Source organism: Carnobacterium sp. GW821-FHT04C06 (assembly GCF_059420345.1).
Genome location: NZ_JBWKTN010000001.1, coordinates 1 through 57,671 on the forward strand (window position 1 = coordinate 1; position 57,671 = coordinate 57,671).

Consider the following 57,671-nt stretch of genomic DNA (forward strand, 5'->3'; position numbering starts at 1 on the left):
AAAAAAATGGAAACAAAAATTGTCATTAAAGCTCTAGAAGACGCTGTTTTAAATCGAAAATTATCAACTAATTGTATCTTGCATACAGATTTAGGATCCCAATACACTAGCTCAGAATATGAAAGAAATCTTGAAAAATTAGGGATTTCACATTCTTACAGTCGAAAAGGCTGCCCTTATGACAATGCAGGAATTCAATCCTTTCATGTGTCATTAAAGAAAGAACACGTGTATCAAAGACCAACGTACACAACGTTTGAAGAAGCGAAAACTCAACTTTTTAGTTACGTCCAAGGATTTTACAATAACCGCAGAATTCACAGTGTGTTAGCTTATTTGACTCCTAGTCAATTCGAGCAGCACATTTTATCTGCTTAACATAAAAAATCTCTCGCAAAAGCTGTCTCACCTATTGACCCAGATACATATTCCTATAAAGAGTTGAAAATATGGAAATTGTATTTTGAAATGAAAAAAGATGATATTTCTTCAATTACATTAATACTCTTGAGATATAAGCGTCACTGAACTATTTGATTTTAAAAAAACAAAAAAATTAGCTAATTAATGGCACTCGAATGAGTGTCTTTTTATTTTGCTTTAAATACATAAATCACTTAAAGGTGATTACAAAACAACACGAAACGTGAGGTGGTGAAAAATGAGTGGCTAGACAACGAAACCCTTTGAGGGATAAAGCAAAACAAATATGGTTAGAATCTAATGATGAAAAGCCTTTAGTTGATAGTGCAATTGGATTGAAGAAGTCATCTAGCACTATCCGAAAATGGAAATCAACAGATAAGTGGGACAATGAATTGAAAGGGAGTGATCCCTTAAAAAACAATCAAAATTCTATAACACATAGTTTGTTTTCTAAAGGGCTACCAAAGGAAACTGTGGAGTAGTTCTACTTAATAATCTAGTATTTAAAAAGACTTTTGAAAGAACTTAGTTAGAATATTAAAAGATTCTAGATAGGAAGAGTATCCCTAAAAAAGATATGATTGAGTCAGTAAGAAAATAGTACAAAGAATCGTTATTTTTCTTATAAAAATTAATTGGAGGGAAAAACAATGGTAGAAAACGCAACAGAGAACGCAAAAGTAATTTATTTATTTTTTAGAAATAAGGGATGGACAGCACAGGCAATTTCTGGATTACTTGGGAACATGCAAGGAGAGTCAGGTATTATTGCAGATAAAGACGAACTAGGCGGTGGGGGTGGCTATGGTCTTGTACAATGGACACCGAAATCAAATTTAGTTAACTGGGCGAATAGCAATGGACTCAATTATCGTACGGTAGAAACACAATGTAAAAGAATTCAGTGGGAACTTGAAAATGGGAAACAATTTTATGCGACGACTGCTTACCCACTAAATTTTAGACAATTTACTCAAAGTACGCAAAGTCCAACCTATTTAGCAAGTGTCTTTATTCATAATTATGAGCGTCCAGCAAATCCAGATCAACCACAAAGAGGAATTTGGGCTGAAGAGTGGTTCAACTTATTGTCTGACACTACAGAAAAACCACTAGACCCAAAACGTAATTTCGGTGTGAAAATCTCTTATTTTCTTGAAAATGAAGTATTAGAAAAATTAACCGAATTTCGTAGTGCATTTCCTCAATACAGTGCTTGCTTAGAATATGCAGGAAATCAAAAATACAGTATCGTCATTCAACCATTTACTTATTTGGAAGTAAATGCTAAAAAAATGGAGATTCAAGGGAAATTCCCACATTGGACAATGGCTGTTGCAGAATTAGTCGATTTTTCTACAAGAAAAGCTCTTCTTATTGCGCCATTCAAAGGTGTTGAAGTTGGGGAAGCTTTTCTAAAAATTAAAAAAAGATTTGGTTTTTCAATGACCATTAATCCAAGCCCTTATGGAGATGCCGGTCGAGTTGATTATTCAAAAGAATTAAATAAAAACTCAATTGTAGTTAGTCCGTTTTCAAGTGGAGAAGCATTAGATAAATTAAATGAATTTAAAAAAGCCTTTCCAAGTTATGCTGCAAATACCTTTTTAGAGCAGCGTTTAGAGAATGCTGAGCAATATCATTTAGTGATCCAACCTTTCGCACCTGTTGAAGTGAAGGATGCACTTAATGAAATCAACGGTCGTTTTTCAAGTTGGATGAAAAATATTCAGGCTTTTCATAATGTTGGGGATCCAAAGGCTATTTTAATCAGTCCCTTTACTGGAAGTGAAGTTACTGAAAAATATCTTTTAGTAAAAAAAGAATTTGGTTATTCAATGGAAATTGTTGATGCCTAGGTTATAAAAATTTGATACCCGAGATAACCAATTACTAGTTGATTTATCGGGTATCGCTATTAATAGTATAATACAAAATAGGTAGTTGGTTATTTCAGAATAAAAAAATAGGAGTGATCGATTAATGAAGAAAAAAGTCATGATTGTGGTAGGTTTATTAATGCTTAGCTTTATTATTGGAAGTCAAAAATCAGAAGCCATAGGAACGAGACAAGATATTGTAAATGAAGCACATAAATACCTAGGAGTCCCATACGTATTAGGTGGCACAACACCGAATGGATTTGATTGTTCGGGCTTAGTTCAATATGTTTTTAGACAGCAAGGCTATTCATTGCCTCGTGTAACAACTGAGCAAGAGTATGCAGGAACTGTAATCAGTGTTGCAGAAGCTCAACCAGGAGATATTTATTTTTTTGGCAGTCGTGGCAGAACGTCACATGATGGGATAGCAATTGGAGGGGGTAATTTTATCCATGCGCCGACCACAGGAGATGTCGTGAAAATTACAAATATTAAATATTTTAAACCTAATTTTGCAGTTCGTATCATTTCTAACACACCACCAATTGCTACACATAAGGCAATTGTGATCAGTCCCTTTAATGAAAATGAAGCATTAGATCGTTTGGCAGAATTTAGAAAAGCGATGCCACACTATGAAGCATTTTTGAAACAATTGCCGAATAAGACACAATATGAATTAGTTGTTCAACCATTTACAGTAAACGAAGTTCAGGGGAAACTATCTGAATTGAATAATAAGTTCCCAGGTTGGTCGAAGCAAATTGTTGATTTACGTGATGTGGCGAAACCACAAGGAGTGCTAATCAGTCCCTTTACTGGAAGTGAAGTTGCCGAAAAATATTTGGAAATTAAACAAAAAACAGGTTATATGACACAAATTACTGGCAACGTATCAGGGCAAGTGGATAAAACTAAAAAAGCTGTTGTAATTAGTCCTTTTAACGAAAATGAAGCGTTAGATCGTTTGAAAGAATTTAGAAAAGCCTTTCCAAGTTATTCAGCATTTTTAATGCAACTGCCAAATAAAACACAATACCAATTAGTTGTACAACCTTTTACACCAAGTGAGGTAGCTTCTAAAGTTCAAGAATTTAAAGTGAAATTTCCTGGATGGAGCATGATTACAACAGACTTGCAAGATGTTGTAAATCAAAGAGGTGTAATGATTTCACCATTTAATGGCAAAGAAGCGGGTGAACGATACATTGAAATCAAACAAAAAACAGGTTATATCATGCAATTAGTAGATGCATAAAATAAAAAAGAATGGATTATCTAAAATGAGATAATCCATTCTTTTTTTAATAACAAAACTTACAAGGCGTTAATCCACGATTCTGTGCTTCTTCAAGAGTAGCTGAACGGGTAGAATTAGCATTGTTCAGACCACGACAATTAGGCGAAGCATGATAGCGATGTCCAGTAGTTGTAACGTATACAGTATTTCCAACTGGTGTTTGGGCTGCTTGAGCCGCTTGAGCTTGTTCATTAGCAATACGATTTGCTTCAGCAAGTTGTGCTTGCTCTGCTGCGATTCGTGCAGCTTCTTTTTGTTCACTAGCAACGCGGTCAGCCTCAGCTTTTTCGGCTGCTAGTCGATCTTCTTCAGCTTTCTTTTCAGCAGCAAGACGGTCAGATTCAGCTTTTTCGCTAGCTAGAATAGTAGTGTTTACGGTTGTTAGACGATCAGATAGACCTTTATTCTTTTGACTTAATGATGCTACCAACGTATTGGCTTTATCATAATTTTCTCTGGTAGGTGTTGCTTCTGCAAGCTCAACAGCTTTTATAGCTGCTTCAAGTTGTTCTTTGGCAATTTTTTCCGCTTTAGCCTTTTTCTTTGCTGCTGCTTTTGCAACTTTTTGTTCGTTTATTAATTTTTCATTTTTACTTTGTTGTTTAACGGCTACTTGTTTTTTTCCCTTTTGGACAGTCAGCTTTTCTGCATAGGTTCCAGTTCCTTTGTAAACAAATTTCCCAGTTAAATTAGAACCATTCTTTCCTAATTTCTTTTGAACACTGCTGGGTTGTTTTTTTACTACTTGAGTAGCATACGTGATTTTATAGGTACCGTATTTTTTTCCTTTAAATTCTTGTTTGACAAAACCTTTTTTGTCGACTTTTAAGTTAAATTTTTCTTTAAAATCTTTTGGACCCTCAACAGTCGTTTGAATTTTAGTATCCTTTGGTAAATTCGTTTTAACTGCTAAATCCACGTTCTTTTTAGTTGCTGATGAAGTTGATTTAAACGTTAAATCCAAAGTGTCTTTTGCTAGAGCTGGAGTTGCAAGGGTAAAGAGCGTTGCAATCGTCACCAACTGTAAAATCATTTTTTTCACGTTTTATTCCTCCAAAGTTCATGTTATGATAAGACTTAACCATTAAAGAATTTGAGTTATCATCTTATATAATATATGTTATCATAATTAAGCTTCAGAAACTATTGCATTTCCTATCAAAAAGGACAGAAAAAGAGACGTTTATGACAAAGTCAGCTAGAAGGGTTGTGGAAATATTGGGAAATAAAGCACTTATTTTACAAAATTTAATTGAACACCATCAAAAAATCGTTTTTTTTGGCGGTGCAGGGGTTTCAACTGAAAGCGGCATTCCAGACTTTAGATCTGCAGATGGACTCTTTAACCAAGAATTAAAGACTAAAGTGACACCAGAAGAGATTGTCAGTCATTCTTTTTTGAAAAAGCATCCTCAGTTGTTTTTTGATTATTACTTTAAGCATTTAATTTATCCATCCGCTAAACCAAATCCAGCACATGCTTATTTAGCGGCTTTGGAACAGCAAGACAAATCAGTGACAGTAATTACTCAAAATATTGATGGCTTGCATCAAGTAGCAGGCAGTCAAAAAGTATTGGAATTACACGGAAGTGTTCAGCATAATCATTGTGAATTATGTCAAAAAAAATATTCTTTAAATGAGTTAATGCGTGATGAAAATGGGATTCCTCGTTGTGATGCGGATAACGGTATTGTGCGACCAGATGTTGTTCTTTATGGAGAGGCATTAGAGGATGTTGTCATTGATCAAAGTATCCAATCAATTAAAGAGGCTGATTTATTAATTATTGCGGGTACGTCCCTTTCAGTCTATCCTTCTAGTGGCTTGATTGACTTCTATCAAGGAGAAGACTTAGTTTTAATTAATAAAAGTAGTTTATCTGCTGAAAGCCAAGCGACATTGGTAATTCATCAAGCAGTAGGGGAGTTATTTCAACAGCTTAACTAATAAAAAACAAGACTAAGCAGGGATAAACTGAATAGTCTTGTTTTTTTAATTAAATGTTTGAATCACAGTGGCGTGTCCATTTGAATAGCTTACTTCAAGATAGGCACCATTAATAAACGTTAACTGTGGAGGAACATGACCACAATCAATGTCGTAAAGAATGGGAATCTGTAATTCTTCCGCAAGCATTTGATAGACATCTATAAAATGATAATCCTCAAAAACCTCATTGGCATTGCTACGACCAAATAAAATTCCGGTGCAATGCTTAAACCAGCCTGCATAGTGCATTTGAAGCAAGCTTCTTCTTAAATCAGCACTATTGAGTTCACAATTTTCAAGCACCCAAAGCACAGGTTCATCAGGAATATGTTCTTGCCAAAAAGCTTCTACATCTCCAAAAGGGGTGCCAATTAAATGGCGAATAATGTCAATACAGCCACAAAGAACGCGTCCTTCTAAATGCTGACTAGTTATTGTGGGATCAATATGGCGCCATTTTGTGGGCTTATCGAGATGAAAGGGACTATCATTAGTTTTTTCAAAGTCCCATTTTGATTGATAAAAGGAAGAAGACTGTTGCGTCACACTTTTACCAGGTAATGTAGTTAATACCGTTTGATAACTTGCCGTTGTGTCATCCATCGTTGTTCCACGTAAATCAATAAAATTTGTTCCATGAGCCGTTGCGATACCTGTTTTTAAGGTAATAGCTAATAACAAGCCACTAATATCGGAATACCCCAATAGCCATTTTGTTGGAAATGAATTGAAGTCGATTAACGGCAACATTTCCAATAATAATTCACCACCCCAAGGCGGAATGATTAAGCTAACTTCTTGATTTGTAAGTAGCGCGTTTAATTCGTTGTTTCGCACATAAGCTGGACTGGAAACGACATTTTCTTGCGTCCAAACGTTAGGTGTTACGATGACTTCTTGACCTTGATTTTTAAAATAGTTAATAGCCATCCAAAGCATGGGTTGCAACTCTTTTTGAACGCCACTTGATGGTGCTGTGACACCGATTTTTTTCTGACGATCCCAAATTGGATAACGAATCATAAAAAATCCCCCTTTCTTACGATTGTTCTTCTTACTTATATTGAAATAATTAAGCTCGTTTGTCAAGAAAGCTTAATTTATAGTAACAGAATAAAGGATTTTCATGTATACTATAATGGAGGAAATGAAAGGAATCGTATCGTGATATGGAGCCATGGTTAGACAGCAGTAAAACAACTGAAGAAATTGCAAAATCTTTGTTAGGCAGATTGCTTGTAAAAGAAACACCTGAGGGCACTGTTAGTGGATGGATTGTTGAAACCGAAGCTTATTTAGGTGTAATCGATGAAGCAGCTCACAGTTTTAATGGGAAAAACACTCCCCGTTTAAAATCCATGTACGAAGAAGCAGGTACAATTTACGTCTATCAAATGCATACTCATCAAATGTTAAATTTAGTCGTAAAAGAAGAGGGGAATCCGGAAGCTGTATTAATTCGTGGCATCGAGCCTCTTATGGGACTTGAATTAATGGAGACTAGACGAGGTAAAACAGGCATAGAAGTTTCTAATGGGCCTGGTAAATTAACAAAAGCCTTTGCAATTAATCAAACGGATGAGGGTAGTAAGATTTATGAAAAACCTTTGTATATAGCTAATGAAAAAAGAAAAATCCCAGTGTCTATTGATGTATCACCACGAATCGGTATTCCTAATAAAGGTAAATGGACAGAGGCACCCTTGCGTTATAGTGTTGCAGGAAATCCTTATGTCTCTAAACGTAGAGGAAAAATAGACGGAAATAATGGTTGGTTAGAAAATAATCGATGAAAAGAGGAATAGAAATGGCAAAATTAGATTGTGTAACGTATATTGAGGAAGTAATGGACGAGGCTCATTTAGAATTTGATTGGATGGTACAATGGAATAAACGCCAAACAGCAGTTGAAATTTTTTGTTCTATCTTTGCAGAAGTTGACTTAGCTGAGACTGTTATCGAAGATGTAGAAGGCACCGTTACGGAAAATGATATTATTGAATTTGAAGATGCTATCATTTTCTATGACCCTAAAAAAACGACATTGGATTTAGCAGACTACTTAGTAGCTATTCCATTTGATAGTAAAAAAGGGATAGAAAAAGGATTAATTGATGCTGTGATTAAACAATTACGCATTGTGATGACAGAAGGACAATCAGACTTATTAGATTTTGCAACAGATCCAACAATCGAAACATTTGAATTGAACTGGAATGAGGCAGACTTTAAGGGAACCCTTGAAACGTATCGTGAAACAGGACGATACAACACTGAATTGGCAGCATATCCTAAATTTTAAAAAGCGTTGGAGGAATAAAACATGAAATGGACAGAAGTGAGTGTATTAACAGCAAGCGAAGCGGTTGAAGCCGTTTCGAATATATTAGTGGAAGCAGGAACAAGCGGTGTATCAATTGAAGATCTTTCTGATTTTGAAAATACACCAGACGATGGATTTGGTCAAATTTGGGCATTAGATGAAGCGGACTACTCAAAAGAAGGGGTCGTCATTAAAGCCTATTTTCCAGAAACGATTTTCTTACCAGAAATTTTACCAAGCATTCAACAACGAATTCTAGAGTTGAAAACCTTTGGCCTAGATATTGGACCAAATGAAGTTAAAACAAGTGAAGTCAGCGATACAAGCTGGGCAACGGCTTGGAAAAAATACTATCATCCATTGCAAGTAACGCGTTTTATGACAGTTGTTCCAAGTTGGGAAGAATACACACCTAAGTTTTCTGACGAACGCATTATTCGCCTTGATCCAGGTTTAGCCTTTGGAACAGGAACACATCCTACCACACGTTTATCGATGCAAGCATTAGAAACGTCGATTGTCGGTGGCGAAACGATTTTAGATGTGGGGACTGGTTCTGGTGTTTTAAGCATTGCCAGTAAAGCGTTAGGAGCAGGAGACGTCTATGCTTATGATTTAGATGAGGTAGCCGTTAGAGCAGCAAAAGAAAATATGGATTTAAATGACTATGCAAAAGAAGTTCAAGTTGCAGCGAATGATTTACTTAAAGGTATTTCAATTGAAGCAGATATTGTTATGGCGAATATTTTAGCTGAAATTATTTTATTATTAATTGAAGATGCATGGCGCGTGTTAAAACCAAATGGGTTGTTTATTACTTCAGGAATTATCGATAGTAAAAAAGATACGGTATTAGAGCAGTTATTAGCTCAAGGATTTGAAATTGAACAAGTTCAACAAATGAAAGATTGGTTTGCTATCATTGCTAGAAAACCGTTGGAGGAAGACTAAATGCAACGTTACTTTCTTGAAGAATCTCTTTCCGATTACCAAACACAGCCAATTGAGATAGAGGGAGAACAATACCATCATATGGTGCGAGTAATGAGGATGAAAGAAGGGGAGACTGTTTTTCTAGTCTTACCTAAAGGTCCATCCTTTATTGCAGAAATTAAAGGAATTGAATCGGATAAAGTCATTTGTAAATGGCTTTACGATGAAGAGCAAACAAAGGAATTGCCAGTTGAAGTCGCAATCGTTAGTGGCTTGCCAAAAGGTGATAAGCTAGAATTGATTGTCCAAAAGGGGACTGAGCTTGGAGCAAGTGAATTTATTCCTTTTGCAGCAACCTACTCCATTTCAAAGTGGGAGCCTAAAAAAGTTAGCAAAAAAATTCAACGCTTAGAAAAAATCGCCTTAGAAGCAGCAGAACAATCTCATCGAACGCAAGTCCCAGTCATTTCAACTGTTCTTTCTTTAACAGAGTTGATCGTTAAAAGTCGTTCATATGATGTCTGTTTAGTGGCATACGAAGAAAGTGCCAAACAAAATGAAGGTAGTCAGTTTGCAACAGCATTAAAAAAATTAAAGCCTGGTGAAAAAGTTCTTCTTGTTTTTGGACCAGAAGGTGGGTTATCTGAAAAAGAGGTTACCAAACTTAGCGAAGCAGGATTTGTTTTATGCGCATTAGGACCACGTATTTTACGAACAGAAACGGCTCCTTTATACGCACTTTCTGCAATTTCTTATCAATTAGAATTGAATCACTAAGAGTTGATAAGCGCATACAGGTTCAAGTATACTAATACTATAAACTAACAGAAAGTAGGAATCGATATGATAGAAAAATTAAACAAGTACATTGATCATACCTTACTAAAACCAGAGGCTACGGAAGAACAAATCAAGCTTCTTTGTGAAGAAGCAGTACAATACGATTTTATGTCTGTCTGCGTGAATCCAACTTGGGTTAAAAAAGCAACAGCTTTTTTAGAAGGTAGTCAAGTGAAAGTCTGTACAGTTATTGGGTTCCCACTTGGAGCAAACACCCCAGAAACAAAGGCATATGAAGCTAATGATGCGATTCGTAATGGTGCAACAGAAGTTGATATGGTAATTAATATCGGTGCACTAAAAGATCATGACGATGAACTTGTATTACGTGATATAAAAGGCGTTGTGGATGCTGCCAAAGACCAAGCACTGTCAAAAGTGATTATTGAAACAGCACTTTTGACGGAGGAAGAAAAAGTAAGATCATGTGAACTTGCTAAAAAAGCAGGAGCAGATTTTGTTAAAACCTCAACTGGCTTTTCAACTGGAGGCGCCACTGTTGCTGATATTCGTCTAATGCGTGGAACCGTTGGACCAGAAATGGGTGTCAAAGCAAGTGGTGGAGTTCGTAGTTTGGAAGATGCAACAGCTCTTATAGAAGCTGGTGCAACTCGCTTAGGCGCTTCAAGTGGTGTGGCAATCATGGAAGGACAAGTAGCGGCAACCGATTATTAAGAATACAGAAAGACTCTTTTAAAACACATTTTTAAAAGAGTTTTTTTCTTTGGAAAAATGCTAAAAGTTATTATTCTGTTTGAATTTAAGAGAAATTAAAGTTATAATTAATAAAAGTGTAAAAAGTAAAGAAGCGCTCTTTTTGAGCGCTTCTTTTTACAACAAGCCTAACGATAAGTCGTTGAAGGCCTACTTACAAAAAGAGGAAAAGAAGGTGACGTTATGCCCAAAAATAAAGATTATTCAGCTGGTGAAGTAATCGCATTGACCACAACTTATATGAACAGTAGCCATGTGGCATTTGTCAAAAAAGCATGTGATTATGCGACTCATGCTCATGAAGGACAGTTTAGAAAATCAGGAGAGCCTTACATTATTCATCCAATCCAAGTTGCCGGGATTTTAGCAGAATTAAAAATGGATCCTGCAACAATTACAACTGGTTTTTTACATGATGTTGTAGAAGATACCGACATGACCTTAGAAGATATTTCAAGAGAATTTTCACCAGAAGTAGCCATGTTAGTAGACGGGGTTACTAAATTAGGGAAAATAAAATATAAATCTCATGAAGAGCAACAAGCCGAAAATCACCGTAAAATGTTGTTAGCAATGGCGCAAGATTTACGCGTTATCATGGTGAAATTAGCCGACCGATTGCATAATTTGCGTACCTTAAAACACCACCGTCCAGATAAGCAACGAAGAATTGCTAATGAGACACTTGAAATATACGCACCATTAGCACATCGTTTAGGGATTAGTCGTATCAAGTGGGAACTAGAGGATACTTCTTTACGTTATTTAAATCCACAACAGTATTACCGAATTGTTCATCTAATGAATTCTAAACGGGAGGAACGAGAAGCCTATATTGCAGACTCTATTTCAAAAATTCAAGAATCAGTTGATGAGTTAAATATGAAAGCTGAAATTTATGGGCGTCCAAAACATATCTATTCCATTTATCGTAAAATGAAAGATCAAAAGAAACAATTTAATGAAATCTATGATTTACTTGCAATTCGGGTAATGGTGGATTCTATCAAAGATTGTTACGCTGTGTTAGGGGCAATCCACACACGTTGGAAACCGATGCCAGGGCGTTTCAAGGATTATATTGCCATGCCAAAGGCTAATATGTACCAGTCACTACACACCACTGTAATTGGACCTAATGGTAATCCTGTTGAAGTTCAAATTAGAACCTTTGAAATGCATCAAGTAGCCGAGTTTGGGGTAGCCGCGCATTGGGCGTATAAAGAAGGTATTACTAAAAAAGTCGACAACGATCCAGTTGGAACGAAGTTAAGTTGGTTTAGAGACATTATTGAGTTACAAGATGAAGCTAATGATGCAAGTGACTTTATGGAAAGTGTAAAAGAGGATATCTTTAAAGATAAGGTATATGTCTTTACACCAAAGGGCGATGTTAGTGAATTGCCATCAGGAGCAGGTCCATTAGATTTTGCTTACAATATTCACACTGAAATTGGCAATAAAACGATTGGAGCTAAGGTTAATAGTAAAATTGTTCCCCTAAATTACAAGCTTAAAAATGGCGATATTGTTGAAGTGATGACGTCACCAAATTCATTCGGTCCAAGTCGAGACTGGGTTAATTTAGTATCCACAAGTAAGGCGAAAAATAAAATAAAACGTTTCTTCAAATTACAAGACCGAGAAGTGAATATCGACAAGGGTCGCGACATGGTGGAAAAACAATTACAAGAAATGCAATTTACACCAAAAGACTTTCTAACAAAACAACACATCAAAGAACTTTTAGAACGGTTTAATTTTACAAGTGAAGACGATTTATTTGCAGCAGTAGGCTATGGAGAATTAACGGCCTTAATTATCGCAAATCGTTTAACTGAAAAAGAACGTCGTGAACGTGACCTTGAAAAGCAAACTCAAACTATGAATCAAATGGATAAAAAGACCAAAAAAGAGCCAGAAAAAATGAAAGTTCGTCACGAAGGTGGCATTGTTATTCAAGGCGTCGATAACTTATTAGTTCGAATTAGTCGCTGTTGTAGCCCCGTACCAGGAGATAAAATCGTTGGATATATTACTAAGGGTCGAGGTGTTTCAATCCACCGTGCAGACTGTCCTAATATCAAAGGTGCGGATGATATCGAGAATCGATTAATCGATGTGGAATGGGAAGATGCGGCTTCAAAAGGACATGATTATGATGCGGAACTTCAAGTAGAAGGCTATAATAGAACAGGCTTATTAAATGAGGTTCTGCAAGTTGTAAATAGCATGACGAGAAATTTAACAAGTGTCAATGGGAAAATCGATAACAATAAAATGGCAACAATTACGTTGACGATTGGCATTCAAAACTTAAATCAATTACAAAAAATTGTAGACAAAATTAAAACGATTCCAGATGTATACAGTGTTAGACGGATGACAACTTAAAAGTGGAGGCGATGAGTTGAGAGTTGTAATTCAACGAAGTAAAAAAGCAGAAGTTGCCATTGAGGGTATGGTAGTAGGAGCGATATCAAAAGGATTAGTCTTATTAGTTGGCATTAACGAAGAGGATACTCAAGAAGATGTGGATTATTTAGTAGGGAAAATAACAAAGATGCGTATTTTTGAAGATGAAAATGAAAAAATGAATTTAGCTATTACCGATGTAGCTGGCGAAATTTTATCAATTTCACAATTTACATTGTTTGCTGATACAAAAAAAGGCAATCGACCAAGTTTTATAAAAGCAGCAAGACCAGAACAAGCAATTCCTTTATATGAAGCTTTTAATCAAGGGTTAAAAGACATGGGGATATCGGTTGCAACAGGTGAATTTGGCGCCGATATGCAAGTCTCGTTAATAAATGACGGTCCAGTTACAATCATAATAGACAGCCAATCAAAATAAAAAATAGGATTTGATCCACGGATCAAATCCTATTTTTTATTATTTTTTAAAGTATTGATTTAAAGATTGAACAATAGTATTTGAAATTTTTTCTCGATAACTGTCTGTATTAATCATTGAACTATCCGTCGTATTATTCACATAACCAAGCTCTAACAATAGAGCAGGTTGCGTATTTTCTCTTGTTACTTGGAAATCACCAAAACGCACACCGTTATTAGGCAACGGACCATTAGCCAGTCCATCATTCACTATTTTTGCAAGTGCTTTGTCACGTTCGTGGTAATAATACGTGGTTGTTCCGCTTCCATCATTCGCATTTTCCGTTGAATCATAATGAATACTGATAAAGACGTCAGCTTTAGCTTGGTTACTGATAGCTGGACGTTGGCGAAGACTAACGCTCTTATCTGAATCACGCGTTAAAATAACATTCGCACCGACAGCTTTTAGTTTAGCTGCTAATGTTTGAGCGGTTTTTAACGTCGCTTCTTTTTCGTAAAAGGTAGATGCTTCTGCGCCTGGATCATCCCCACCATGTCCTGCGTCAATGACGACAGTCGCTTCTGCTAACGATGAAACATTAGCCAGTGGTGCAGAAGAAGTATCAGCAGATAAATCAACTAACCAGCTAGCGACATACCCATCAATACCAGCATCATTTCGAATATGGTACCAATCGCCACTTGTTCCAACATAGTCAAAATTTTGACCTTTAGTAGCGGTTGTTACTAAACTAGACGTTGTACCTGGTGCACTTCGAATATTAGCTTCTTCATTTCGAATTGTAATGGTCTTGATTGAAGCTGATTTCTCATCAGTTGTACTAACAGTCGTCGGAGCTTCTTGTTGAACAGAAGCTGGTTTTACATCGATAAATTTTGAACTAATCCAAGCTACTTGTTGATTGTATTGAATTTGAGTCCAACCATTTTCTTGATACAACACAGTTAATTCTGTTCCCTTTGTAACAGAACCAATGATTGCTGCTTGATCGTTGCTTTCACTGCGAATGTTAATTTTTTCTCCGGTAACAGTTCCCATGGTATTTGTAGCAGCACTGATTTCAGTATTATTTACGAGCCAGCTCGCAACCCAACCAATTTTGTCATTGCTTAAACGCACTTTGTACCAGTTGTTTTTTTCTTCTAAAATATTGACTCGATCTCCTGCACCGATTTGGGTCATCGTATCATAAGATAAACCCGGTCCAGTTCGAACATTTACTACAGCGGCGTCAATTTTAATCGTACTATAATTTGCTAAAGCCATTGTAGCAAAAGCAGTAAGGCTAATTAATAGAATGAAAAAAAGTAAAAAAGTCTTTTTATGATTCCTCGGTATTGTTGTCTGTTCCATTCATTTATCCACTACTTTCTACTTATCCAAATAAATCAAATTTCAAAAAAATGATTTCTCTTTAATTATAGCAATATTTCCTAGTAATTAGCAATTTTTTTAATTGAAAAATAACAAAAATTTAGCGAATTCTCAAAAAAGTTCGAAAGAATTGTAGATAATCTCTTGACAAGGGAAGGTGTTTCTTGTAATCTTGTTATAATCTAATAAGTTACCTGATGAAAGAAAAAGTAAACAAAATTAGCGAGTATAAAGAGAGGATCTTCGATGGCTGAAAAAGATTCCCGTAATTTTGATTGAAAGACACTCTGGAGGGTTAACAGTGCAAAGCTGTTACGTTTACGAGCGTTAATCGTTGAGGAAAGCATCCATTGCTTTCAAAAAAAGGTGGTACCACGGTCTAATTCATTTCGCTCGTCCTTATTCTATATAGAATAAGGGCGGGCTTTTTTTATTTTACAAATAGCATTATTCAACTAATTATTATCTAAGGAGTGTTTTAAAATGGCAATTCAAAGACCAAAAGGCACAGCAGATTTATTACCAGGAAATTCAAAAAAATGGCAATATGTGGAAGAAATTGCACGTATGATTATGAGAGATTACCAATTTCATGAAATGAGAACGCCAATTTTTGAAAGTTATGATTTGTTCTCACGTGGTGTAGGAGAAACCAGTGATATTGTTTCTAAAGAAATGTATGACTTTATGGATAAAAAGAATCGTCATATGGCACTTCGTCCAGAAGGGACAGCAGCGATTGTTCGTGCATTTGTTGAAAATAAATTATTCGGACCGGAATTTGCTAAGCCGTATAAAGTATATTACATGGGACCAATGTTTCGCTATGAACGTCCACAAGGCGGACGTATGCGTCAATTCCACCAATTAGGCGCCGAAGTATTTGGTAGCGATAATCCAGCAACAGATGTTGAAACAATGGCATTGGCAATGGATATTTTTAATCAGCTAGGATTAAAAAATATTAAATTGGTTATTAATACATTAGGGGATAAAGAAAGTCGTGATGCCTATCGCGCGGCATTGATTGCATTTTTAGAACCTCATTTTGATGAATTAAGCCATGACTCACAAGTTCGCTTACACAAAAATCCTTTACGTGTCTTGGATAGTAAAGATCCAAAAGATAAGGAAATTGTTGCAAATGCTCCATCTATTTTGGATTACTTAAATGAAGTATCCGCAACTTATTTCAATTCCGTTAAACTTCTTTTAGAAGCGTTGGAGATTCCTTACGAAATTGATTCGAATATGGTACGTGGATTGGACTATTACAATCACACTATTTTTGAAATTATGAGTGATGCTAAGAGCTTTGGAGCTATTACAACGCTATGTGCAGGCGGACGTTACAATGGTTTAGTCGAAGAAGTTGGCGGACCTGAAACACCGGGCTTTGGTTTTGGAATGGGCTTGGAACGATTAATGTTAGCTTTAGAAGCTGAACAAATTGAAATTCCAGATCTGGATGAGTTAGATGTATACGTGGTCGGACTAGGAGAAGAAACTAATATTGAAACCTTAAAATTAGTTCAAACCATTCGTGAATCAGGTTTTTCAGCAGAGCGTGATTACCTAAATCGAAAAATAAAGGCTCAATTTAAAACAGCTGATAAATTAGGTGCAAAAGTTGTAATTACTATTGGAGAAGAAGAACTTGCAAATGGTGAAGTGAATTTCAAAGTGATGAAAACAGGAAAACAAGAAAAAGTGTCATTAAAAAATATTTACCGTGATTTTGATAAAGTTTATAATTTACAAACAACAGATATGACAGCATTTAACGAGTTTTTTAACAAAGACTAAAACCAACTAAAAAGGAGCAACTCAAATGGCAAAACGTACAGTTTATTGTGGGAAAGTTTCAGAAGATTTATTAGGAGAAGTAATTACAGTTAAAGGTTGGGTGCAAAAACGTAGAGATTTGGGTGGTTTAATCTTTATCGATTTACGTGACCGCGAAGGCATTATACAAGTTGTTTTCAATCCAGATTTTTCAAAAAAAGCACTAGAAATTGCCGAAAATGTTCGAAGTGAATATGTACTTGAAATCACAGGTAAAGTTGTAAATAGAGATGCTTCAGTAATTAACAAAAATATTGCAACAGGAATGTTAGAAATCGAAGCAAACGAAATTACGATTTTAAATAAAGCTAAAACGACACCATTCTACATTGAAGATGGCGTCAGCGTTTCAGACGATAAAAGAATGCAATACCGTTATTTAGACCTACGTCGCCCAGAAATGACTAAGAGCTTTATTTTACGTCATGAAATTACTAAATCAATTCGTAACTACCTTGATAACACTGGGTTTATTGATATTGAAACACCCTATTTAACAAAATCAACTCCCGAAGGTGCAAGAGATTACTTAGTCCCTTCTAGAGTACACCCAGGTCATTTCTACGCATTGCCACAATCCCCGCAATTATTTAAACAGTTGTTGATGGGAGCTGGATTTGATCGTTATTATCAAGTCGTTCGCTGTTTTAGAGATGAAGATTTACGTGGTGACCGTCAGCCTGAATTTACGCAAATTGACATTGAAACAAGTTTCTTAGAAGCTGATGAAATTCAAGGTTTTACAGAAGAATTATTGAGAAAATTAATGAAAGAAACAAAAGGTATTGATATTTCATTGCCCCTTCCACAAATGAGTTACGATGAAGCGATGAGCCGATACGGTTCAGATAAACCAGATATCCGTTTTGACTTAGAATTAATCCAATTAAACGAGATAGTAAAAGATTCTAGCTTTAAAGTCTTTAGTGGAGCTATCGAAAATGGCGGCGAAGTAAAAGCAATTAATGCAAAAGGTGCAGCTAACAAGTATTCAAGAAAAGACATTGATGGTTTAGGAGAATTTGTTGGCAGATACGGTGCAAAAGGTTTGGCTTGGCTAAAAATGGAAGAGGATGGCTTAAAGGGCCCAATTGCTAAATTCTTTACTGAGGACGCAGAACGCTTAATTGCGGCAACAAATGCAGAACCAGGAGATTTATTATTATTTGTAGCAGATAAAAAATCAATTGTAGCCGACGCTTTAGGAGCATTGAGAAACAAATTAGGAAAAGAATTAGAATTAATCGATGAAACTAGATTTGCTTTTCTTTGGATCATTGACTGGCCTTTATTGGAATACGATGAAGAAAATGGACGCTATACTGCAGCTCATCATCCATTTACAATGCCAAAAGAGAGTGACATTGATAAATTAACAACGAGTCCTGGAGAAGTTTACGCACAAGCCTATGATATCGTTTTAAATGGGTATGAATTAGGTGGTGGATCTCTTCGTATCCACACAAGAGAATTACAAGAAAAAATGTTTGCAGCATTAGGATTCTCAAAAGAAGAAGCAGAAGAACAATTTGGTTTCTTATTAGAAGCATTAGATTATGGATTCCCACCACACGGCGGAATTGCACTTGGTTTAGACCGCTTAGCAATGCTATTAGCAGGCAAAGAAAATATTCGTGAAGTGATTGCTTTCCCTAAAAATGGACGTGCATCAGATCCGTTAACGTCAGCACCAAGTGTTGTCAGTGAAGCACAATTAGATGAGTTGTCACTTGCAACAACAAGAATTGAAGAAGAAACAACCGAAGAAGAATAAGAGAAAAAGTCTTGTGAGAAATGGAAGAATTCTTACAAGACTTTCTTTCGTTAAGTGGAGCCATTTTAGGATAAAGCTTGTAATGCGTCATAAAATTTGTCAAAATAAAGATAAGAAGAATTTAAATTAGCATTGGAGGAATAAAAAGTGAATAAAAAAAGATGGATTGCAATTGTTTCAGCAATAATATTATTTGTAGCATCAATTGTTGCTACAGGAGTTATGGAGATTTCAAAAAAGAATGCCAGCTCAACAAACTCAATTAATGAGTTATTAGGTGGAGAGGATTCACTTTCAGAGAATGTCATTGAAGCTGGAAAGGCTAATCAACGAATCGTTTTGTTAACGATTGAAGGAACCATTTTAGCTGGTGGTACGTCGGGTATGTTTAATACAGCAAGTTACGACCATCAACTATTTATGAGTGAATTGCAAAAAATCGAAGAAGACGACACTATTAAAGGAATTGTTTTATCCGTTAATTCGCCAGGTGGTGGGACGTATGAAAGTGCTCAAATCAAAGATAAATTAGTCGAAATTAAAGAAAAAACTAAGAAACCACTTTATGTATCAATGAAGAATATGGCTGCCAGTGGGGGCTATTATGTGTCAGCAAATGCTGAGAAAATTTTTGCAACAGATGAAACCATGACTGGTTCAATTGGTGTGATTATGTCAGGCTCAAATTACAGTGGTTTATTTGAAAAGCTAGGCATTAGTGATACAACCATTAAAAGTGGAGAATTTAAGGATATTGGCTCAGCTAGTCGCCCAATGACAGAAGGGGACCGTGCTATTTTACAACAAATGATCGATGATTCTTATGGCCGTTTTGTAAATGTCGTTGCAACAGGTCGTCACATGGATGAGTCTCGTGTGAGAGAATTAGCAGATGGGCGAATTTACGATGGCGCACAAGCAAAAGCAGCGGGTTTAGTAGATGAAATCGGCTACCAAGAAGATGTAATCAAAGCGATGAGAAAAGATTACTCCTTAAAAGAAGCAGAATTATTTGAATATCAAGCAGCTAGTCCAAGTCTATCGAGTTTATTTACATCAAAAGCAAGTCAAATGATTTCACCTAAAAATTCGGTATTAAGTGAATTGGATGGTATGATGAGTAAATTTGGAACAACGAATTCTCCTAAAATGATGTATCTGTACGGAGGTGAGTAAAATGTCAAATGATTTCTTAGATAAAAAAATTGATGGAGAAATTGACGAAACAAAACAATTTGATTTAAATGATTTTCAAAAGGAAATAGAAATGGAAGAATTTACTCAAGCCTTAGATCAAGCTGTCGTTGAAAAAGAAATAAGCGATGAGAATGATACAGAGGATACAAAGCTAAGATATGAAGAGAAACTCAATGATATAGAAAATAAAGAAGCTAAAGAAAAAGAATTAGCTTTAAGTCGTGAAATTAGAAGACGTTATTTACATGAAAAACAAGTGGAAGAAGATTTAGCTGAAAAACCGTATCACCGTTATCCAAATTATTTTTATGCAGGATTTTGGTTGCGATTTTTTGCTTATCTAGTCGATTTAATTGTCGTGGGAAGCATCGGTAGAATTATAGTGGATCCTATTTTTTCAGCTTTTCAAATAGAAAAATCGACTGTTCCTTATTCACCTTATGCTTTAGCACACTTAGCAGTTTTTCTACTGTATTTTGTTTTAATGACAAAATTAAGCAATGGGCAAACGATTGGGAAAATGATTTTTGGCTTACGGGTAGTTTGTTTTAGAGAAGAAAATTTAAGTTGGGGAACCGTTATTGTAAGAGAAGGCTTCGGGCGCTACTTAATGCAAGTTTGGTTCTTTATGTATGCATTGTACTTGATTTTATTTTTTAATGAGCGCAAACAGCAAGCAGCAGATTTATTTTGCGATACCAGTGTAGTAACAGAAAACCTAGTGAAAGCGAGTCAGGTAACGATTGTCAATTGATAATAAAGCGTGTCTTTAATTAAGACACGCTTTATTTTTTATTCCTAAAAAATAGAGTGTAACAAAAGAAAATAAATAATTTGTACTTTTAAGAAATATCACATACAATGATTAAGAGGAAAATGGGAAAAAGGGAGAAGTGAAAAAATGGTTTTATTAGGAAGTCATGTTTCAATGAGTGGAAAAAAAATGTTGCTAGGATCAGCTGAAGAAGCAGCAAGTTACCAAGCAAATACGTTTATGATTTATACAGGAGCCCCGCAAAATACTAGACGAAAACCAATTGAAGAAATGAATATTCCACTTGGTCAAGAATATATGAAGGAGCATCACTTATCGAATATAGTGGTCCATGCCCCGTATATCATCAATTTAGGAAATACAATTAAACCAGAGAATTTTGGTTTTGCAACAGAATTTTTACGCCAAGAAATTGTTCGAGCGGAAGCACTAGGCGCAACTCAAATTACCTTGCATCCAGGAGCTCATGTTGGAGCGGGGGTAGATGCTGGACTTGCCCAAATAGTTAAGGGGCTTAACGAAGTTTTACACAAAGACCAAGTAGCTCAAATCGCTCTGGAAACAATGGCTGGAAAAGGAACAGAAATAGGTCGTTCCTTTGATGAATTGGCTCGAATTATGGATGGCGTAACATTAAATGATAAATTATCTGTCACATTTGATACTTGCCACACGAATGATGCAGGCTACAATGTCCGAGAAGATTTTGACGGAGTTTTGACAGAATTTGATAAAATTATTGGATTAGATCGCTTAAAAGTGATGCACATCAACGACTCAAAAAATCCACAAGGTAGTCACAAAGACCGACATGCCAATATTGGATTTGGTACAATTGGCTTTGATGCGCTAAATAAAATTGTGCATCATCCAGAATTAAAAGGACTAGCTAAAATTCTAGAAACACCTTATGTTGGCGAAGATAAAAAAGACAAAAAAGCACCATATGGCTATGAAATTAAAATGCTACGGGAACAAAAATTTAATCCTAATTTATTAGAAGACATTCTTAATCAAGTTGGATTTTAAATCACTAAAGACTCTGATTAAGAGTCTTTTTTTATCCCTAAAATTCGTATAGTTTGACTACCGAAAAAACAACATCTGTGTCATAATGTAACTAAGGAGTCAATGAAAAATGGAGGGAAAAAAATGAAAAAATATATAGTTGGTTTAATTCTAATCATTGGAATAGGGCTAAGTTTTCCGAATAATGTAAATGCAGAACGTTCTTACTCAATTGATCAATACAATGTCGATATTCAGCTGCAAAAAGATGGTAGCGCAAACTATGAAGAGCAAATGTTGTATCAGTTTGATGGAACGTTTAATGGTGTATTTTACGATTTAAATTTAACTGGACGACGAAATGATTCATCCATTTCAGATATTGAAATTCGAACACAACCGTTTGGAGGAAAAGAAACAGCGCCATACACAGAGGATAATTCAGGGAAAAATAACACGTATCAACTAACAAAAAATAATGGAATAGCTAAGTTTAAAGTGTTCAATCAAGTAACAAATGAAAAGCAAGCCGTTATTTATCGTTATCATTTAAAAAATGTGGTGACAAACTATGAAGATATTGCAGAATTAAATCAAATTGTTATTGGTGAAGAGTGGCAAGATACGCTAAATGATGTCCATATAACAATTCATTTACCTAAGGGAACAAAAAGTGACGAGTTACGCGCATGGGCACACGGCTCCTTAAATGGTAGCATAAAATTAGCGAATGAGAATACGGTTCAATTAACAATCAAAAAAAATCCAGCGAATAGTCCAATTGAAGCAAGAGTCATTTTTCCGACTACTATTACTAGTGAAAATCAAAACAAAGTAAATACTAAGCAATTAAACAAGATTCTTAAATCAGAAAAAATAGCTGCAGAAAAAGCAACTAAAGAACGTAAAATGGTAATGGGCATAAGCTATGGCTTTGCAGTTTTATCCGTTATTATTTTAATTTTTGGTTCACTACATGTTCGAAAAGTAGCAGGCAAAAAAAAATTCTCAATTGGAGTTCCAGAGCATCTGTATGATATTCCAGCAGATATTACCCCAGCTGTAATGTACCACGCGACGACGAATCAGTTACCGAGAACAACGGACTTAACAGCAACCATTATGGATTTAGTTCGTAAAGGTCAACTTACAATCGAAGAAATTGAGATTGAAATACCAATTAAAAGAAAAAATAAAAAAATTGAAAAAACTTTTTTAATTGAGAAAGTGATTCCATCAAAACCCGCTCATTTACTTGAGCATGAAATTTATTTACAGACATGGTTGATTGAGAAAATTGGAGATGGCCAAAAAGTAACCTTAAAACAAATTGAGGATTACGGAAAAAAAGATGTGAAAAAAGCAGAAATATTTACAAAAAAATATTCAAATTGGCAACAAAAAGTAAAAAAAGCTTCAACGAACTTAGGCTACATCAAATCAAGTAGCCAAAAATCTTTCACACTTGCAATGATTTATGGGGGAACTTTAACCTTGATCGGAGTAAGTACGATCATGACTATGTTAATGTTAAATGGCTTTTATCCAATAGTTGCAGTTATTGTAGTTTTAGCAGCAACGATTGGTTTCCTTCAATGGGTCGGCTATTTTCCAGTTCGCAATTTGGAAGGTGAGACCGCACTTAAGCAGTGGGCGTCTTTTAAACAGATGTTACAAGACGTTAGCAATTTGAAAATGGCAGATGTTGGTTCGCTAATTTTATGGGATCATTTCCTAGTGTATGCCATTTCTCTTGGGGTTTCAAAAGAAGTCATTAAAGCTTTAGCAGTCCAATTTCCGCAAGCAGATTTGGGGACGATGAATGTAGGTCATTACTACCTGTACGGAGCAGCATGGAACATGGGGGCAAATGGTGCCTTTAATAGTGCTTTTGAAAGTAGTTTTACGAATGCAATGGGAAGTGCTATTTCAAATTCAAGTAATGCCGGTGGAACTGGTGGTGGATTTAGTGGTGGATCTTCAGGAGGTTTTGGAGGCGGAGGCGGAGGTGCCTTTTAGTCAATAACTAGTATAAAAGAAGAGGCTATTCCAAATTTTTAAACGAAGTCTCTGCTTTAACTTATTTTTATTATGTGTTATTTTAGATAATCTTTTTATCCACTAGTATGCTTTACAAACTAGTGGATTTATTTTATACGTAATTGACTAGTATGTAAAGCATACTAGAGAGGAGGGAGTGACTTGAAAGAAACTCAATTATTAAAGGGTGTATTGGAAGGCTGTGTGTTGTCAATTATTGCAGACCGTGAAGTTTATGGTTATGAACTTGTTCAAATTTTAAAAAGTTATGGATTTACTACTATTGTTGCAGGAACGGTTTATCCTCTTTTACAAAAACTTGAGAAGCAACAGTTCATAGAAAGTAAAATACTTCCTTCCCATGATGGTCCTGACCGTAAATATTTTTTCTTAACTAAAGAAGGTCAATTGTATCTGCAAGAATTTGACAACCAGTGGAATGGTTTGGTAAAGAAAGTCAATCATTTATTAACCTCAGAAAGGATGTATCCAGACGAATAATCAGAAAAATGATACCAATCAATGGATTGTAAAAAATAATTTATTGCGAGATAAATTAGAGGATGCCAATAAGGACTACTATGAAAAACTATTAACTTATATTCGAACCGTTGAATTTTTTTATGATGAAGATGAAATCGAGAGCTTGTTATATGCTATTTTAAGCGATATAGTATTGGCACAAGAACATGGTGAAGCAGCAGCCGACTATTTAGGAAGAGATCCTAAAGAAATGGCAGATTCTTTAATTTCAAAACTAGAAAAACCTAAATTTCAAACAAAATTGAAATTATCAGGATATATAGTTGGAATTAGTTTATTTTTTAGCTGACTTGGAGAATTGGCAGCCCCTGAATTCAATTTTAATCCGATTCTTCTTTTATTAAAGGGTATTTTAAGTTTTATTATAGTTTATTTAGCTTTTTTCTATGTACATAAAAATGTGTATTCACATAGAACTCCCACTAAAATAAAGCGTTTATTGGGATATTTTTACTTATGGTTAATTAGTTCTTGTGTCATGGGTACTTTTATTTTGATTGATTTATTCACACCTAAAAATTTAGATTTTACGATCCCTAATCCTTTTGATTTGATTTTTATCGGAATCCTAATGATTGCTGTATTAGGCTATGTTTTTTTGAAAAATCCAGATAAATTGTATGCTTTTTTGCCAATTACATTTATTATAGGTATGGTTGGTATATACTCAAAATTAGCATTTGGAAAATCTTTGTTTAATAGTACGAAGGGCAGATGTTTATTTGTAGTAGCCATGATAGTTGGTTACCTTGTTTTTAGCGTTTTAAACCGTATTATTTTTAAAACTCAATCAGATAAATAAATAAAAAAAGAGCTAATCAATAATGTAAATTTTACACTATTAATTAAGCTCAAATAAGGTGTTCAATTATATCAAAACTTATTAAAGAACGAAGAAATTATGCTTCCATAGTTTATGAATTGCTAATAAATTTTTAGAGTAGCGACTCTTTTGTACACTATCTGATTTAGTCATTACTCTTCATTCATTTTAAACCCTATTCCCCAAACAGTATCAATATAAGTCATTTCCGAGTTTGCTTTTAATAACTTCGCACGTAAATGGCTAATATGTACATTAATTGTTCCTTCTGTACCAACAAAAGAATGGACTTTCCAAACATAACAAAAAATTTCTTTTTTAGTAAATACCTTTTTAGGATTGGACATTAAAAACGATAAAATATCAAATTCAGAATTAGTTAAATGAATTTCTTTATCTTGAATATACAAGCTACGATTTTCAGGGTAAATTATCAAATCTTTATGTTGAATCATCGTTTCTTTTTTTTCAAAAATAATGGGCTGTGTTCTTCTCAAAGCAACTTCTATTCGTGCTAATGAAAGTTCGATATCGAAAGGATCTGCAATAAAATCATCAGCCCCATCCTTTAAAATTCTAATTTTAGATTGTTTGTCCCAAGAATCCGAAATCACAATGACGGGTATTTGATCGATGCTATGAATTAAATGAATGCTTTCTTTTACTTGTGCTGAGGAAGATAGGTTCATTAAAACTAAATCAAATTCAATTTGTTCAATAAATAATTTCAGTTGATCACAGCTAGACGTATTTTTTACTAAATATCCTGCGCTTTTTAATTGATCAAGTAACCGATTATTTGTATTCAGTGATTCTTCAACGATTAAAATCTTTTTCATGTAAACCTCCTATGTGAATCTAAGTATCTTCTTATAGTATACTTTATTTAGAAGTATTTTTATGGAGATACTACCTTTTTTTTATTCTTTTTTTTCCGTTAATTGAATAGAAATTAAAAAAGTATTATTATCACTTGAATTAAAGAAATAAATTTTTCTTTTTTTTTTTTCCTAAAACGGTTATTATGTAATAGAAGCAGAAAATTAGCTGATCAATTTAAATAGGAAAGAGATGATAATCATGGAACATGAACAAAATAAGCTAACACTTAAAATTGCAAAAGGCTTGAGATTTATCTTGAACATCTCATTGTCCATCTTAGGCTTAGTCCTTGCTTACTGCATTGCAAAGGAAGTAGTGTATATCTTTTTGATGATCGCAAAATCTGGATTTAATGATTATTATGTTTTAATCCAAGAAGTCCTCGTCTTTTTCTTGTATTTCGAGTTTATTTCATTAGTGGTAAAGTATTTTGAATCAAATTACCATTTTCCGTTAGATTACTTTATTTATATTGGAATCACAGCGATTGTCCGTATTATTATTACAGATCATGGTAGCCCGTGGGATACATTGATTTTAGCTTGTGCGATTGTGGTATTGCTAATTGCGTTAGTGATTGTTAATCGTCATAGTTTAGATGATAAAAGCTAACTGTATAAAAATAGGACTTTGGATGGATTTATTTCACATGGAAGTAGTGTAAAATCAACAATAGTAACAGTAATTACAAAAGATAACACTTAAAATAGAAAGAAGGAATTGGAATGAAAAATTGGATGAAAATAGCTATTGGAATTGTTGTGGCGATTGTAATATTAGTAGTGCCATTTGCTAGTTCTTATAATGGTTTAGTTAGTGCAGAAAGTGAAGTAGATGCACAGTGGGCAAAAGTTGAGTCAAAATTACAACGTCGTTATGACTTGATTCCTAATCTTGTAAACTCTGTTAAAGGAAGCATGACCCAAGAAAAAGAAGTTTTTGGAAAGATTGCAGATGCTCGTTCAAAATTAAGCAATGCATCAACCACGGATGATAAAGTTCAAGCAAATAATGAATTAGATTCAGCAGTGTCTCGCTTGTTAGTAGTCGTTGAAAATTATCCAGATCTTAAATCAGATAAAAATGTTCAAGCCTTGATGGACGAGTTAGCAGGAACTGAAAACCGTATTTCAACTGAACGCGACCGTTACAACGATGCTGTTAAAACTTATAATAATAAAGTTAAAAGATTCCCTGGATCAATTGTTGCTAAAATGAGTGGATTTGATTCTAAAACTTACTTTAAAGCAGTTGAAGGAGCTCAAAATGCTCCAAGTGTCAATTTTGATACGAAATAATCGTTCAAAGAGAAAGGAGCTGTTTAATCTTGAAGAATGGGTCTAAAAAAATAAGTCTCTATTTTCTAGTAATGGCAATGGCCTCTTTTTGTTTGATACTGTTTCCCAGAATAAGTCAGGCAGCAGTCACTTATCCAGAAGCATCCAAAGCATTTTATGTGTATGATGAAGCCTCTATTTTATCACAAACAACCAATAAATTTATTGTTGATGTGAATAAACATTATGAAGAAACTAAAGAAAAACCTCAAATTGTTGTAGCAACAGTTAATAATTTACAAGGTTTGACGATAGAAGAGTATGCCTCTCATTTATTTGAGAAATGGAAAATTGGAAACAAGACAGATGATAATGGAGTATTAATCTTATTTTCCAAAGAAGACCGAAAAATTCGGTTTGAAGTGGGTTATGGGTTAGAAGGCGCTCTAACAGATAGTGGAACTGGGCAAATTTTAGATCGTAATATCGATTTATTAAAAAAGGATCAATTTGATGAGGCATTAAAACAAATTTTTACTGAAACAGCACTAAAAGTCAATAAAGAAAACGGCTATAAAGATGATACGATTTTTTCGGGCTATGCTGTAGACCCTTCTGATTATAAACAAGAGGATAGTAAAGATTCTCCAGTTTCTATTTTTACAATTCTGTTCATTATTATTCTAGCTATTTTTTTCTTTGGTGGCGGTGGAAATAGTGGCGGCCCTGGTGGAAGAAGAAGGGGAAGCAATGTAAGTACAGCACTACTTTATGGATTGTCTAGTGGCATTTTCAGAGGTGGCGGCGGATCATCTGGTGGTGGTTTTGGCGGCGGCGGTTCTTTCGGAGGCGGAGGAAGCTCTGGCGGAGGTGGCTCTAGTCGAGGATTCTAAAAATGCTAAAAAGCGAGCTAAACATTTGTTTAGCTCGCTTTTTTTAATTGTCGTAACTCATGTCATTTAGTTGTAACGTATTTAAAATAATCGCTGCTGTTTCTTCAATTGAACGGTTTGAAACATTAATAACAAGACAATCCAATTTATTATATAAATCTTGCGCAAATGCTAGTTCATCATCAATACGCTTCATATCGGAATACGCAGTATCTGGATTTAATCCATAGGCAATCATTCTTTCACGACGAATCGAATTTAAAATTTTTGGATCGTTTGTTAACCCAACGATTTTTTTAGGATTTACTTTCCATAATTGATCAGGAATGTGTGCTTCAGGAACAAGTGGCAAATTAGCTACCTTTAAATTTTTATTGGCTAAAAACATACTTAGAGGGGTCTTTGAAGTTCTAGAAACACCTAGTAAAACAATGTCAGCTTCAAGGAAGCCTTTAGGATCCTTCCCGTCATCATACTTTACAGCGAATTCAATTGCACTGATTCGATGGAAGTAATTATCGTTTAGTTGATGGAGAGCACCAGCTTCTTTTGTAGGAATAGCGCCAGTTCGTTTTTCAATTTCTTCAATAACAGGGTTTAATAAATCAAAACAGTATAAGTTATTTTCTTTACAAAATTGATTTGCAGCAGAACTCAATCCGTTTGTGATTAGCGTATGAAGTATCATGGCGTTTTCTTCTTTAGCTTTTTCTAAAATTGAAATAAGTGTGTCTTCTCCTCGAACAAATGGATAGCGGGAAACATCCACTTCTAAATCGGGAAATTGTGCTAAGGCTGCTTGAATCAGTTTATTTGCTGTTTCTCCAACAGAATCAGAAATAATGTATACATATTGCTCTTTTTTACTCATAATGAACTCCTTTGTTAAAAAGTAATGTGATACTTTATTATACCTTATTTAAACAAACTTTAAAATAAAAGAAAAGACCTATCCTGAGGTGGAATAGGTCAATTAAAGTGACATAAAATTGAGGTTTTTTATGTCTATGAGGTATATATATTGTACTCCAAGTGGAGGGACAAACAAATTAAGTTAAGGCACAAATCAATGCGGCGGTTTCTTCAATCGCACGATGTTCGACATCAATGACTTGAATGCCTAATTTTTGATAAAGTTCATTTGCAAAAGCGAGTTCTTCTTCAATTCGTGTTTCGCTTGAATAACTTGCATCTTCATTTAAACCAAGCGTACGCAATCTTGATTTTCGTATTTTCATCAAAGAATGGGCGCTACTGGTTAAACCAATAATTTTTGTAGGATCTATTTCAAATAATTCTTTTGGCAATGTAGCTTCTGGAATAATTGGAAGATTTGCTACTTTAAAATTATTGTTTGCTAGATACATACTTAAAGGAGTTTTTGAGGTTCGTGAAACGCCTAGCAAGACAAAATCTGCTAATAAGAAGCTTCGCGGATCTTTGCCATCATCATACTTTACTGCAAATTCAATCGCTGACACTCGACTAAAATAATGCTCGTCTAATTTATGAAGCGCACCAGGTTCTTCCAAAGGAGAAATCCCTGTTTTAGCATGTAAGACGCTAGTTAGTGGACTCATCACATCAACATAAGATAATCCTGTTTCTTTGCAAAAATTCATTACAAGACTTACAAATTTTTTTGAGACTAACGTGTGGACAATCACACCATTTTCTTTCAATACTTCATTCAAAATATCAAGTAGCATGCGCTCATCTTCAATGAAAGGGTAGCGTCGAATGTCTGTTAATTTAAGTTCTGGAAACTGAACCAATACGGCAGAAACAACTTTTTGAGCAGTTTCACCAATGGAATCAGATAAAATGTAAATAATTGGTTTTTTATTCATAATAGCGAACTCCTTCGAGGATACGTCTTATTTCTTCAAGTGCATGGCTTCGTCAATAAAATGCTTTAAGACAACAGTTTTAGAAACTTTTCCGATTACTAAAGCGGGGTTATCTTTACTTATAACTGGCAGAGAATCGATTTGATGTTGAATAATTTTATACCCAGCGTCTAAAATCCGTTCGTCTTCTTGAAGGGTCACGACATTTGGCATTCTTGTCATAATCATCGCAACTGGAACTTTATTTATTGAGGTGTTGGAAATCGTACTACGCAATAAGTCTTTTCTTGAAATAATTCCAAGTAATACTTGATTTTCTGTTACGTAAAGGGTTCCAACATCATGCATAAACAACATAGTCACGGCGTCATTAATAGTTGCCTCTTTTTTTATCACAACAGGTGGAATCATAATTTCGGAAATGCTTTTTTCATATAAATCCTCAAATAGCAGAGGTTCAAAATTTTGACCTGCAAAGAAATAACCGACTTTAGGTCTAGCATCAAGGATTCCTGTCATGGTTAAAATGGTTAAATCTGTTCGCAAAGTAGGTTTTGATAAATAGAGATGTTTTGCAATATTATCGGCACTAATGGGCTCATTTTCTTTCACGATTTGAATAATCCTTTTTTGACGTTCTGTTAGCTCCATTGTGCACCTCAGTTCTTATGTGTTGATCATGTATCTTAATTATATAGTAGGTCACAAATAAAATCAATAAGACGTCTTAATGAATCGAATAAACAAATAAATAACGTTATTGAAAATTCCGAAAACTGTTCTCTGCTTCTTTTAAGTAAGCAAATTTGCTAATTGAAGATAAAATAGGGTATAATAACTAAGAGAAATGTAGATGGGAGGCAGAAAAAATGCATGAAACTGCTGTTAAAAGAGCAATTGATATTTTAAAAGATAATGGCTATAAGTATACGGATAAACGCGAAGGTATGTTATTGCTTTTTGCGAATGAAAATCGTTATTTGACTGCTAAAGATGTACAAAGTGGATTGAAAGAAAGTTTTCCAAATTTAAGTTATGATACTATTTATCGAAATTTATATACATTTGTTGAAGTAAATGTTTTAGAAGAAACCGAATTAAATGGTGAAAAAATGTTTCGTTTTGCTTGTGTTCATGAAGGCCACCATCATCATTTTATTTGTACAATTTGTGGCAATACAAAAGAAATTCATATGTGTCCAATGAATTTCTTTGAAGAACAACTAACTGGTTGTGAGATTGAAAGCCACCGATTTGAAATTTTTGGTAAGTGTGAAAAATGCTCTCTATTATAAAAAAACTTGCTATGACAGCTCTAAGAAGTGACTTAGTGGGATTTTTTAGTAGAATCGCCTTGTTTTATTATTTTTTCATTACGAAAATCTAAAAATAATTTCACTTTTTTTAAAAGAATTTCCAATGTCTTATTGACGTAATTTTATTCATTCGATATAATGAAGAAGGACAGTTATTATTTATGTAGTAGATTGTTAGTTGCATAATAAAAAACGGTTACTTTTATAAGCTCGGAGGGAGGGAATTTAATATGTCAAAAACAGTCGTTCGTAAAAACGAATCTCTTGATGATGCTCTTCGTCGCTTCAAACGTACCGTATCTAAAACAGGTACTTTGCAAGAAGCTCGCAAACGCGAATTCTATGAAAAACCAAGTGTGAAGCGTAAGAAAAAATCTGAAGCTGCTAGAAAACGTAAATTCTAATCAGTTGCTTTTTAATGAGGGTGGATAATATGTCTCTTCTAACTACGTTAAATGAAGACATGAAAACAGCGATGAAAGCCAAAGATAAAGAAACTTTGACGGTTATTCGTATGTTGAAAGCTTCATTACAAAACGAACAAATTAAAACAGGCAAAGAGTTAAGCGAAGATGAAGAATTAACGATTCTTGCTCGTGAGATGAAACAACGTCGTGATTCTTTAGCAGAGTTTAAGAATGCTGATCGAGAAGATTTAGTTGAAAAAACAGAAGCTGAGATTGTGATTGTTGAAAAATATTTGCCTAAACAACTTTCTGAAACTGAGATTAAAGCAATAGTCACTGAAGCAATTGCAACAGTTGAAGCCTCTTCTATGAAGGACTTTGGCAAAGTAATGGGGGCAGTAATGCCTAAAACTAAGGGAATTGCGGATGGGAATGTTGTTAATCGTATTGTGAAAGAATCGTTAAGTTAAGATTTGAAGAACATTATTGGAGTGTAAATTCTAATAGTGTTCTTTTTTATTTCTAATTCTTAATCTTAGTGTGTCTGGAGTACATAAAAAAGAATGTAATGGCTTTTATTGTAGTAATAGAATACTTCTTTTTGTTGAAAAAATATGCTATCATTTCATTAAAGCCTATTCTAAAAACTAAAGGAGTGTCAGTCGTTTGACCAAACTAAAGGATGTAACGCGAGAACTACAATTAAAAAATGAAGATTTAGCCATCGCCTTATTTGGCAATCATGATAAAAATTTGTTATTATTAGAAGAATCAATGGAAGTCACAATCAATAGTCGTGGCGAAAAAATTGAGTTAATAGGAGAAGAAAGCCAAGTTCAATTAGTTGAAGAAATTTTGATTAAGCTACAAGAACTTATTAAAAGAGGCATTCGAATAGGACAAGCAGATGTTCTAAGCGCTGTAAAAATGGCTGAAAAAGGTAGTTTAGACTATTTTGTTAGTCTATATGAAGAAGAGATTGGAAAAGACTTCACTGGGAAACCAATTCGTGCTAAAAATAGTGGTCAACGTGAGTATGTTCAATCAGTAAAAAAGAACGATATCGTTTTTGGAATTGGACCTGCAGGAACAGGGAAAACTTATTTGGCAGTTGTAATGGCTATTTCAGCGTTAAAAAATGGTGACGTTAAGAAGATTATTTTAACTCGTCCTGCTGTTGAAGCTGGGGAAAGTCTTGGTTTCTTGCCAGGTGATTTAAAAGAAAAGGTAGATCCTTATTTACGACCTATCTATGATGCGTTAAATAGCGTCTTTGGTACAGAACACACCACTCGTTTAATGGAACGAGGAGTGATTGAAATTGCGCCTCTAGCTTATATGCGCGGGCGTACATTGGAAGATGCATTTATCATTCTTGATGAGGCACAAAATGCTACAGCTGCTCAAATGAAAATGTTTCTAACCAGACTAGGTTTTGGTTCGAAAATGATTGTAAATGGAGATAAGACTCAAATCGATTTGCCAAGAGGGGCAAATAGTGGGTTAATTCATGCGGAAAAAACACTACAAGGAATCAAAAGCATTCGTTTTGTTCGGTTTGATTCAAGTGATGTGGTTCGTCATCCTGTTGTCGCAAGTATTATTGAGGCCTATGATAAAGAATCAAAAGATGAACTAAAAAATAGCAGAAACACAAAAGAATAGGATGTGTAAGAATGAAGCGAATAATAGTTAGCATACAAAAGAAAATGGGGAAATTTTACATTCCATTTGTACTTGCACTATTTTCCCTCATTCTTTTTTTCATTATTTTTGATAGCGTTAAACCAAAATCATTGGACTTGAGATTGTATCAAGTAGCTGACGAAACAATCCGTTCCAATGCTACTATTGAGGATAAAGAAAAAACGAAAGAGAATCAAAAAGCAGCGTCGGAGAGTGTTCAACCGGTTTATCAATTAAATAGTAATCTCGTGAATACTCAATTATCTAAAATCGAAATTTTATTTGCTACAATTGATGATATCCGTACACAATTTCAAGATAAAACTAAAAAAATAGAAGAAACAACTGAGAGTAAAGAAAGTTCGATTGATACATTAAATAAAGAAAAAACAGCAGCTTTTCGAGAAAGAATGAAAGCAGCCACAGATCAAGCTAATGATTTTTCAAACGATTTGCCAGATTGGGCAATAGTCCAATTGTTAAATATGGATAGTTCAACTTTAAAATCCGTTAAAGAAAATACATGGAAAATTGTTAAAGAAAAGATGTCTAAAGCCATCAGAGATACAGATTTAACTGAGGTAAAACAAGAAGCAAAAGATAAATTAGAGTATAGCAATCTAACAGGGAATAACTTAAGAACTGCCAATTTAATTTTAGAAAATAGTATTGTTGCAAACGATATTTTAAATGAAAAAGCAACTGAAGAACAAAGGCAAATGGCAGTAGAACGCGTTCAACCAGCCATGATTTTACAAGGGCAAGTATTGGTTCAAGAGGGACATATCATTGATAGCAATGCGATGAATCAAATTGAATTATTAGGACTATTAGATAAAACGGCATCATACAGACCCATCTACGCATTGATTTTAGTATTAATTACACAAATGCTCATTCTATATTATATGGAAATGAATAGAAAAAATCGTTTGATTGAACGAGGGCAACATATTACTCTATACACTTTTGTTATGGTATTTGGTGTAATATTAATGAAAGGATTGCAATTAATTCAATCATCAGGGGCTAATTTTTTAGCAATGTTATATCCAGCGGCATTAATTCCTCTACTAGTTACGGTTTTTGTTTCTAGAAGATTTGGGAATATTGCAAATGGTTTTTTAGCAGCCTTTTCTATTTTTATATTTATTGGAGAAGCTGGAACGAGTTTTAGTCTGGTAGTAACGTTATTCTATCTGTTGAGTGGAATGATGGGAACGATGTTAAGCAGAGCTAGAATCAATCGGCAGTTATGGCCAACCTTTATTTGGATAACTATTTTTAATAGCTTATTCGTAATTGCTTTTGTTCTTTATTTAAATATGCAACCTTTTTCAAGCGATGGGTTGCTCATTTTACTTTATGGAATTTTAAGTGGGTTAGCTTCTTATATCTTAGCAATTGTTTTAAACCCTTATATCGAAGTGCTTTTTGAAGATAATGCTGTTTTAACATTGACAGAATTAGCTAATCCAAACCAACCATTGTTGAAAGAACTTTTAACAAAAGCAGCGGGGACCTATCATCATAGTTTGATGGTTGCTAATTTAAGTGCGAATGCAGTTGAAGCAATTGGAGGAGACTCAATGTTTGCAAGAGTTGCTTGTTATTATCACGACGTTGGAAAAATCAAGCATCCGTTCTTTTTTGTTGAAAATTTACCACAAGGTATGGAAAATCCTCATAATATGTTAAAACCTGAAGAGAGCAAAGAAATTATCTTTAATCATGTAACAGAAGGTGTTAAAATGTTAGAGGAAGCGAAGTTACCAAAAGGAATCATTGATATTTGTGCGCAACATCATGGAACAACTTTAATGAAGTTTTTCTATGTTAAAGCTAAAGAAGCAGATCCTAATGTGCTAGAAAGTGATTTTCGTTATCCAGGTCCAAAACCTCAAACAAAAGAAGCAGCTGTTATTAATATTGCAGATAGCTGTGAGGCAGCAGTGCGAGCGATGTCTCAACCTACGACTGAAAAAATCGCGACATTTGTTCACGATTTAGTAAATGGACGTATTATAGATGGACAGTTTGATGAATGTAATATTACCTTAAAGGAATTGCATCAAGTTGAATTGTCAATTTGTGAAGGCTTGAATGGTACATTCCATTCAAGAATTGAGTATCCAACGCTAACGAAAAACAATGCTACAAATGAAGGGAAGTCCTAATATGGAACTTGATTTATATGATGAAACAGCGAAAGTAACTGACGAACAACAAAAACTAGTAGAATCGTTATTAGAGTTTGCAGGAAGTCACTTGAATTTACCAGAAGATACAGAAATGTCGGTTACTTTTACAGACAACGAAGGAATTCAAGTAATTAATCGTGACTATCGTGGTAAAGATCAGCCAACGGATGTAATTAGTTTTGCTCTAGAAGATGAAGTTGAAGGAGAAGAGGCAATCAATTTCGATTTACTTGATGAGAAAATGCCTCGCAACATAGGTGATATTATTATCTCCATTGATAAAACCGCAGAACAAGCAGCTGATTACGGTCATTCTTTTGATCGAGAATTAGGATTTCTAGCACTTCATGGTTTCCTTCATTTAAATGGTTACGATCATATGGAGCTTGCTGATGAAAAAGAGATGTTTGATTTGCAGAAAGTGATATTAGATGCGTATGGATTGGGAAGATAATAAAAATTGCGGAAAAAACAAACATTTTTTAGATTCCTTTAGGCATGCCTTTGAAGGAGTAATCACAGTTTTTAAAGAAGAACGAAATATGCGTACTCATGTATTATTAGGCATATTTGTTTTGATTTGTTGTTGGTTTTTCAAGGTTAGCTGGTCTGAATGGCTATGGATGATTTTAAGTATTTTTCTTGTAATCGTCATGGAAGTGTGGAATACTGTCATAGAAAATGTCGTTGATTTAATAACAAATCATGACTATTACCCATTAGCTAAAAAAGCAAAAGATATGGCAGCAGCGGCTGTATTAATGACGGCTGGATTTGCAGTGATAGTGGCAATAGTTATTTTTTTACCAAAAGTAATTAAATTATTTTTTTAAAGGAGAATCCCTGTTGAAAAAACATGTAGAAGATAGTCAAAAATGGATTGATGCAGCTAATGGTATGTTAGAAAAAGCCTATGTTCCTTATTCTAAATTTCCAGTTGGAGCAGCTTTGGTTACTAAAGAAGGTCTTGTTTATACAGGATGTAATATTGAAAATGCTTCATATGGGTTAACTAATTGTGCCGAACGTACAGCCTTTTTTAAAGCTGTTTCAGAAGGTTATAAGGAATTTAGTTACCTTGTCATTACAGGAGATACAGAAGGTCCAATTGCGCCTTGTGGGGCATGTAGACAAGTTATGGCAGAGTTCTGTGATAAAGAGATGCCTGTATTATTAACAAATAAAAAAGGAGATCAGTTTGAGACAACGATTGAACGTCTTTTACCTGGGGCCTTTACACCGGAGGATTTAACATAATGAGTGAGTACAAATCAGGCTTTGTTGCCATTGTTGGCAGACCAAATGTAGGGAAATCAACCCTATTAAATCGTGTTGTAGGTCAAAAAATCGCGATTATGAGCGATAAAGCACAAACAACTAGAAATAAAATCCAAGGAATCCATACAACTGATGATTCTCAAATCATTTTTATCGATACACCTGGAATTCACAAACCTAAACATCGTCTAGGTGATTTCATGGTAGATTCAGCTTTAAGCAGTCTTAGAGGTGTTGATGTCATTTTATTAATGGTGAATGCTGAAGAGAAACGTGGACCTGGTGATAATTTTATCATTGATAAATTAAAAGAAAATAAAACCCCAATTTTTTTGATTATTAATAAAATTGACAAAATTCATCCAGAAAAATTATTAGAAATTATGAACGATTATCAAAGCCAATTAGAGTTTGCAGAAATTATTCCAATTTCTGCAACTGAAGGAAATAATGTGGAGACGTTATTAACTGAAATTACGAAACGTTTACCTGAAGGTCCACAATATTATCCAGAAGATCAAGTAACGGACCATCCAGAGTATTTTATTGTTTCAGAATTAATTCGTGAGAAAGTCTTGGAATTAACGCGTGAAGAAATTCCGCATTCTGTTGCGGTAGTAGTAGAAAGTATGAAACGCAATGAAAATGATAAAGTTCAAGTTCAAGCTACTATTATCGTTGAGCGTTCTTCGCAAAAAGGTATTATCATTGGTAAAGGTGGAAAAATGCTAAAAGATATTGGCATCAAGGCTAGAAAAGATATCGAAATTATGCTAGGCGATAAAATTTATCTAGAACTTTGGGTCAAAGTACAAAAAGATTGGCGCGACAAACAAAATTATTTAACTGACTATGGTTATAAAAAAGACGATTATTGATAGAAACTGGACCTTAAAAGAATTTTCTTTTAAGGTCTGCTTTTGTATTTATTGTAAGGGAGGGTAATTATGGGACCGCTTGAAGAGATTGAAGGGATAGTCTTATCTGTTCGCAATCATCGTGAAAATGATCAACTAGTTAAAATCTTTACCAATCGGTTTGGCAAACGAATGTTTTTTGTGAAAGGTACAAGAAAAGCAAATAGTAAAATAAAATCAGCCGTTTTGCCTTTTACGAAAGCATCTTACATTGCAGATATTCGTGATTCAGGGTTGTGTTTTTTACGAGATGCAAAAGAAGTGACACATTTCAATGCGATGCAGACAGATATCTTTTTAAACGCCTATGCGACTTATGTTTTAAATTTAGCGGATGCAGCCTTAGAGGATGGTGTCGTAGACCCTGTTTTATTTAATAAAGTAGAAATGACGTTAACGGATATTGATGAAGGCTATGATCCAGAAATTATGGTGAATATTTTTGAAGTCCAATTATTGCCTTACTTTGGTGTGGCCCCTGAATTACGAGGTTGTAAGGTTTGTGGTGAAATGGACGGAAATTTTGATTACTCTGATAGTTATGGCGGATTGTTATGTCAAAAGCATTGGAGTTTAGATGAACATCGCTACCACGCAAGCCCAAGAGCCATTTATTTTTTACAAATTTTTTCAAGGATTTCATTGGACAAATTAGGAACAATTACCGTAAAAGAAGAGACAAAAAAAGAGTTGCGACATTTAATTGACATGATTTATGATGAATCAGTAGGTATTAAATTGAAAAGTAAGTCCTTTATTGATCAAATGTATACTTGGGGCGATATGCTCTTAAAGAAAGATAAAAATTCACTAAATTAAAAAACGTCAATCATTCATTAGAAAAACGGTTGACGTTTTTTTGTTTGTGATTGAATACTTTAAAATCTTTTCCTAGTATGAACATTAAGTATAATTAATAAAGCGGTCACAAAAGCGTCATAAAGTGAAATTAATTAAATTCTAGGTGTTTTTCAATATAGTAAAAAAACGACTGATTTGTTAAAATTTAAATAGTGCAAAATAAATTTAATTGCGAATTTTTTGTACATATTTATTTTTTAGGGGGAGAACAAGAATTATGACAAATTTTAAAAAGCGTTTAATCAAAGGAGTAGTAGCAAGTTCTTTTATTTTAGGGGTAGGATTTAGTTCAACAAGTGGCTTATTAAGCAACAATGAAGTTCAAGCGGCACCGAAAAATGTTCATACTATTACAAAACCAAACGGTGTGCAACGCATTGATCCAGGCTATACGCAAGTAGTTCATATAGGAAATGGACTTTCGCTAAGCGTTACAATGACAGATGAAGTAAATTTCACATGGGAATTATTTTCAGATGAAGAACCAGAAGCAGTTTTGGCTACAGGAGTAGCTCAATTAAATGATGAGTTTGAAATCACGTATCAAGATCCAGTGACGGGTGAAGAGGTAACAATTGTTGAAACACTTGTTGAAAACAAACCGGAAGAACCACAAGAATCTGGTCAAAACATTGCAGACTTCTCATTTATGTACAATGGAAAAGCAGTTTCAGAAAATAATTTTGCTACTTCTTATGTAGGCGAGGTTTTTGATCCCTTAAAAGGAATTACTTTTGTAGATGCATCAGGTAAAGCATTTGATGGAACAATTACTGCAGATGTTTCACAAGTAGATACAACAAAAATTGGTGTTTATCCAGTTAAATACACCATCACTGAAAATATAACGTCAGACGAACAAAGAGCAACGATTGAACCACAAGTAATGGAATTTCAATCAGCTGTTGCAATCATCAATGCTTCGATGGTAGAAAAAATTGTGGAAGAAACAACATTAACGATTAATAAAACAACAAATACAGAAGCAAATAAAGCAACCCACACATCAAAAGATGGGTTGTTAAAATTTGATGTGTGGTATATTTCAGGAACAAATTATGGACTAAGAGTAACTAATTTAGAGACTGGTGAAGTGGTACAAGATGAAACAATTTCTTCTACCATTTATAAAGGTCTTAGATTTACTGTTGAAATGCCTTTGCTAAATGCTAAAAACGTTTATATGGTTAATTTCAACTTTACAGAAGGTGGAACAGGTTCAGATGTATTGAGTCAAACAGTTTCAACTGATGCTCCAACAGGCAATCCAGCGCCTGCTAAATCAGCACCAGCAGCAAAACCAACTAAATTAGCACAAACAAATGCAGGTCTAGGTTTTATGCCAGCATTCAGTAGCTTTAGTTTATTAGGTGGTTCAATTGCAGCATTTCTTAGAAGTCGTAAAAAATAAGCACTGTAAATTGAATAAAAATGAGTGTCAGTAATCTGATACTCATTTTTGTTCGTTTTGGAGGAGAACATCTAATTGGGGAATATAGACAAAAAACAAAAAATAAATACTGTTGAAAAAACTAATTTTATTCTGATTAATTATCAAGTACCATCAAAAAAAGAACGACCTAATTATGAGTTGATTATTCAACCAACTAGTTTAAGAAAAAGAAAAAAAACATCTAATAAATGGCGCTACATAAGTATATTTTTAGCTGCATTAGCTCTTTTCGTTTCGTTAGGAAGCCAATTTTACTATAAAAAGGAAGCTGAAAAAACAAATGAACAGATTGCAATAGTAAAGGAAGAATTAGAAAAAAAACAGCAGGAAAAAAAACGAATAGCTGATACAAAACAAAAAAATAGTCAATCGAGCATTGAATTTACGTACCAACCTAAAGAGACATTTTTAGACGATTCAGATGATGAAGTTTATTTAGGTCAAGTATCGATACCTGAGGTTCACCTTCAATTGCCAGTTGTAAAAGGTGTTGGGGAAAAAAATCTTTATCGAGGGGCAGCTACTAATAAAATTGGACAGCTAATGGGGAAGGGAAATTATCCAATGGCCGCTCATAAAGTTCCTGGAGATGATACCTCTTTATTTGGTCCTTTATTTAATGTAAAAAAAGGCAATCGTATTTATTTACAAGATGATCAGTTTATTTACACGTATAAAGTCAATAACATAGAAATAGTGGCACCAGATAGAGTCGATATTTTAGATGATAGGCAAAATGAGACAATGATTACAATGTATACATGTAGCACAGATGCTGGTGTAGAGCGTTTAGTTGTCCAAGGAGAATTTGAAAAAAAGACAGAACTATCAAAAGTATCAAAAAAAGAGCAAGCAGCTTTTAGTGATAATAACTAATTTTTTTACACAAAGGCAATAAAAGATTGACAAATAGACTTGTTTAGCGCTATTATTAACATAACTTAATACGAAGCGTTGAGAGAAAAAAGTAGGGATTTTTAGCTAGCAAAGCGATTCTGGGAGAGTGAGAGCCAGAACTAGAGGAAATTGTGAAAGGCATTCTTGAGCTTGTTCAATGAAGATGCTAGCGATTGTGCTAGAATTAGGGTGGAACCGCGATATTAAATCGTCCCTATGTTAACAGAAAGTCTTGTTAACATAGGGACTTTTTTGTTGTATTTTTTTTAAAGGAGTTGAAAAGTACTTTTTAATTAAAAAAACTAAGTAAAACATCAATTAAAGATTTTTATGACTATGACTATAAACTATTAAAGGAGCACATCATTTATGAGTAAAAAATTAACAATCCAAGAGATGATTTTGACATTACAAAAATTTTGGTCTGAGCAAGGCTGTATGTTGATGCAATCGTATGATACTGAAAAAGGGGCAGGTACTATGAGCCCTTATACCTTTCTACGTGCTATTGGACCAGAACCATGGAACGCGGCCTATGTAGAGCCTTCAAGAAGACCAGCAGATGGTCGTTATGGAGAAAATCCTAATCGTCTATTTCAACATCATCAATTTCAAGTCGTAATGAAACCTTCCCCAGAAAATATTCAAGAATTGTATTTAGAAAGTTTGCAATTATTAGGAATTGATCCATTGGAACACGATATTCGTTTTGTTGAAGATAACTGGGAAAACCCATCAATGGGGTGTGCAGGTTTAGGCTGGGAAGTTTGGTTAGACGGAATGGAAATCACGCAATTCACTTATTTCCAACAAGTTGGCGGATTGGAATGCAAACCTGTCACTAGTGAAATCACATACGGAATCGAACGTTTAGCTTCGTACATTCAAGAAGTAGATAGTGTGTATGACTTAGAGTGGACTAACGGTGTAAAATATGGGGAAATTTTTATCGAACCAGAATATGAACATTCTAAATATGCTTTTGAAACGAGTAATCAAGAATTACTATTGAGTTTATTCGATGCATACGAAAAAGAAGCACAAGTCCAAATTGAAAATGGCTTGGTGCATCCAGCCTATGATTATGTTTTAAAATGTAGTCATACCTTTAACCTTTTAGATGCACGTGGAGCAGTCTCTGTAACAGAACGTGCGGGTTACTTGGCTCGTATTCGTAAAATGGCGCGTGCTTTAGCTAAAGCCTTTGTAGCAGAGCGTGAAAAATTAGGGTTCCCATTACTTCAAAAAGAAACAACAAAGGAGGCTAATTAAGATGGCGAAAGATTTATTACTAGAAATTGGATTAGAAGAGATGCCTGCTCAATATGTGTCTCCAAGCAGTGAGCAATTAGCAAAACGAGTGGCGGATTTTTTAACTGAAAACAAATTAGAATTCACTGAAATTAAACGTTTTTCAACACCTAGAAGATTAGCTGTAATTGTTAAAGATGTTGCAGATAAGCAAAAAGATATTAGCGAAGTTGTCAAAGGACCTGCTAAAAAAATTGCTCTTGATAGTGAAGGAAATTGGAGTAAGGCCGCGATGGGATTTGTTAAAGGACAAGGGTTATCCGTGGAAGATATTACGTTTAAAGAACTTAATGGCGTCGAATATGTTCATGTGGATAAATTTACAGCAGGCAAACCAGCAAAAGAAATTTTGGCCGGAATAGAAAAGGTCATTACTTCTATGACGTTTCCTGTAAGTATGCATTGGGCAAATCATAGTTTTAAATACATTCGTCCGATTCATTGGATTACAGTGATGCTAGACAATGAAATTATTCCATTTAAACTATTAGATATTGAAACAAGCAACACAAGCCGTGGTCATCGCTTTTTAGGAGATACAACGTCTTTTAATGGCGCTACTGACTATGAAGAAAAATTAAAAGAGCAATTTGTTGTTGCAAATAGTTCAACTCGTAAAGAAATGATTATGAAACAAATTGAAGAGATTGCGAAAGAAAAACAATGGCAAGTTAGTTTAGACAAAGAATTGTTAGAAGAAGTAACCAATTTAGTTGAGTATCCAACGGCTTTTTCTGGGCACTTTGATGAAAAATATCTAGCAATTCCAGAAGAAGTGCTAGTGACTTCAATGAAAGAACATCAACGTTACTTTGAAGTGCGTGATTTAGCTGGGAATTTACTTCCTCACTTTATTTCAGTTCGCAATGGAAATAGCAGTCATATTGAAAATGTCGCTAAAGGCAATGAAAAAGTGTTAACTGCTCGTTTAGATGATGGCGCCTTTTTCTATGAGGAAGACCAACAAATGACGATCAAAGATGCCGTTGAACGATTGAAAACAGTGACATTCCACGAAAAAATCGGAACCATGTTTGAAAAAATGGAACGTGTAGGCTATTTTGCTGAAACAATTGGGAAAATTGTCGGACTTACCCAGCAAGAATTAACTGAGTTAAAAAGAGCTAGTGAAATTTACAAATTTGATTTAGTCACAAACATGGTGGGTGAATTTCCTGAGTTGCAAGGAATTATGGGTGAAAAATATGCGTTGATGCAAGGCGAAGAACCTGCAGTTGCGACAGCGATTAGAGAGCATTATTTACCAATTTCAAGTGAAGGCGAGCTGCCACAATCTAATGTTGGTGCAGTTCTTGCGATTGCTGATAAATTAGATAGTGTTATGAGTTTCTTTGCAGTAGGTATGATTCCAACCGGGTCAAATGATCCTTATGCATTAAGAAGACAAGCCTATGGCGTGGTGCGGATTGTTGAAAATAAAGGCTGGTATTTCCCAATTGAAACCATCCGTTCAGAAATGATTACAGCTGCTACTCAGCATAAAGAAGAATTAAGCAAACGATTAGCTGAAAGTGCTCCTGAGGTAATTGATTTTATTAAAGCTAGAATGCGTCAGCATTTAATCGGATTGAATATGCGCCATGATGTAATTGAAGCAGTTTTAACTTCAAATCAAGAAGATTTAATTAAAATCACAGAAGCGGCTGCTGTTTTAGAAAAACATTTAACAGAACCAACGTTTAAACCAACAATTGAAGCGATGACTCGTGTGATGAATTTAGCGAAAAAAGGCAAAGAATTAGTTGCTCAAAAACACTTACAGATAGATCCAGCTTTATTTGAGACAGCATCAGAAACGACTCTTTTCAATGCTCTAAAAGAAGCTGAAGCGGCTTTTGAAGATAGTAATATGGAAGTAGACTATCAAACATTAGAATCATTACGTGCTAAAATTGAAGCATTCTTTGATGAAAATATGGTTATGGCAGATAATGAAGCGATTCGTAATAACCGTTTAGTTTTACTAATGAGTTTAGCAAATTTAGCCTTGTCATTTGCTAATGTAGATGAATTGATTGTAAAATAACACAAAAAAAGTAACGCAATTGCGTTACTTTTTTTTGTTTGAGCAGTAGACATTAAGCAATTTTTCGAATTTGAAAGAAAAGCAGAACTGCAAAGAGTAAGCTGATTGCGGACCAAATAACTAAATCTTTGTAGCTACCTGCTCCAATTAATCCTAATAAACCACCTAATAGATAGAAGACCATACTAAAAGTCAGCATGCCTTTTGCTCCTTTAGAAGCTAAAACTACGACACCTGCTGTTAACAAGATAAAAGACAGCAAAATGCCTACTGAACCACCTGTTTCTCCATTGTCAGAAAGTGTATTCGCAAGTCCAGCCATCAAAGATTGAAACCCGACGATAACACTGATAATAATGGATAAAATGCCAATTGTTTTTTTCAATTTTTACCCCTCGCTTACTGTAATGTAAATTCTTTTTTTAAGATATCTTTGCCGATGCCAAATGATTGTTTAACTTCAACACTAACTGGTGTCGTAGTATCTTGTAATTTATACGGAACTTTTACTACGATTGTAGCACCAGGTTGAATGTCGGTTGATTGATCGTTATAAACGTCTTCAGACATAATCGCACTTTCTAGAGCAATACCATTTTGAAAGACTTTTGCCTGAGTTGCTACCATAAACATGGCATTTTTATCACTATTATTTTTAAATTCATATTGAACAATTCCTACATCCGCGCCATTGTAATCTTGAGCTAGCGTAAAATCTTGAATAGCAACATAATACTTTCCTAAATCACCATTATCTGTTGGCCCCGTTGCTTCTTTTTTTGTAACTTGTTCAGTAGTAGGTTTTTCTTTTTCTTCTTTTTTAGTATCCGTTTTGGATGAGGAATCGCCACAAGCGACTGCAATTACTGCAACTCCTGCTACCATTAACCCAACAAGCACCTTTTTATTTTTTTTCATTTCGATCGACTCCTTTGTTATTTAGTCCGTCTGACAAGAACTATTATGCAAAAAAAAAAAACGAAAGTCTTATGCAAAAAGCATAGGCCGTCGTTTTATTTTGTTTGTGCTCTTGTTTCTAAGTATTCAGGTGAGTGAAAAGGTGTTGCAATTGATGTGAAGGCACTGTATAGTAAAATCCAAATAATAATAGCTAATAGAAATCCAGGTATTTTATGATAAATCTTTTTTGAGGATAAAAAAGGGATTTGACTTTGAATATCCATAAAATTAGTTGCAATGATTGTTGGCAAGACTACTAAAATATTTGTATCAATGGTAGCTAAAACTTTATCAAACCAAGTACCTGATGTCCAAGAAGAGACAATCGCTAACAGAACAATGAGGTACCAAACAATTGCAATAATACTTTTCCAATAATATCCTGTTCTAAAGCCAGGTACAACACTTAAAAATTTTGATAAAAAAGAAGGAGTAGCAGAGTTTTTTTTATCTTTAAATTGAGTAGTGTATTTTTTTACTGAAGGTGTCTTTTGTATTGAATTAGTCGAGTCATTTAGGTGGTTTAATTGATTTACAATAACAGTGTGCATTTCAGAAGCTGTTTGATAGCGATTTTGTGGATCCATTTTAGTGGCTTTAATTACCAATTCCTTTAAAAAGGGATTAGTTGTTAATTGTTCTTTTGGGAAAGCCTTTACGCTACAGACATTTAAAACAACACCAAGGGAATAAAGGTCGCTGCGTTCATCTGTTTCAGCAAAACCATATTGTTCTGGTGAGGCGAAACCAATTGTTCCTAAGTGAGTGGTATCGTTTTCCTTAGAACCATCATAGAAACGGATGGCATCGAAATCTACTAATTTAACAAGGCCATCGTTTGTAACCATAATATTAGAGGGTTTTATATCACGATGAATGATCTTTTTCTCATGCAAAATCATTAAGGCTTCTGTCACAGCCTTACCTAACTCTAAAATTAATTGGGTATCGGTTAATTGATTTTGTAACAGCAATTCATTTACGTTTTTTCCATGAATGTATTCTTCGTAAAGCCATAAATCTTGCTCTTTAGTGACAATTTCAAAAATTCTAGGTAAATTCGGATGATTAATTTCTTTCAATCGTTCTAAATTGGTTAATAGGCTGATATCATATTTTTTTTTAACTAAAAATTCTTTGGTGGCAATATTTCGCACTAAAATCGGGCTATTTTCTTTATGAGTCAAGGGTTCTAATTCTTTATAGTGAACCACGGAAGGTTCTTCATTCAGCATAATGTATGTCCGCTCCTTTAAATTCGGCAGTTCTCTTTTCTATTATAGCAAAAATTAACTGAATAAAAAGTCCTCTTTGCCATTTAAGTATTGTATACTAGTAGGAGGAAAGTTATAAAAAATGTGGAGTGATTGATTTGTTGGAAAAAGACACGGATCAGCTGATTCATTCATTGAAAAAAGCTGCTAATTTTAAAGTTGTCCTAAATGAGCAGCAAGAGTATTTAATTGCAGAAGACATTAAAACGCACTTAAATGAATGTTTAATTTTAAAAAATAAAAGCAAAGCAGCTGTCTTAAGAAGAGCTGAAATTACTGAAGCTACAGGCTATCAATATTTTGATGGGAAGCGCAAACCTTCCCGTGAGAAAATGATAGCTTTGGCGATTGGAATGGAGCTTACGCTAGATGAAACAGACTTATTGATGAAAAAAACAGGTTACGCAAAACTTTATCCTAAACATCAGTGGGATGCGGCAATTATTTATGGAATCACTCATCATTTATCAATCCAACAATTAGATGAGTTGCTTTTTGAGGAAAATTTAAGTACCTTCTTATAAACAAGTTTACATAATAAAAAACTTGTAAACAGAGAAGCTTTAGCGCAAGGTAAACTTATTTTTGATAAGTTTTTTATTATGTATTTAGATAGTTTTAGTAATTATAAAGAGTGAGGTTTAAATTGAAATTGAAATTTTAAACGTTGTTATAAAGGCTTTTTTATGCTACAATTAATTTCTTGTAGTAATATTTAAGAAGAATAAAAACAAGTCGTTTAAGTTAGTTATTTAATCGAAATAATAGAAGCGACTTTTAATAGTATATTTTTATCATGTAAACGAGGTGAACTACATGGCGATGATGATTCCTGATGAAGTAGTCAATCGAGTAAGGCAAGAAACAAATATTGTGGATGTTGTCAGTCAATATGTCCAATTAAAAAAAAGTGGTAAGAATTTATTTGGTTTCTGTCCATTCCATGATGAAAAGACACCTTCTTTTTCAGTTGCAGAAGAAAAGCAAATCTTTCATTGTTTTAGTTGTGGTAGAGGCGGTAATGTCTTTACTTTTTTAATGGAAGTAGAAGGATTATCTTTTCCTGAATCAGTATTTAAAACGGCTGAATTAAGTCATGTTAAGTTGGATGAAAGTTTAACAGCCCATAATTTTGGTGAACAAAAAACAGATTCCAAAAAAGAAAAACTAATTAAAGTCCATGTAGATACAGCTGAACTTTTTCATCATGTATTGCTGAATACTAAAGTCGGTGAAGAGGCTTTGCAATACTTGTTAGATCGAGGATTAACTAGAGAGTTAATAGAGACCTTTAATATTGGTTTTGCACCTGCTGAAAGAACCATGCTGTATCAGTATTTGTCTGGAAAAGAATACGATCAGACTTTGTTAAGTGAAACAGGTTTGTTTGTCGAACGGGATAACGGCGAATTATTAGATCGTTTTTACAATCGAATTATGTTTCCTATTCGAAATCAACAAGGTAAAACAATTGCTTTTTCTGGTCGGATTTTCAAAGTAGAGCCAACTGACGGGAAGGCAGCACCCAAATATTTGAATAGTCCAGAGACTTATTTATTTAATAAACGAAATGTGCTTTTTAACTATGATTTAGCGCGTGCGAATATTCGACGTGAAAAAGAAGTCATATTGTTTGAAGGTTTTATGGATGTTATTGCTTCCTGGGATGCAGGTGTTAAAAATGGCGTGGCTTCGATGGGAACCAGTTTGACTAATGAACAGATTCATATGCTGGATCGAGTAACAGACCATGTATTGATTGCGTATGATGGCGATAATGCAGGAATTGAAGCGACTAAAAGAGCAGTTGATTTATTATCAGAAGAGACCCATTTTGATTTAGATGTTCTCAGTTTAAATGAAGGACTTGATCCAGATGAATTTATTCATAAATATGGTGCAGCATCCTATAAAGAAATGCTGGCTCATGGGCGAGATACAGTTTTTGCTTTTAAAATGCGTTATTACCGAAAAGGGATTAATTTGCAAAATGAAAGCGAGCGATTAGCTTATATTGAAGTAATTTTAAATGAATTACTTACGATTACGTCAGCTGTTGAACGAGAAGTCTATTTAAAACAGCTCTCAGTAGAATTTGACATTTCATTAGATTCATTAAATACTCAGTACCATCAATTATACGAGCAAAAAAGAGCGAAAAAAAAGGTTGATAAAAAAGAGTATTACCCAGAACCACCAATGGAAATGGTTCATGGTTATCAAGAAGAGTATCCAGAACCGCCTTTACAAGTTCAATTGCACACTCAAAAACGTAAATTAAATGTGGTTGAAGTAGCTGAACGAAATTTATTGAATCGCTTATTTCATCACGAGGAAGCTTGGATTCGAGTACAAACTCAAAAAACAACGTTCAATTTTGTACATGAAGATTATGAAATGCTGTTTATTTTATTTGAAAATTTTAAAGAGACAGTTGATAACGATGTTACAATTGAAGCTTTTATTGATTTTGTGAAGGAACCCCACTTAAAAAATCTTTTAGTTGAAATTGAACTAATGGAATTAAGTGAAGAAGTTTCGACTGGAGAAATTGAAGATTATCTTGATATGATTGGACGGAAATCTTCCCTACAAGAACAAATTGCAAATAAAAATATTGAACTGATTGAAGCTAGTCGGATGGGCGATTCTGATAAAGCAAAACAATTATTAATGGAAATAACAAATCTGTCGCGATTATTAAAGCAGTAAACTTGAGTTATCATGTTGGATTTTAATTAGGAGGCTTTCGATGGCTAATGAAGAAGGAACAAAAAAACAAGAATTAAAAAAAGAAATCAAGTTATTAATCAAAGAAAATAAATTAAAGGGTTCAATACACTATGATGAGCTAGCAAAACAAATTGCATTGCCTTATAAATTAACTGTCACGCAAATCGACGACCTAATTATGGAAGTAGAAGATGGTGGCGTGAGTGTTGTTGGAGACGATGGTGGACCAACGGATCGACAATTGTTAGTCAGAGAAAAGAATAAAAAAGATGCTGAAATAAAAGATGATTTAATGGCGCCTCCAGGAGTGCAAATTAATGATCCTGTTCGGATGTATTTAAAAGAAATTGGTCGCGTGAAGCTACTTAGTGGGCAAGAAGAAGTTGATTTGGCTATCTTAATTGAAGAAGGAGACCAAGAAGCAAAACAGCGTTTAGCAGAAGCTAACTTGCGTCTAGTAGTTAGTATTGCCAAGCGTTATGTTGGAAGAGGAATGCAATTCCTAGATTTAATCCAAGAAGGAAATATGGGATTAATGAAAGCTGTTGAAAAATTTGACTATCAAAAAGGATTTAAATTTTCAACTTATGCTACTTGGTGGATTCGTCAGGCCATTACACGAGCGATTGCAGATCAAGCTAGAACCATTCGTATTCCAGTTCATATGGTAGAAACAATCAATAAATTAGTTCGCATTCAACGTCAATTGCATCAAGATTTAGGTCGTGAACCAACGCCAGAAGAAATTGGTGCTGAACTAGATTTACCGACAGATAAAGTACGTGAAATTTTAAAAATTGCTCAGGAGCCAGTTTCGCTAGAAACGCCTATTGGTGCAGAAGATGATTCACATCTAGGGGATTTCATTGAAGATCAAGACGCTACAAGTCCAGCAGCACATACCGATTTTGAACATCTTAAAGCGCAACTTGAAGATGTATTAGATACATTAACAGATCGTGAAGAAAATGTTCTGAGATTGCGTTTTGGACTTGATGATGGACGCACAAGAACACTAGAAGAAGTAGGGAAAGTGTTTGGTGTTACAAGAGAACGAATTCGTCAAATTGAAGCAAAAGCATTACGCAAATTACGTCATCCAAGTCGTTCAAAACAATTAAAAGACTTTTTAGAATAATTATACAAAATCTATCTAAGAAAATTTAGATAGGTTTTTTTTACCTTGTGAGTTGCATTTTTGTGTAATCTTTAAGATACTAGAGAAGAGAGAATGAGTTGGAGGGATAAAGATGAAAAAAATAAAAATAGCCGTATTCCTAACAGTCGCTATATTAGCGTTAACAGGATGTAAGCAAGCAACGAATGAATCAGAATCAAAAAAAAAGGAGTCCTCAACAACAGAGACAAAAAAAGAATCAATCGTCTATACGGCAGTTGTTAAAGAAGACGGAGCTGCTGAAAAGGGAGGAATTTTAGTAAAAGATATTACACCCGTAGATTCAAAAAATACGACACCTCCAGTTTTAACAAATGACGTTATATTGATTACAGATGGTACAAATCTGTTGAATGCAAAAACAAAAGAAAAAGTGGATATGATTGATGTTAAGAGTGGAATGACCGTGAAAATAACATTGGCTAAAGAACCTGTTTCTACGATGTCATTGCCTCCTCAAATTCCAGGAAAAGATGTTTATAAAATAGTAGTAGTTGAGTGATAGTATGATTGTAAAGGTGGGAAAAAGGATGACACACTGTTTAGTCACATTAAGTAATAATGAAAAAGTAACATTAATGATGTCTGAAAAAGAATTTTTTGAAAAAGTTTCAAATGGTGACGGTACACTTCATAGTCGATTAATTCGTTTTTATAATAATGAAGCACAGATTATTTATTTAAATCCAAGTCAGATTGTAAAGATTTCTTTTACCTCTAAAGAAGATACAAGTGCTTATAAAATTGATTTATCAAACTCATGAGAGGTGGGAAGAAAAATGGATAAAAAAGATCAACAATGTTTTGTTTGTCATAAAAAATATGCTTTAAATGAAGGAACTAAAATTCAAAACGTTGAAGAAAAACTTAAACAATTTATTCTAAAAGAGCACCCCACATTAACAGAAAAAGATTTTATATGTTATCATGATTTAGTGGAATATCGATTAAGTTCAATAGAAAAAATGATTCAAAATGATTCAAAAGAAATGGATTTATTAAATAGCAAAGTATTAACTAGCATTAAGGAAGGTCAAACAGTTTCAGAAAATATTAATCAGCAACTAAGTAGCAAATTAACTTTGGGACAAAGAGTAGCAGATTCGATTGCAAAATTTGGTGGTAGTTGGATTTTTATTTTTTCTTTTATTGGCGTTTTAGTTGTCTGGATTTTAATAAATTCAATCGCGCTATTCAAGCCAACCTTTGATCCCTACCCCTTTATATTGTTAAATCTAGTCTTATCTTGTTTAGCTGCAATTCAAGCGCCTGTTATTATGATGAGTCAAAATCGACAAGAGTCTCGTGATCGAGCACAATCAAATAGTGATTACCAAGTCAATTTAAAATCAGAAATAGAGATCCGACTGTTGCATGAAAAAATGGATTATATGCTAAACGAACAATGGCAACACTTACTTGAAATTCAAACTGTACAAGTAGATCTTTTAAACGAATTACATGACAGAATAGATGAACTTGAAAAATTTAAACCTCACAAACCTAAATAAACTTATTTTAGGTTTTTTTTTACGTTCAAAAGCGAAAAAATAAGAATAGAGATAATGTTCATTTTTTAAGGAATTATGGTATAATAAAGAAGGTATAATTTATAGGAATCATTAAAATAACTAACATTTCCATATCTTCGTGAATAAAAAAAGATACATAAAATTATATAAAACCTATGCTATAGAGTTTGTTAAAGGGAGTGGATAGTTAATATGCCAGATTTCTCGACAGATAAAATAACGCAATTAGAAAAAGAAAATCGCAAGGTAAGACGACAGTTAAAAAACGTCAACGAAAAATACAAATCTTTAAAATTAAAAAAAAATCAAATTGAAGCAGATAGTTACAAAGAAAAAGCCTTACCTGCACATTATCAAACGATTGAACAAGATTATTTAGAACTTCAAAAATTTGTTCAGCAGTTAACTCAAGAAAATCGTCAATTAAAAGAACAAAGTCATCTAACAAAGCATTCTAATACTATAGATTTAGAAAAAGAGCTTGAATTAAGCAAACAAAAAATTCAAGAACTTGAAAAACAAAATCAAAAAATGTACGAAGACTTAAGAAATTCAAAGGCTGAGATTGCGGAAGTGTTGATTGATGCAAAGAAAAGAGTAGGATGGAGTAGTTTTGATATAGAAAAACAGCCTAACCATTTGGAAGTACGGTTAAAAAAAGAGTTGTCAGATTTAACAGGAGAACTATTAAAATCAAAAGAACAGATAGATTCTTTAGTAACAAAGATGACAACAGCAATTGAATCAACATTACACTAGGTCGAACGTACTAATTAATAGGGGGAAGTAAAATGAAAAGTAGAAAAACAAGAATTTTAAAAGAAAAAAAAGAACAACAATTAAAAATAATCAAAAAAAGTTCTGGATTATTGAATACATCAATTGTTGTTGCTTCACTTGCATTGCCAAGTTTCTCGGTCTTAGCTAGTGCTGAAGAGAATGCATCCACAAGTCATCGAGCGATTGAAGAGATGATAGATCAATCATCATCATCACAATTAAACTCTTCTGATGAAAAAAATAATCTAGAAAAGGATATGCCTGAAATTTCAGAATCAGAACCAGAAACAACGGAACCAGTAGTCCCACCAGTTGAAGAACAGACTACTGAAAATCCTCAACCAAAACCTGTTGAACCTATTTCACCACCAGTTGAAGTAGTTCCACCAGTTGTAGTGACGCCAGCACCAAAAACAGAAGTTGAAACGACACGCCCATTCACAAAAGAAGAAGTTGTAAGTCAAAATATTATTGAAGTTCAAGCTCCGGAAGCAAATCGTGAAGAAGCTGAAAAAATTATGTTTGTTAAAAATCAATCAACTCAAGAATTTATTGATAAAATTTCAGAATCTGCTTCTGAAATTGGAGTAGAACAAGATTTATACGCTTCAGTAATGATTGCACAAGCTATTTTAGAAAGTGGTTCAGGAAATAGTTCACTCTCTAGTGAACCAAACCACAATTTATTTGGAATCAAGGGCACTTTTGAATTAGATTCTGTTGCAATGTTGACGTTAGAAGATGATGGCTCTGGTAATTACTACCAAATTACCGGTCAATTCAGAAAATACCCTTCTTATAAGGAATCATTAGAAGATTACGCTAAACTTCTAAAAGGGGGAACTTCATACAACGAAACTTTTTATGCAGGAACTTGGAAATCAAATACAACTTCTTATCGTGAGGCTACCCAATTTTTAACAGGAAAATATGCGACGGATACTCGTTATGCAGAGAAATTAAATCAATTAATTGAAACGTATGATTTAACTCAATTTGATGAGGGTGTAGTTAAAAAATCAGTTGAAAAAGAAGCTGACTTGATGCATACAATTGTCAAAGGCGATACATTGTGGGACATAGCTAATACTTATAATGTTTCTGTTGCAGAATTGATGGAATGGAATCAGTTAACATCAGATATTATATTTGTGAATCAAGAAATTATTGCTAAAAAAGGTGAGATGACTGAGGTACCTGTTGAACCAACAGAAGATGTAATAAATAAGGATGTCTCTAAATCAACTTCAGTTGAGGAAACGACTAAATTCCAACAAATTCAACAAGGTTCACTAGCATTTGATGAAACAGCATCATCTTTACGTTCTGACAAAAAAAGTGAAGCAACGGCAACTATCAATTATCAAGTAGTTGAGGGAGATTCTCTTCATAGTATTGCATTAAAACATCATGTTTCTCCAATTGAAATAAAAAAATGGAACGGAATGAAACAAAATCTATTATTTATCGGTCAACAATTAACCATTCATACTGTTTAAGTTGATTTAAATAAAATGAAATTCGTTAATAAAAGGCAAAGAAACTTACTTCTTTGTCTTTTTTTGTTGTATAACGATACTACAAGAAATGTTGACTCGGTAAGGATAAAAGAGTTCCTTCTAATTAGTAGCATCGGACTTTTAAAGTTATCTAAAAATTGTTAAATCAAATGATAAGTCAAAATAATCAAAAGCATTAAAACATACTCGTTGAAAGATCTCATTAAAGACGCGTAGAGAAAAATGATATCAATTCTTTATTTCTTGCAAAAACTTCTCACTTAAACTAGAAGAAAAATAAGTCAATTTGTTGTATAATGGAAAAGAAGCCTGAAAGGAATGATAGCGAATTTATGGATGAAAAACAATTATCGATGCGGTTAGCAAAAGCCGCTTCTTATGTACCTAAAAAAGCGAGATTAGCAGATATTGGTTCGGATCATGCCTATTTACCTTGCGCATTGACTTTAAATCAACAGATTGATTTTGCCATTGCCGGAGAAGTTGTAATCGGACCGTTTCAAACAGCCAAAGATCAAGTAGAACGATTAAATTTAACAAATAAAATAGATGTACGCTTAGGGAATGGCTTAGACGTATTAACGATAGAAGATGAAATTATGGCTATTACCATTTGTGGAATGGGAGGCTCATTAATTGCCTCTATTTTAGAAAATGGAGTTCAAAAAAACCAACTTTCAGGAAAAGAACGCTTAATTTTACAACCGAATATTGGGGAATACACTCTAAGAAACTGGTTGATGCATCATAGTTATGAAATTATTGCTGAAGAGTTAATTGAAGAAGATCAAAAAAAATATGAAATTATTGTTGCTGAAAAAAGTGAAAAAAAACAGAATTATAGTAATCAAGATTTAAAATACGGTGTCTTTTTAAAAAATACTCCTTCAGCTATTTTTATTGAAAAATGGAAGAGTGAATTAGAGAAGAGTCGGACAATTTTAGCAAGTTTAAAAAAATCATCAACGGACCAAAGTGAAAAAATTCAGCAAGTCGAAAGAGAAATCAAAGAAATCGAGGAGTTGATCCAATGAGCATAGTGACGGGAAAAGAATTTATAGCAAAATTTGAAGAATTTGCACCTATGGAATTAGCTGAAGCTGGAGATCCGGTAGGGTTACAAATTGGAACGTTAGATAAGCCAATCAAAAAAATACTGGTGACGTTAGACATCCGCCCAGAAGTAGTTGAAGAAGCTATTGAAAAAGGGGTTGATTTGATTTTTGCTCATCACCCCATTATGTTCAGAGCAGCTAAAAATTTAATTACAGACAATCCCCAAAATAAAATGTATGCAGATTTATTGAAACACAATATCGCAGTATATGGCGCTCATACCAATCTAGATGTAGCAACAAATGGATTAAATGACTGGTTGGGACAAGCAATTGGAATTAAAAATACAGAAATTATGCATATTACCAATCAAACAGGTTATAAAAAATTAGCTGTTTATGTTCCTAAGTCGGATGAAGAAAAAGTACGAGTGGCTTTAACTAAAGCAGGAGCAGGGAAAATTGGTCCTAATTACGAAAATTGTAGCTATACACTTGAAGGAACTGGAAGATTTACACCCATTAATGGTGCAATGCCTACAATTGGAACGTTAAATCAAACGGAAGAAGTTGAAGAAGCTCGAATTGAAGTGATTTTTCCTGAACACAAAACAGCTAAAATTGAACGAGCTTTATTTGAGAGCCATCCATACGAAGAACCAGGATATGATTTGTATACAATTGAAAATTTTGTAGATGCCTATGGATTAGGAAGAGTTGGAGATTTACCAGAACCTATTTCAGTGAATGATTTTTCAGAAAAAGTAAAAGCTATTTTTCAATTAGAGGGGTTACGACTTGTTACGACAGATCCTTCAAAAATGATTCAACGGGTGGCTATTTGTGGAGGAGACGCAGGCAAGTACTATCCAAGCGCTTTAAAAAAACAAGCAGATGTTTATATTACGGGAGATGTTTATTACCATACTGCTCATGATATGTTAGCTGATGGCTTGACAGTGATTGATCCAGGACATCATATTGAAAGTATTTGTAAAGAAGGATTAGCTGATCTATTTACTCAATGGAAAGTTAGCGAATCCTGGGAAATCGAAATTATTCAATCCAACTTAAATACCGATCCGTACCGTTTTAAATAAACCAAATTTGAGAGGAAGTTTTCTTATGTATAAAAATTTAGTGCCACGTTTTATAAGTTATGTTCAAACCGAAACTCGTTCAGATGAAACAAGTTCAACTGTCCCTTCAACTCAAACACAAGTAGAATTTGCAAAAGTTTTAGCAAAAGAGTTAAAAGAACTTGGCATGAGTGATGTTGCTTACAATGAGCAAAATGGTTTTGTAACAGCGACACTTCCAAGTAATAGCGAAAAAGAAGTCCCAACCATTGGATTTATTGCTCATATGGATACAGCAGACTTTAATGCTGAAAATGTTTCGCCACAATTTCATGAAAATTACGACGGTTCTGAAATTATTTTAAATGAGGTTGAAAACATTGTTCTTTCGCCAGTTGATTTTCCTAATTTAAAAAATTATCTTGGTCAAACATTGATTACAACAGATGGAACAACCCTACTAGGCGCTGATGATAAAGCAGGTATTGCTGAAATTATGACAGCAATGGAAATTTTAATCAAGGATCCTTCAATTCCACATGGTACAATTCGCGTGGCTTTTGGTCCAGATGAAGAAATAGGTGTTGGAGCAGATCGTTTTGATGTTGCTGGTTTTAATGCAGACTTTGCGTATACGATGGATGGCGGTCCAGTTGGTGAATTGGAATATGAAAGTTTTAATGCTGCACAAGCAATTGTGAAGATTCAAGGTAAAAATGTTCATCCAGGAACAGCTAAAAACACAATGGTTAATGCATTAAAAATTGCATTAGAATTTGATGCAGCGTTACCACAAAATGAAGTTCCTGAACAAACGGATGGGAGTGAAGGTTTCTATCATCTGTATGATTTAAATGGGGAAGTTGAAGAGGCCAAAATGGTCTACATTATTCGTGACCACGATCATGATAAATTTATAGCTCGTAAAGAAATGATTCAAAAAATAGCAGCGAAACTAAATGAGAAGTACAAGACAGAACGTGTAACAGTTGAGTTAAAAGATCAGTATTATAATATGAAAGATATTATTGAAAAAGATTTATCGATTGTTACTTTAGCGAAAACAGCAATGGAAAATCTTTCTATTAAACCAATTATTGAACCTATTCGTGGTGGAACAGATGGGTCAAAATTATCCTTTATGGGACTGCCAACACCAAATATTTTTGCAGGTGGCGAAAATTTCCACGGTCGATATGAATTTGTTGCAGTTGAAAGCATGGAGAAAGCGACAAATGTAATTGTTGAAATCGCTAAGTTAAATGCCCAATGATGATGGAAGATCGTTTAATCGCACTTCTCTATTTTGGATCGGTCAATGCAATTTTATTTGTTTTAATGGGCATTGATAAATACCGTGCAAAGAAAAAAATGTGGCGTATTCCTGAAAAAACATTGCTTTCATTTGGTATTTTAGGCGGCGGTTTAGGCGGTATTTTAGGAATGGTTCTCTTCCATCATAAAATCCGAGTGACAAAATTTAAAGTTATTTATTTATTAGGGTTAGTCCTAATGTTAGGTATGCTTTATTTTTTATTTGACCGTCCAATTTTTAGATAAGGGCTTTTGATTGAGTTTAAGGATGTGTTTTTTTGGAGAATTATGTCGTTTTATTACGAGGAATCAATGTCG

Annotated in this window: 61 protein-coding genes and 1 other annotated feature (1 of these 62 running past the window's edge); of the genes, 51 read left to right on the top strand and 10 right to left on the bottom strand. The window is 34.2% G+C overall.

Annotation, left to right across the window (positions count from 1 at the left end; translation table 11 throughout):
• From AC07SW_RS00005 to AC07SW_RS00020, 4 genes are all read left to right on the top strand, one after another.
• The coding region (locus AC07SW_RS00005; RefSeq protein ID WP_494632041.1) for a transposase at nt 1-378 on the top strand (378 nt) is incomplete at its 5' end.
• Nucleotides 379-665: 287 nt separating this feature from the next.
• Nucleotides 666-908 carry a phage terminase small subunit-related protein gene (locus AC07SW_RS00010; protein ID WP_135023511.1) on the top strand — a complete coding sequence of 81 codons (243 nt, stop codon included), beginning with the start codon at nt 666-668 and terminating at the stop codon, nt 906-908.
• A 168-nt stretch (nt 909-1,076) separates the two neighbouring features.
• Nucleotides 1,077-2,285, top strand: coding sequence for a phage tail tip lysozyme (locus AC07SW_RS00015; RefSeq protein ID WP_167736725.1), 1,209 nt, complete (start codon nt 1,077-1,079; stop codon nt 2,283-2,285).
• Between the two features lie 124 nt (nt 2,286-2,409).
• Entirely contained in the window at nt 2,410-3,567 is a 1,158-nt protein-coding gene (locus AC07SW_RS00020) for a C40 family peptidase (protein ID WP_494632042.1), read from the top strand.
• A 46-nt stretch (nt 3,568-3,613) separates the two neighbouring features.
• Here the strand turns inward: AC07SW_RS00020 and AC07SW_RS00025 are convergent, their stop codons facing one another.
• Nucleotides 3,614-4,651 carry a hypothetical protein gene (locus AC07SW_RS00025; protein ID WP_135023517.1) on the bottom strand — a complete coding sequence of 346 codons (1,038 nt, stop codon included), beginning with the start codon at nt 4,649-4,651 and terminating at the stop codon, nt 3,614-3,616.
• Between the two features lie 176 nt (nt 4,652-4,827).
• Between AC07SW_RS00025 and AC07SW_RS00030 the strand changes: the two genes are divergently transcribed.
• On the top strand, nt 4,828-5,559 hold the full coding sequence (locus tag AC07SW_RS00030; RefSeq protein ID WP_238610745.1) for an NAD-dependent protein deacylase: 732 nt from the start codon (nt 4,828-4,830) through the stop codon (nt 5,557-5,559).
• 45 nt (nt 5,560-5,604) lie between these two features.
• Here AC07SW_RS00030 and AC07SW_RS00035 read toward each other — a convergent pair whose 3' ends face one another.
• Entirely contained in the window at nt 5,605-6,624 is a 1,020-nt protein-coding gene (locus AC07SW_RS00035; protein ID WP_135023521.1) for a S66 family peptidase, read from the bottom strand.
• Between the two features lie 146 nt (nt 6,625-6,770).
• Between AC07SW_RS00035 and AC07SW_RS00040 the strand changes: the two genes are divergently transcribed.
• The 7 genes from AC07SW_RS00040 (at nt 6,771) to dtd (ending at nt 13,268) form a co-directional block, all read left to right on the top strand.
• Nucleotides 6,771-7,394, top strand: a complete 624-nt coding sequence (locus AC07SW_RS00040) for a DNA-3-methyladenine glycosylase (RefSeq protein ID WP_135023523.1) — start codon at nt 6,771-6,773, stop codon at nt 7,392-7,394.
• A gap of 14 nt (nt 7,395-7,408) precedes the next feature.
• Nucleotides 7,409-7,903 (top strand): DUF3013 family protein, encoded by a 495-nt coding sequence (locus tag AC07SW_RS00045; protein ID WP_034569947.1) that lies wholly within the window; start codon nt 7,409-7,411, stop codon nt 7,901-7,903.
• Nucleotides 7,904-7,924: 21 nt separating this feature from the next.
• Nucleotides 7,925-8,875 (top strand): 50S ribosomal protein L11 methyltransferase, encoded by a 951-nt coding sequence (gene prmA / locus AC07SW_RS00050; RefSeq protein ID WP_135018482.1) that lies wholly within the window; start codon nt 7,925-7,927, stop codon nt 8,873-8,875.
• Complete coding sequence (locus tag AC07SW_RS00055; RefSeq protein WP_034569943.1) at nt 8,876-9,634, top strand: 16S rRNA (uracil(1498)-N(3))-methyltransferase; 759 nt, start codon at nt 8,876-8,878, stop codon at nt 9,632-9,634. It begins immediately after the preceding gene.
• Between the two features lie 66 nt (nt 9,635-9,700).
• Entirely contained in the window at nt 9,701-10,372 is a 672-nt protein-coding gene (gene deoC, locus AC07SW_RS00060; protein WP_135018483.1) for a deoxyribose-phosphate aldolase, read from the top strand.
• Nucleotides 10,373-10,594: 222 nt separating this feature from the next.
• Nucleotides 10,595-12,805 carry a RelA/SpoT family protein gene (locus AC07SW_RS00065; protein WP_494632044.1) on the top strand — a complete coding sequence of 737 codons (2,211 nt, stop codon included), beginning with the start codon at nt 10,595-10,597 and terminating at the stop codon, nt 12,803-12,805.
• 16 nt (nt 12,806-12,821) lie between these two features.
• Nucleotides 12,822-13,268, top strand: coding sequence for a D-aminoacyl-tRNA deacylase (dtd, locus tag AC07SW_RS00070; RefSeq protein WP_135018485.1), 447 nt, complete (start codon nt 12,822-12,824; stop codon nt 13,266-13,268).
• Between the two features lie 39 nt (nt 13,269-13,307).
• On the opposite strand, the gene AC07SW_RS00075 is transcribed toward dtd, so the two are convergent.
• Nucleotides 13,308-14,627 (bottom strand): N-acetylmuramoyl-L-alanine amidase family protein, encoded by a 1,320-nt coding sequence (locus AC07SW_RS00075; RefSeq protein WP_034569929.1) that lies wholly within the window; start codon nt 14,625-14,627, stop codon nt 13,308-13,310.
• 209 nt (nt 14,628-14,836) lie between these two features.
• Nucleotides 14,837-15,052: a binding site (T-box leader), on the top strand.
• 79 nt (nt 15,053-15,131) lie between these two features.
• Here AC07SW_RS00075 and hisS point away from each other — a divergent pair.
• From hisS to AC07SW_RS00120, 9 genes are all read left to right on the top strand, one after another.
• Nucleotides 15,132-16,454 (top strand): histidine--tRNA ligase, encoded by a 1,323-nt coding sequence (hisS, locus tag AC07SW_RS00080; protein WP_034569925.1) that lies wholly within the window; start codon nt 15,132-15,134, stop codon nt 16,452-16,454.
• 25 nt (nt 16,455-16,479) lie between these two features.
• A complete protein-coding gene (gene aspS / locus AC07SW_RS00085) occupies nt 16,480-18,267 on the top strand; it encodes an aspartate--tRNA ligase (RefSeq protein WP_463684644.1) in 1,788 nt (595 codons plus the stop codon).
• A 147-nt stretch (nt 18,268-18,414) separates the two neighbouring features.
• Nucleotides 18,415-19,443 carry a signal peptide peptidase SppA gene (gene sppA, locus AC07SW_RS00090; protein WP_494632045.1) on the top strand — a complete coding sequence of 343 codons (1,029 nt, stop codon included), beginning with the start codon at nt 18,415-18,417 and terminating at the stop codon, nt 19,441-19,443.
• A gap of 1 nt (nt 19,444) precedes the next feature.
• Complete coding sequence (locus AC07SW_RS00095; protein WP_034569916.1) at nt 19,445-20,218, top strand: RDD family protein; 774 nt, start codon at nt 19,445-19,447, stop codon at nt 20,216-20,218.
• Nucleotides 20,219-20,365: 147 nt separating this feature from the next.
• Nucleotides 20,366-21,268: a deoxyribonuclease IV gene (locus AC07SW_RS00100; protein ID WP_034569913.1), complete on the top strand. Its 903-nt coding sequence runs from the start codon at nt 20,366-20,368 to the stop codon at nt 21,266-21,268.
• A 123-nt stretch (nt 21,269-21,391) separates the two neighbouring features.
• Nucleotides 21,392-23,266 carry a DUF2207 domain-containing protein gene (locus tag AC07SW_RS00105; RefSeq protein ID WP_135023533.1) on the top strand — a complete coding sequence of 625 codons (1,875 nt, stop codon included), beginning with the start codon at nt 21,392-21,394 and terminating at the stop codon, nt 23,264-23,266.
• Nucleotides 23,267-23,449: 183 nt separating this feature from the next.
• Nucleotides 23,450-23,788 (top strand): PadR family transcriptional regulator, encoded by a 339-nt coding sequence (locus tag AC07SW_RS00110; RefSeq protein ID WP_034569910.1) that lies wholly within the window; start codon nt 23,450-23,452, stop codon nt 23,786-23,788.
• 43 nt (nt 23,789-23,831) lie between these two features.
• Nucleotides 23,832-24,119, top strand: a complete 288-nt coding sequence (locus AC07SW_RS00115; protein WP_135023537.1) for a hypothetical protein — start codon at nt 23,832-23,834, stop codon at nt 24,117-24,119.
• A 9-nt stretch (nt 24,120-24,128) separates the two neighbouring features.
• On the top strand, nt 24,129-24,632 hold the full coding sequence (locus tag AC07SW_RS00120; RefSeq protein WP_135023538.1) for a hypothetical protein: 504 nt from the start codon (nt 24,129-24,131) through the stop codon (nt 24,630-24,632).
• A 173-nt stretch (nt 24,633-24,805) separates the two neighbouring features.
• Here AC07SW_RS00120 and AC07SW_RS00125 read toward each other — a convergent pair whose 3' ends face one another.
• Complete coding sequence (locus AC07SW_RS00125) at nt 24,806-25,492, bottom strand: response regulator transcription factor (RefSeq protein WP_034569906.1); 687 nt, start codon at nt 25,490-25,492, stop codon at nt 24,806-24,808.
• A 241-nt stretch (nt 25,493-25,733) separates the two neighbouring features.
• Between AC07SW_RS00125 and psiE the strand changes: the two genes are divergently transcribed.
• From psiE to AC07SW_RS00140, 3 genes are all read left to right on the top strand, one after another.
• Complete coding sequence (gene psiE / locus AC07SW_RS00130; protein WP_034569903.1) at nt 25,734-26,147, top strand: phosphate-starvation-inducible protein PsiE; 414 nt, start codon at nt 25,734-25,736, stop codon at nt 26,145-26,147.
• A 113-nt stretch (nt 26,148-26,260) separates the two neighbouring features.
• Complete coding sequence (locus tag AC07SW_RS00135; protein ID WP_463684639.1) at nt 26,261-26,833, top strand: LemA family protein; 573 nt, start codon at nt 26,261-26,263, stop codon at nt 26,831-26,833.
• Nucleotides 26,834-26,862: 29 nt separating this feature from the next.
• Complete coding sequence (locus tag AC07SW_RS00140; RefSeq protein ID WP_494632047.1) at nt 26,863-27,705, top strand: TPM domain-containing protein; 843 nt, start codon at nt 26,863-26,865, stop codon at nt 27,703-27,705.
• Between the two features lie 43 nt (nt 27,706-27,748).
• Here AC07SW_RS00140 and AC07SW_RS00145 read toward each other — a convergent pair whose 3' ends face one another.
• The 3 genes from AC07SW_RS00145 to AC07SW_RS00155 all read right to left on the bottom strand — a co-directional run bounded on the left by AC07SW_RS00145 (nt 27,749) and on the right by AC07SW_RS00155 (nt 30,206).
• Nucleotides 27,749-28,576 (bottom strand): pyruvate, water dikinase regulatory protein, encoded by an 828-nt coding sequence (locus AC07SW_RS00145; RefSeq protein ID WP_162919155.1) that lies wholly within the window; start codon nt 28,574-28,576, stop codon nt 27,749-27,751.
• A 178-nt stretch (nt 28,577-28,754) separates the two neighbouring features.
• Nucleotides 28,755-29,555 (bottom strand): pyruvate, water dikinase regulatory protein, encoded by an 801-nt coding sequence (locus tag AC07SW_RS00150; RefSeq protein ID WP_119908000.1) that lies wholly within the window; start codon nt 29,553-29,555, stop codon nt 28,755-28,757.
• A 27-nt stretch (nt 29,556-29,582) separates the two neighbouring features.
• The gene (locus tag AC07SW_RS00155; RefSeq protein WP_463684635.1) at nt 29,583-30,206 is read right to left on the bottom strand and encodes a helix-turn-helix transcriptional regulator; all 624 of its coding nucleotides are present in this window, start codon (nt 30,204-30,206) and stop codon (nt 29,583-29,585) included.
• Between the two features lie 218 nt (nt 30,207-30,424).
• On the opposite strand from AC07SW_RS00155, the gene AC07SW_RS00160 reads away from it, so the two are divergent.
• The 14 genes from AC07SW_RS00160 (at nt 30,425) to glyS (ending at nt 43,929) form a co-directional block, all read left to right on the top strand.
• Complete coding sequence (locus AC07SW_RS00160; RefSeq protein WP_034569884.1) at nt 30,425-30,850, top strand: Fur family transcriptional regulator; 426 nt, start codon at nt 30,425-30,427, stop codon at nt 30,848-30,850.
• 251 nt (nt 30,851-31,101) lie between these two features.
• The gene (gene rpsU, locus AC07SW_RS00165) at nt 31,102-31,275 is read left to right on the top strand and encodes a 30S ribosomal protein S21 (RefSeq protein ID WP_010053707.1); all 174 of its coding nucleotides are present in this window, start codon (nt 31,102-31,104) and stop codon (nt 31,273-31,275) included.
• A 29-nt stretch (nt 31,276-31,304) separates the two neighbouring features.
• Nucleotides 31,305-31,748, top strand: a complete 444-nt coding sequence (locus AC07SW_RS00170) for a GatB/YqeY domain-containing protein (protein WP_074402809.1) — start codon at nt 31,305-31,307, stop codon at nt 31,746-31,748.
• Between the two features lie 253 nt (nt 31,749-32,001).
• On the top strand, nt 32,002-32,943 hold the full coding sequence (locus tag AC07SW_RS00175) for a PhoH family protein (protein ID WP_463684656.1): 942 nt from the start codon (nt 32,002-32,004) through the stop codon (nt 32,941-32,943).
• An 11-nt stretch (nt 32,944-32,954) separates the two neighbouring features.
• Nucleotides 32,955-35,141 (top strand): HD family phosphohydrolase, encoded by a 2,187-nt coding sequence (locus AC07SW_RS00180; RefSeq protein ID WP_119908002.1) that lies wholly within the window; start codon nt 32,955-32,957, stop codon nt 35,139-35,141.
• Between the two features lies 1 nt (nt 35,142).
• Nucleotides 35,143-35,619 carry an rRNA maturation RNase YbeY gene (gene ybeY / locus AC07SW_RS00185; RefSeq protein ID WP_034569873.1) on the top strand — a complete coding sequence of 159 codons (477 nt, stop codon included), beginning with the start codon at nt 35,143-35,145 and terminating at the stop codon, nt 35,617-35,619.
• Nucleotides 35,597-35,998, top strand: a complete 402-nt coding sequence (locus AC07SW_RS00190) for a diacylglycerol kinase family protein (protein ID WP_034569870.1) — start codon at nt 35,597-35,599, stop codon at nt 35,996-35,998. The genes ybeY and AC07SW_RS00190 overlap by 23 nt, the downstream gene beginning before the upstream one ends.
• A gap of 13 nt (nt 35,999-36,011) precedes the next feature.
• Nucleotides 36,012-36,422: a cytidine deaminase gene (locus AC07SW_RS00195; protein ID WP_272947682.1), complete on the top strand. Its 411-nt coding sequence runs from the start codon at nt 36,012-36,014 to the stop codon at nt 36,420-36,422.
• Nucleotides 36,422-37,321 carry a GTPase Era gene (gene era / locus AC07SW_RS00200; RefSeq protein ID WP_034569866.1) on the top strand — a complete coding sequence of 300 codons (900 nt, stop codon included), beginning with the start codon at nt 36,422-36,424 and terminating at the stop codon, nt 37,319-37,321. Before AC07SW_RS00195 ends, era begins: the two co-directional genes overlap by 1 nt.
• A 69-nt stretch (nt 37,322-37,390) precedes the next feature.
• Complete coding sequence (gene recO / locus AC07SW_RS00205) at nt 37,391-38,179, top strand: DNA repair protein RecO (protein WP_034569863.1); 789 nt, start codon at nt 37,391-37,393, stop codon at nt 38,177-38,179.
• Nucleotides 38,180-38,438: 259 nt separating this feature from the next.
• A complete protein-coding gene (locus AC07SW_RS00210) occupies nt 38,439-39,632 on the top strand; it encodes a cell wall protein (protein ID WP_463684633.1) in 1,194 nt (397 codons plus the stop codon).
• Between the two features lie 75 nt (nt 39,633-39,707).
• Nucleotides 39,708-40,550 (top strand): class A sortase, encoded by an 843-nt coding sequence (locus AC07SW_RS00215; protein ID WP_494632050.1) that lies wholly within the window; start codon nt 39,708-39,710, stop codon nt 40,548-40,550.
• A gap of 390 nt (nt 40,551-40,940) precedes the next feature.
• Nucleotides 40,941-41,843 carry a glycine--tRNA ligase subunit alpha gene (glyQ, locus tag AC07SW_RS00220; RefSeq protein ID WP_034569858.1) on the top strand — a complete coding sequence of 301 codons (903 nt, stop codon included), beginning with the start codon at nt 40,941-40,943 and terminating at the stop codon, nt 41,841-41,843.
• A gap of 1 nt (nt 41,844) precedes the next feature.
• On the top strand, nt 41,845-43,929 hold the full coding sequence (glyS, locus tag AC07SW_RS00225) for a glycine--tRNA ligase subunit beta (protein ID WP_311780265.1): 2,085 nt from the start codon (nt 41,845-41,847) through the stop codon (nt 43,927-43,929).
• Nucleotides 43,930-43,981: 52 nt separating this feature from the next.
• On the opposite strand, the gene AC07SW_RS00230 is transcribed toward glyS, so the two are convergent.
• From AC07SW_RS00230 to AC07SW_RS00240, 3 genes are all read right to left on the bottom strand, one after another.
• A complete protein-coding gene (locus tag AC07SW_RS00230) occupies nt 43,982-44,314 on the bottom strand; it encodes a hypothetical protein (protein WP_485400717.1) in 333 nt (110 codons plus the stop codon).
• Nucleotides 44,315-44,328: 14 nt separating this feature from the next.
• A complete protein-coding gene (locus AC07SW_RS00235; protein WP_494632051.1) occupies nt 44,329-44,847 on the bottom strand; it encodes a DUF5067 domain-containing protein in 519 nt (172 codons plus the stop codon).
• Nucleotides 44,848-44,942: 95 nt separating this feature from the next.
• Nucleotides 44,943-46,124, bottom strand: a complete 1,182-nt coding sequence (locus AC07SW_RS00240; RefSeq protein WP_311907328.1) for a serine/threonine-protein kinase — start codon at nt 46,122-46,124, stop codon at nt 44,943-44,945.
• Nucleotides 46,125-46,261: 137 nt separating this feature from the next.
• Here AC07SW_RS00240 and AC07SW_RS00245 point away from each other — a divergent pair, with 137 nt between their 5' ends.
• From AC07SW_RS00245 to AC07SW_RS00305, 13 genes are all read left to right on the top strand, one after another.
• Complete coding sequence (locus tag AC07SW_RS00245; RefSeq protein ID WP_236707200.1) at nt 46,262-46,687, top strand: XRE family transcriptional regulator; 426 nt, start codon at nt 46,262-46,264, stop codon at nt 46,685-46,687.
• A gap of 292 nt (nt 46,688-46,979) precedes the next feature.
• A complete protein-coding gene (gene dnaG, locus AC07SW_RS00250) occupies nt 46,980-48,875 on the top strand; it encodes a DNA primase (protein ID WP_463684629.1) in 1,896 nt (631 codons plus the stop codon).
• A gap of 40 nt (nt 48,876-48,915) precedes the next feature.
• Complete coding sequence (gene rpoD / locus AC07SW_RS00255) at nt 48,916-50,034, top strand: RNA polymerase sigma factor RpoD (protein WP_034569843.1); 1,119 nt, start codon at nt 48,916-48,918, stop codon at nt 50,032-50,034.
• A 112-nt stretch (nt 50,035-50,146) separates the two neighbouring features.
• Complete coding sequence (locus tag AC07SW_RS00260; RefSeq protein WP_034569840.1) at nt 50,147-50,575, top strand: PDZ domain-containing protein; 429 nt, start codon at nt 50,147-50,149, stop codon at nt 50,573-50,575.
• Between the two features lie 28 nt (nt 50,576-50,603).
• The gene (locus AC07SW_RS00265; RefSeq protein ID WP_034569837.1) at nt 50,604-50,837 is read left to right on the top strand and encodes a hypothetical protein; all 234 of its coding nucleotides are present in this window, start codon (nt 50,604-50,606) and stop codon (nt 50,835-50,837) included.
• 15 nt (nt 50,838-50,852) lie between these two features.
• The gene (locus AC07SW_RS00270) at nt 50,853-51,584 is read left to right on the top strand and encodes a DUF1003 domain-containing protein (RefSeq protein ID WP_119908011.1); all 732 of its coding nucleotides are present in this window, start codon (nt 50,853-50,855) and stop codon (nt 51,582-51,584) included.
• Between the two features lie 213 nt (nt 51,585-51,797).
• Complete coding sequence (locus AC07SW_RS00275) at nt 51,798-52,364, top strand: hypothetical protein (protein ID WP_494632052.1); 567 nt, start codon at nt 51,798-51,800, stop codon at nt 52,362-52,364.
• A 32-nt stretch (nt 52,365-52,396) separates the two neighbouring features.
• The gene (locus tag AC07SW_RS00280) at nt 52,397-53,884 is read left to right on the top strand and encodes a glucosaminidase domain-containing protein (protein WP_494632054.1); all 1,488 of its coding nucleotides are present in this window, start codon (nt 52,397-52,399) and stop codon (nt 53,882-53,884) included.
• Between the two features lie 353 nt (nt 53,885-54,237).
• Nucleotides 54,238-54,939 carry a tRNA (adenine(22)-N(1))-methyltransferase gene (locus AC07SW_RS00285; RefSeq protein ID WP_494632055.1) on the top strand — a complete coding sequence of 234 codons (702 nt, stop codon included), beginning with the start codon at nt 54,238-54,240 and terminating at the stop codon, nt 54,937-54,939.
• Nucleotides 54,936-56,060 (top strand): Nif3-like dinuclear metal center hexameric protein, encoded by a 1,125-nt coding sequence (locus tag AC07SW_RS00290; protein WP_034569822.1) that lies wholly within the window; start codon nt 54,936-54,938, stop codon nt 56,058-56,060. The genes AC07SW_RS00285 and AC07SW_RS00290 overlap by 4 nt, the downstream gene beginning before the upstream one ends.
• A gap of 25 nt (nt 56,061-56,085) precedes the next feature.
• Entirely contained in the window at nt 56,086-57,312 is a 1,227-nt protein-coding gene (gene pepT, locus AC07SW_RS00295) for a peptidase T (protein ID WP_463684624.1), read from the top strand.
• On the top strand, nt 57,309-57,599 hold the full coding sequence (locus AC07SW_RS00300; protein ID WP_463684622.1) for a DUF1294 domain-containing protein: 291 nt from the start codon (nt 57,309-57,311) through the stop codon (nt 57,597-57,599). The genes pepT and AC07SW_RS00300 overlap by 4 nt, the downstream gene beginning before the upstream one ends.
• Before the next feature lie 32 nt (nt 57,600-57,631).
• Nucleotides 57,632-57,671: the start of a DUF1697 domain-containing protein gene (locus AC07SW_RS00305; protein ID WP_135025323.1), read on the top strand. 503 nt of this gene lie beyond the right edge of the window; 40 of the gene's 543 nt are visible here — the first part of the coding sequence; the start codon lies at nt 57,632-57,634; its stop codon lies beyond the right edge, outside the window.

Excerpts from the sequence above, each read along its gene's own strand:
- AC07SW_RS00285 (WP_494632055.1), top strand. The coding sequence starts at position 54,238 with ATGGATGAAAAACAATTATCGATGCGGTTAGCAAAAGCCGCTTCTTAT.
- AC07SW_RS00160 (WP_034569884.1), top strand. The coding sequence starts at position 30,425 with ATGCATGAAACTGCTGTTAAAAGAGCAATTGATATTTTAAAAGATAAT.
- AC07SW_RS00100 (WP_034569913.1), top strand. The coding sequence starts at position 20,366 with ATGGTTTTATTAGGAAGTCATGTTTCAATGAGTGGAAAAAAAATGTTG.
- rpoD (WP_034569843.1), top strand. The coding sequence starts at position 48,916 with ATGGCTAATGAAGAAGGAACAAAAAAACAAGAATTAAAAAAAGAAATC.
- dnaG (WP_463684629.1), top strand. The coding sequence starts at position 46,980 with ATGGCGATGATGATTCCTGATGAAGTAGTCAATCGAGTAAGGCAAGAA.
- AC07SW_RS00065 (WP_494632044.1), top strand. The coding sequence starts at position 10,595 with ATGCCCAAAAATAAAGATTATTCAGCTGGTGAAGTAATCGCATTGACC.
- AC07SW_RS00135 (WP_463684639.1), top strand. The coding sequence starts at position 26,261 with ATGAAAAATTGGATGAAAATAGCTATTGGAATTGTTGTGGCGATTGTA.
- ybeY (WP_034569873.1), top strand. The coding sequence starts at position 35,143 with ATGGAACTTGATTTATATGATGAAACAGCGAAAGTAACTGACGAACAA.
- AC07SW_RS00265 (WP_034569837.1), top strand. The coding sequence starts at position 50,604 with ATGACACACTGTTTAGTCACATTAAGTAATAATGAAAAAGTAACATTA.
- AC07SW_RS00180 (WP_119908002.1), top strand. The coding sequence starts at position 32,955 with ATGAAGCGAATAATAGTTAGCATACAAAAGAAAATGGGGAAATTTTAC.
- pepT (WP_463684624.1), top strand. The coding sequence starts at position 56,086 with ATGTATAAAAATTTAGTGCCACGTTTTATAAGTTATGTTCAAACCGAA.
- AC07SW_RS00125 (WP_034569906.1), bottom strand. The coding sequence starts at position 25,492 with ATGAAAAAGATTTTAATCGTTGAAGAATCACTGAATACAAATAATCGG.
- AC07SW_RS00210 (WP_463684633.1), top strand. The coding sequence starts at position 38,439 with ATGACAAATTTTAAAAAGCGTTTAATCAAAGGAGTAGTAGCAAGTTCT.
- era (WP_034569866.1), top strand. The coding sequence starts at position 36,422 with ATGAGTGAGTACAAATCAGGCTTTGTTGCCATTGTTGGCAGACCAAAT.
- AC07SW_RS00150 (WP_119908000.1), bottom strand. The coding sequence starts at position 29,555 with ATGAATAAAAAACCAATTATTTACATTTTATCTGATTCCATTGGTGAA.
- prmA (WP_135018482.1), top strand. The coding sequence starts at position 7,925 with ATGAAATGGACAGAAGTGAGTGTATTAACAGCAAGCGAAGCGGTTGAA.
- AC07SW_RS00300 (WP_463684622.1), top strand. The coding sequence starts at position 57,309 with ATGATGATGGAAGATCGTTTAATCGCACTTCTCTATTTTGGATCGGTC.
- AC07SW_RS00190 (WP_034569870.1), top strand. The coding sequence starts at position 35,597 with ATGCGTATGGATTGGGAAGATAATAAAAATTGCGGAAAAAACAAACAT.
- aspS (WP_463684644.1), top strand. The coding sequence starts at position 16,480 with ATGGCAAAACGTACAGTTTATTGTGGGAAAGTTTCAGAAGATTTATTA.
- AC07SW_RS00145 (WP_162919155.1), bottom strand. The coding sequence starts at position 28,576 with ATGAGTAAAAAAGAGCAATATGTATACATTATTTCTGATTCTGTTGGA.
- AC07SW_RS00235 (WP_494632051.1), bottom strand. The coding sequence starts at position 44,847 with ATGAAAAAAAATAAAAAGGTGCTTGTTGGGTTAATGGTAGCAGGAGTT.
- AC07SW_RS00040 (WP_135023523.1), top strand. The coding sequence starts at position 6,771 with ATGGAGCCATGGTTAGACAGCAGTAAAACAACTGAAGAAATTGCAAAA.
- AC07SW_RS00045 (WP_034569947.1), top strand. The coding sequence starts at position 7,409 with ATGGCAAAATTAGATTGTGTAACGTATATTGAGGAAGTAATGGACGAG.
- AC07SW_RS00260 (WP_034569840.1), top strand. The coding sequence starts at position 50,147 with ATGAAAAAAATAAAAATAGCCGTATTCCTAACAGTCGCTATATTAGCG.
- deoC (WP_135018483.1), top strand. The coding sequence starts at position 9,701 with ATGATAGAAAAATTAAACAAGTACATTGATCATACCTTACTAAAACCA.
- AC07SW_RS00290 (WP_034569822.1), top strand. The coding sequence starts at position 54,936 with ATGAGCATAGTGACGGGAAAAGAATTTATAGCAAAATTTGAAGAATTT.
- glyQ (WP_034569858.1), top strand. The coding sequence starts at position 40,941 with ATGAGTAAAAAATTAACAATCCAAGAGATGATTTTGACATTACAAAAA.
- AC07SW_RS00275 (WP_494632052.1), top strand. The coding sequence starts at position 51,798 with ATGCCAGATTTCTCGACAGATAAAATAACGCAATTAGAAAAAGAAAAT.
- rpsU (WP_010053707.1), top strand. The coding sequence starts at position 31,102 with ATGTCAAAAACAGTCGTTCGTAAAAACGAATCTCTTGATGATGCTCTT.
- AC07SW_RS00240 (WP_311907328.1), bottom strand. The coding sequence starts at position 46,124 with ATGCTGAATGAAGAACCTTCCGTGGTTCACTATAAAGAATTAGAACCC.
- recO (WP_034569863.1), top strand. The coding sequence starts at position 37,391 with ATGGGACCGCTTGAAGAGATTGAAGGGATAGTCTTATCTGTTCGCAAT.
- AC07SW_RS00020 (WP_494632042.1), top strand. The coding sequence starts at position 2,410 with ATGAAGAAAAAAGTCATGATTGTGGTAGGTTTATTAATGCTTAGCTTT.
- AC07SW_RS00055 (WP_034569943.1), top strand. The coding sequence starts at position 8,876 with ATGCAACGTTACTTTCTTGAAGAATCTCTTTCCGATTACCAAACACAG.
- AC07SW_RS00270 (WP_119908011.1), top strand. The coding sequence starts at position 50,853 with ATGGATAAAAAAGATCAACAATGTTTTGTTTGTCATAAAAAATATGCT.
- AC07SW_RS00075 (WP_034569929.1), bottom strand. The coding sequence starts at position 14,627 with ATGGAACAGACAACAATACCGAGGAATCATAAAAAGACTTTTTTACTT.
- AC07SW_RS00280 (WP_494632054.1), top strand. The coding sequence starts at position 52,397 with ATGAAAAGTAGAAAAACAAGAATTTTAAAAGAAAAAAAAGAACAACAA.
- hisS (WP_034569925.1), top strand. The coding sequence starts at position 15,132 with ATGGCAATTCAAAGACCAAAAGGCACAGCAGATTTATTACCAGGAAAT.
- psiE (WP_034569903.1), top strand. The coding sequence starts at position 25,734 with ATGGAACATGAACAAAATAAGCTAACACTTAAAATTGCAAAAGGCTTG.
- AC07SW_RS00170 (WP_074402809.1), top strand. The coding sequence starts at position 31,305 with ATGTCTCTTCTAACTACGTTAAATGAAGACATGAAAACAGCGATGAAA.
- AC07SW_RS00105 (WP_135023533.1), top strand. The coding sequence starts at position 21,392 with ATGAAAAAATATATAGTTGGTTTAATTCTAATCATTGGAATAGGGCTA.
- AC07SW_RS00015 (WP_167736725.1), top strand. The coding sequence starts at position 1,077 with ATGGTAGAAAACGCAACAGAGAACGCAAAAGTAATTTATTTATTTTTT.
- AC07SW_RS00155 (WP_463684635.1), bottom strand. The coding sequence starts at position 30,206 with ATGGAGCTAACAGAACGTCAAAAAAGGATTATTCAAATCGTGAAAGAA.
- glyS (WP_311780265.1), top strand. The coding sequence starts at position 41,845 with ATGGCGAAAGATTTATTACTAGAAATTGGATTAGAAGAGATGCCTGCT.
- AC07SW_RS00035 (WP_135023521.1), bottom strand. The coding sequence starts at position 6,624 with ATGATTCGTTATCCAATTTGGGATCGTCAGAAAAAAATCGGTGTCACA.
- AC07SW_RS00095 (WP_034569916.1), top strand. The coding sequence starts at position 19,445 with ATGTCAAATGATTTCTTAGATAAAAAAATTGATGGAGAAATTGACGAA.